Source organism: Gilvimarinus sp. 1_MG-2023, assembly GCF_030548285.1.
Genome location: NZ_JAUOSC010000001.1, coordinates 115,343 through 173,013 on the forward strand (window position 1 = coordinate 115,343; position 57,671 = coordinate 173,013).

At 49.6% G+C, this 57,671-nt stretch carries 49 protein-coding genes (2 of these 49 running past the window's edge); 30 read left to right on the plus strand and 19 right to left on the minus strand.

What is annotated here, in order from left to right; translation table 11 throughout:
- The 4 genes in view from nth to map are tightly spaced (at most 24 nt apart) and all read right to left on the minus strand, a layout consistent with a single transcriptional unit that may run on beyond the window.
- Positions 1-388, minus strand: partial view of an endonuclease III gene (gene nth / locus Q4563_RS00480; protein WP_303603248.1) — the 5' portion only. Its footprint begins 284 nt before the window's first position; only the first 388 of its 672 coding nucleotides appear in the window; it begins with the start codon at positions 386-388; its stop codon lies beyond the left edge, outside the window.
- Positions 389-390: 2 nt separating this feature from the next.
- Positions 391-1,587 carry a succinyldiaminopimelate transaminase gene (gene dapC, locus Q4563_RS00485; protein ID WP_303603249.1) on the minus strand — a complete coding sequence of 399 codons (1,197 nt, stop codon included), beginning with the start codon at positions 1,585-1,587 and terminating at the stop codon, positions 391-393.
- A 24-nt stretch (positions 1,588-1,611) separates the two neighbouring features.
- The gene (locus tag Q4563_RS00490) at positions 1,612-4,311 is read right to left on the minus strand and encodes a [protein-PII] uridylyltransferase (RefSeq protein WP_303603250.1); all 2,700 of its coding nucleotides are present in this window, start codon (positions 4,309-4,311) and stop codon (positions 1,612-1,614) included.
- A 3-nt stretch (positions 4,312-4,314) separates the two neighbouring features.
- Entirely contained in the window at positions 4,315-5,085 is a 771-nt protein-coding gene (gene map, locus Q4563_RS00495; RefSeq protein WP_215977300.1) for a type I methionyl aminopeptidase, read from the minus strand.
- Between the two features lie 384 nt (positions 5,086-5,469).
- Between map and rpsB the strand changes: the two genes are divergently transcribed.
- The 16 genes from rpsB to dnaE all read left to right on the plus strand — a co-directional run bounded on the left by rpsB (position 5,470) and on the right by dnaE (position 23,822).
- Positions 5,470-6,213 (plus strand): 30S ribosomal protein S2, encoded by a 744-nt coding sequence (rpsB, locus tag Q4563_RS00500; protein WP_215977301.1) that lies wholly within the window; start codon positions 5,470-5,472, stop codon positions 6,211-6,213.
- Between the two features lie 109 nt (positions 6,214-6,322).
- Entirely contained in the window at positions 6,323-7,192 is an 870-nt protein-coding gene (gene tsf, locus Q4563_RS00505) for a translation elongation factor Ts (protein ID WP_303603251.1), read from the plus strand.
- A 140-nt stretch (positions 7,193-7,332) separates the two neighbouring features.
- Complete coding sequence (pyrH, locus tag Q4563_RS00510) at positions 7,333-8,076, plus strand: UMP kinase (protein WP_215977303.1); 744 nt, start codon at positions 7,333-7,335, stop codon at positions 8,074-8,076.
- Positions 8,066-8,623 carry a ribosome recycling factor gene (gene frr, locus Q4563_RS00515; RefSeq protein WP_215977304.1) on the plus strand — a complete coding sequence of 186 codons (558 nt, stop codon included), beginning with the start codon at positions 8,066-8,068 and terminating at the stop codon, positions 8,621-8,623. The genes pyrH and frr overlap by 11 nt, the downstream gene beginning before the upstream one ends.
- A gap of 158 nt (positions 8,624-8,781) precedes the next feature.
- Positions 8,782-9,495: a polyprenyl diphosphate synthase gene (gene uppS, locus Q4563_RS00520; protein WP_442903696.1), complete on the plus strand. Its 714-nt coding sequence runs from the start codon at positions 8,782-8,784 to the stop codon at positions 9,493-9,495.
- Complete coding sequence (locus tag Q4563_RS00525; protein WP_303603253.1) at positions 9,488-10,336, plus strand: phosphatidate cytidylyltransferase; 849 nt, start codon at positions 9,488-9,490, stop codon at positions 10,334-10,336. Before uppS ends, Q4563_RS00525 begins: the two co-directional genes overlap by 8 nt.
- A 2-nt stretch (positions 10,337-10,338) precedes the next feature.
- A complete protein-coding gene (ispC, locus tag Q4563_RS00530) occupies positions 10,339-11,538 on the plus strand; it encodes a 1-deoxy-D-xylulose-5-phosphate reductoisomerase (RefSeq protein ID WP_303603254.1) in 1,200 nt (399 codons plus the stop codon).
- A 7-nt stretch (positions 11,539-11,545) separates the two neighbouring features.
- Entirely contained in the window at positions 11,546-12,901 is a 1,356-nt protein-coding gene (gene rseP / locus Q4563_RS00535) for an RIP metalloprotease RseP (protein ID WP_215977308.1), read from the plus strand.
- Positions 12,902-12,997: 96 nt separating this feature from the next.
- A complete protein-coding gene (bamA, locus tag Q4563_RS00540) occupies positions 12,998-15,655 on the plus strand; it encodes an outer membrane protein assembly factor BamA (protein ID WP_303603255.1) in 2,658 nt (885 codons plus the stop codon).
- A 51-nt stretch (positions 15,656-15,706) separates the two neighbouring features.
- Positions 15,707-16,219, plus strand: coding sequence for an OmpH family outer membrane protein (locus Q4563_RS00545; RefSeq protein WP_303603256.1), 513 nt, complete (start codon positions 15,707-15,709; stop codon positions 16,217-16,219).
- 15 nt (positions 16,220-16,234) lie between these two features.
- Positions 16,235-17,263, plus strand: coding sequence for a UDP-3-O-(3-hydroxymyristoyl)glucosamine N-acyltransferase (gene lpxD, locus Q4563_RS00550; protein ID WP_303603257.1), 1,029 nt, complete (start codon positions 16,235-16,237; stop codon positions 17,261-17,263).
- Between the two features lie 53 nt (positions 17,264-17,316).
- A complete protein-coding gene (gene fabZ / locus Q4563_RS00555; RefSeq protein WP_215977311.1) occupies positions 17,317-17,754 on the plus strand; it encodes a 3-hydroxyacyl-ACP dehydratase FabZ in 438 nt (145 codons plus the stop codon).
- Between the two features lie 17 nt (positions 17,755-17,771).
- Positions 17,772-18,551, plus strand: coding sequence for an acyl-ACP--UDP-N-acetylglucosamine O-acyltransferase (gene lpxA / locus Q4563_RS00560; RefSeq protein WP_303603258.1), 780 nt, complete (start codon positions 17,772-17,774; stop codon positions 18,549-18,551).
- A 7-nt stretch (positions 18,552-18,558) separates the two neighbouring features.
- Positions 18,559-19,707 (plus strand): lipid-A-disaccharide synthase, encoded by a 1,149-nt coding sequence (gene lpxB, locus Q4563_RS00565; protein ID WP_215977313.1) that lies wholly within the window; start codon positions 18,559-18,561, stop codon positions 19,705-19,707.
- Entirely contained in the window at positions 19,707-20,312 is a 606-nt protein-coding gene (gene rnhB, locus Q4563_RS00570; protein WP_215977314.1) for a ribonuclease HII, read from the plus strand. Before lpxB ends, rnhB begins: the two co-directional genes overlap by 1 nt.
- Before the next feature lie 6 nt (positions 20,313-20,318).
- Positions 20,319-23,822, plus strand: coding sequence for a DNA polymerase III subunit alpha (gene dnaE / locus Q4563_RS00575; protein ID WP_215977315.1), 3,504 nt, complete (start codon positions 20,319-20,321; stop codon positions 23,820-23,822).
- Positions 23,823-23,904: 82 nt separating this feature from the next.
- On the opposite strand, the gene Q4563_RS00580 is transcribed toward dnaE, so the two are convergent.
- Positions 23,905-25,605, minus strand: a complete 1,701-nt coding sequence (locus Q4563_RS00580) for a DEAD/DEAH box helicase (RefSeq protein ID WP_303603259.1) — start codon at positions 25,603-25,605, stop codon at positions 23,905-23,907.
- 374 nt (positions 25,606-25,979) lie between these two features.
- On the opposite strand from Q4563_RS00580, the gene Q4563_RS00585 reads away from it, so the two are divergent.
- The gene (locus tag Q4563_RS00585) at positions 25,980-26,816 is read left to right on the plus strand and encodes a 4-alpha-glucanotransferase (protein ID WP_303603260.1); all 837 of its coding nucleotides are present in this window, start codon (positions 25,980-25,982) and stop codon (positions 26,814-26,816) included.
- A 53-nt stretch (positions 26,817-26,869) separates the two neighbouring features.
- Entirely contained in the window at positions 26,870-27,259 is a 390-nt protein-coding gene (locus Q4563_RS00590) for an HIT family protein (protein WP_215977318.1), read from the plus strand.
- 14 nt (positions 27,260-27,273) lie between these two features.
- Here the strand turns inward: Q4563_RS00590 and Q4563_RS00595 are convergent, their stop codons facing one another.
- From Q4563_RS00595 to Q4563_RS00605, 3 genes are read right to left on the minus strand one after another with little or no spacing between them, the layout of a single operon-like run.
- Positions 27,274-27,864 carry a TMEM165/GDT1 family protein gene (locus tag Q4563_RS00595; RefSeq protein WP_215977319.1) on the minus strand — a complete coding sequence of 197 codons (591 nt, stop codon included), beginning with the start codon at positions 27,862-27,864 and terminating at the stop codon, positions 27,274-27,276.
- On the minus strand, positions 27,864-28,397 hold the full coding sequence (locus Q4563_RS00600) for a DUF3806 domain-containing protein (protein WP_303603261.1): 534 nt from the start codon (positions 28,395-28,397) through the stop codon (positions 27,864-27,866). Before Q4563_RS00600 ends, Q4563_RS00595 begins: the two co-directional genes overlap by 1 nt.
- A complete protein-coding gene (locus Q4563_RS00605; protein ID WP_215977321.1) occupies positions 28,394-29,947 on the minus strand; it encodes an FMN-binding glutamate synthase family protein in 1,554 nt (517 codons plus the stop codon). Before Q4563_RS00605 ends, Q4563_RS00600 begins: the two co-directional genes overlap by 4 nt.
- A gap of 87 nt (positions 29,948-30,034) precedes the next feature.
- On the opposite strand from Q4563_RS00605, the gene Q4563_RS00610 reads away from it, so the two are divergent.
- Both Q4563_RS00610 and Q4563_RS00615 read left to right on the plus strand, forming a co-directional pair.
- Positions 30,035-30,352, plus strand: a complete 318-nt coding sequence (locus Q4563_RS00610) for a hypothetical protein (RefSeq protein ID WP_215977322.1) — start codon at positions 30,035-30,037, stop codon at positions 30,350-30,352.
- 57 nt (positions 30,353-30,409) lie between these two features.
- Positions 30,410-31,159 (plus strand): AsmA family protein, encoded by a 750-nt coding sequence (locus tag Q4563_RS00615; protein WP_215977323.1) that lies wholly within the window; start codon positions 30,410-30,412, stop codon positions 31,157-31,159.
- 94 nt (positions 31,160-31,253) lie between these two features.
- Here the strand turns inward: Q4563_RS00615 and Q4563_RS00620 are convergent, their stop codons facing one another.
- From Q4563_RS00620 to Q4563_RS00645, 6 genes are read right to left on the minus strand one after another with little or no spacing between them, the layout of a single operon-like run.
- Positions 31,254-32,936 (minus strand): BatD family protein, encoded by a 1,683-nt coding sequence (locus Q4563_RS00620; RefSeq protein ID WP_303603262.1) that lies wholly within the window; start codon positions 32,934-32,936, stop codon positions 31,254-31,256.
- 4 nt (positions 32,937-32,940) lie between these two features.
- Entirely contained in the window at positions 32,941-34,869 is a 1,929-nt protein-coding gene (locus tag Q4563_RS00625; protein ID WP_303603263.1) for a vWA domain-containing protein, read from the minus strand.
- Entirely contained in the window at positions 34,866-35,894 is a 1,029-nt protein-coding gene (locus Q4563_RS00630; RefSeq protein ID WP_303603264.1) for a vWA domain-containing protein, read from the minus strand. Before Q4563_RS00630 ends, Q4563_RS00625 begins: the two co-directional genes overlap by 4 nt.
- Positions 35,887-36,369, minus strand: a complete 483-nt coding sequence (locus tag Q4563_RS00635; protein ID WP_303603265.1) for a DUF4381 domain-containing protein — start codon at positions 36,367-36,369, stop codon at positions 35,887-35,889. The genes Q4563_RS00630 and Q4563_RS00635 overlap by 8 nt, the downstream gene beginning before the upstream one ends.
- Positions 36,370-36,371: 2 nt before the next feature.
- Positions 36,372-37,328, minus strand: a complete 957-nt coding sequence (locus tag Q4563_RS00640; protein ID WP_303603266.1) for a DUF58 domain-containing protein — start codon at positions 37,326-37,328, stop codon at positions 36,372-36,374.
- The gene (locus tag Q4563_RS00645; protein ID WP_215977329.1) at positions 37,328-38,287 is read right to left on the minus strand and encodes an AAA family ATPase; all 960 of its coding nucleotides are present in this window, start codon (positions 38,285-38,287) and stop codon (positions 37,328-37,330) included. The genes Q4563_RS00640 and Q4563_RS00645 overlap by 1 nt, the downstream gene beginning before the upstream one ends.
- Before the next feature lie 268 nt (positions 38,288-38,555).
- Between Q4563_RS00645 and Q4563_RS00650 the strand changes: the two genes are divergently transcribed.
- From Q4563_RS00650 to Q4563_RS00665, 4 genes are all read left to right on the plus strand, one after another.
- The gene (locus tag Q4563_RS00650; protein WP_303603267.1) at positions 38,556-43,340 is read left to right on the plus strand and encodes an NAD-glutamate dehydrogenase; all 4,785 of its coding nucleotides are present in this window, start codon (positions 38,556-38,558) and stop codon (positions 43,338-43,340) included.
- Positions 43,341-43,417: 77 nt separating this feature from the next.
- Positions 43,418-44,887, plus strand: a complete 1,470-nt coding sequence (locus Q4563_RS00655) for an NAD-dependent succinate-semialdehyde dehydrogenase (RefSeq protein ID WP_303603268.1) — start codon at positions 43,418-43,420, stop codon at positions 44,885-44,887.
- Positions 44,888-44,931: 44 nt separating this feature from the next.
- On the plus strand, positions 44,932-45,168 hold the full coding sequence (locus Q4563_RS00660) for a DUF2835 domain-containing protein (protein ID WP_303603269.1): 237 nt from the start codon (positions 44,932-44,934) through the stop codon (positions 45,166-45,168).
- A 77-nt stretch (positions 45,169-45,245) separates the two neighbouring features.
- Positions 45,246-46,265, plus strand: a complete 1,020-nt coding sequence (locus Q4563_RS00665) for a quinone-dependent dihydroorotate dehydrogenase (RefSeq protein ID WP_303603270.1) — start codon at positions 45,246-45,248, stop codon at positions 46,263-46,265.
- 184 nt (positions 46,266-46,449) lie between these two features.
- On the opposite strand, the gene rmf is transcribed toward Q4563_RS00665, so the two are convergent.
- On the minus strand, positions 46,450-46,671 hold the full coding sequence (gene rmf / locus Q4563_RS00670) for a ribosome modulation factor (protein ID WP_215977333.1): 222 nt from the start codon (positions 46,669-46,671) through the stop codon (positions 46,450-46,452).
- A gap of 438 nt (positions 46,672-47,109) precedes the next feature.
- On the opposite strand from rmf, the gene rlmKL reads away from it, so the two are divergent.
- Positions 47,110-49,350, plus strand: a complete 2,241-nt coding sequence (gene rlmKL, locus Q4563_RS00675; protein ID WP_303603271.1) for a bifunctional 23S rRNA (guanine(2069)-N(7))-methyltransferase RlmK/23S rRNA (guanine(2445)-N(2))-methyltransferase RlmL — start codon at positions 47,110-47,112, stop codon at positions 49,348-49,350.
- The gene (locus Q4563_RS00680) at positions 49,347-49,628 is read left to right on the plus strand and encodes a hypothetical protein (protein ID WP_303603272.1); all 282 of its coding nucleotides are present in this window, start codon (positions 49,347-49,349) and stop codon (positions 49,626-49,628) included. The genes rlmKL and Q4563_RS00680 overlap by 4 nt, the downstream gene beginning before the upstream one ends.
- Before the next feature lie 7 nt (positions 49,629-49,635).
- Here Q4563_RS00680 and Q4563_RS00685 read toward each other — a convergent pair whose 3' ends face one another.
- Entirely contained in the window at positions 49,636-51,465 is a 1,830-nt protein-coding gene (locus tag Q4563_RS00685) for an ABC transporter ATP-binding protein (RefSeq protein ID WP_303603273.1), read from the minus strand.
- Between the two features lie 153 nt (positions 51,466-51,618).
- Between Q4563_RS00685 and Q4563_RS00690 the strand changes: the two genes are divergently transcribed.
- Positions 51,619-52,005, plus strand: a complete 387-nt coding sequence (locus tag Q4563_RS00690) for a hypothetical protein (RefSeq protein ID WP_303603274.1) — start codon at positions 51,619-51,621, stop codon at positions 52,003-52,005.
- A gap of 33 nt (positions 52,006-52,038) precedes the next feature.
- Positions 52,039-52,575, plus strand: coding sequence for a hypothetical protein (locus Q4563_RS00695; protein ID WP_303603275.1), 537 nt, complete (start codon positions 52,039-52,041; stop codon positions 52,573-52,575).
- 39 nt (positions 52,576-52,614) lie between these two features.
- On the opposite strand, the gene Q4563_RS00700 is transcribed toward Q4563_RS00695, so the two are convergent.
- Together Q4563_RS00700 and Q4563_RS00705 are read right to left on the minus strand one after the other, a co-directional pair.
- Positions 52,615-53,493, minus strand: a complete 879-nt coding sequence (locus tag Q4563_RS00700; RefSeq protein ID WP_303603276.1) for a pirin family protein — start codon at positions 53,491-53,493, stop codon at positions 52,615-52,617.
- A 17-nt stretch (positions 53,494-53,510) separates the two neighbouring features.
- Positions 53,511-54,116 (minus strand): FMN-dependent NADH-azoreductase, encoded by a 606-nt coding sequence (locus Q4563_RS00705; RefSeq protein ID WP_303603277.1) that lies wholly within the window; start codon positions 54,114-54,116, stop codon positions 53,511-53,513.
- Positions 54,117-54,240: 124 nt separating this feature from the next.
- On the opposite strand from Q4563_RS00705, the gene Q4563_RS00710 reads away from it, so the two are divergent.
- Positions 54,241-55,125, plus strand: a complete 885-nt coding sequence (locus tag Q4563_RS00710) for a LysR family transcriptional regulator (RefSeq protein WP_303603278.1) — start codon at positions 54,241-54,243, stop codon at positions 55,123-55,125.
- 109 nt (positions 55,126-55,234) lie between these two features.
- Positions 55,235-57,238: an excinuclease ABC subunit UvrB gene (gene uvrB / locus Q4563_RS00715; protein WP_215977342.1), complete on the plus strand. Its 2,004-nt coding sequence runs from the start codon at positions 55,235-55,237 to the stop codon at positions 57,236-57,238.
- Between the two features lie 6 nt (positions 57,239-57,244).
- Here uvrB and Q4563_RS00720 read toward each other — a convergent pair whose 3' ends face one another.
- Positions 57,245-57,671: the final stretch of a bifunctional serine/threonine-protein kinase/formylglycine-generating enzyme family protein gene (locus tag Q4563_RS00720; RefSeq protein WP_303603279.1), read on the minus strand. The gene runs 2,246 nt beyond the window's last position; only the last 427 of its 2,673 coding nucleotides appear in the window; its start codon lies off the right edge, out of view — the gene reads right to left on this strand; the stop codon is at positions 57,245-57,247.

A 57,671-nucleotide genomic window follows, 5' to 3' on the forward strand; every position in this document is an offset into this window, starting at 1 on the left:
TGGCGGTTTTGTGGCCGACGCCGGGCAAGCTTTCCAGTGCTGCCATATCGGCCGGCACCTGACCGTCAAATTCGTTGACCAACCGTTGCGACAGCACCGAGATTGCCTTGGATTTTTGCGGTGATAACCCACAGGGGCGAATAATGGCTTTAATGTCCTCTACCGCCACCTTAGCCATATCGTAGGGGTTGTCCGCCAGTTGCCATAGTGCCGGGGTAATTTGATTGACGCGGGCATCGGTACACTGGGCGGATAGCAGTACGGCCACCAGCAAGCTGTAGGCGTCGAAATGATCCAGTGGTACCGGTGTCTCGGGGTAGAGCTCATTCAGCGTTTGCTGAATGTAGTGCACCCGCTCAGGTTTGCTGAGGTTTTTGCTTTCGTTCACAGCTACAGTGACTCAACACACGTGCGAATACGGCGCGCCGCTTCAATGCACTCGGCCTCGGTGGCGACCAGTGCCATACGTACATAGTTCTCGCCAGGGTTAAGGCCGTCGGCTTGGCGGGATAAGTAGGCCCCGGGCAGAACCGTGACATTGTGTTCGGCGAAGAGTTTTTGCGCGAAAGCTTCACCGGAGATGGGCAGCTTGGGCCAGAGGTAAAAGCCCGCTTCGGGGCAGCTTACATCGAGACAGCCGCCCAACTCTTTTAAAACAGCCTTGAACTTGGCGCGGTAGGCGTCGCGGTTAGCAAGCACGTGGCTTTCATCTTGCCAGGCCGCAATGCTGGCCAGCTGATTGGGGACCGACATGGCGCAGCCGTGGTAAGTGCGGTACTGCAAAAATTTCTTGAGAATGTCGGCGTCACCGGCGACAAAACCTGAGCGCAGGCCGGGCAGGTTGGAGCGTTTTGATAAGCTGTGAAACACCACGCAGCGGGCAAAATCGTGCCGGCCCATGGCGCTGGCCGCTTGCAGCAAGCCCGGCGGTGGAGCATTCTCATCTTGATAGAGTTCGCTGTAGCACTCATCGGAGGCGATGACAAAATCGTAGCGATCGGCCAATTCAATTAATTGTTGAAATTGCTCGGTACTGATAACAGCTCCGGTGGGGTTGCCCGGCGTGCACACATAAAGCAGTTGGCAATCGCGCCAGACACTGGCCGGCACGGCGGCAAAGTCGGGGATAAACTGATTGTCGGCAGTGCAGTTTAAAAAGTGGGGTTTGGCTCCGGCTAAGAGCGCGGCACCTTCGTAGATTTGATAAAACGGGTTGGGGCTGACTACCAGTGGGTTGGCCGTCTGGCGGTTAACCACCGCCTGAGCAAACGCAAACAGGGCTTCGCGCGTACCGTTAACGGGTAAAACTTGAGTTTCAGCGCACAGCCCTGAACTTAATTGAAAGCGCTTGTTCGCCCATTGGCTGATGGCCTGGCGCAATTCGGGCAGACCTTTGGTGGCCGGGTAATTGGCAAAGCGGCCTAGGTTGTCAGCGAAGGTTTGCAAAACAAACTCAGGGGGTTCGTGTTTGGGCTCGCCAATGGACAGTGCGATATGCGCTAAGTGTGCGGGCGGCGTAATGCCGCCTTTTAATTCAGCCAGTTTTTCAAACGGGTAGGGGTGCAGCTGTTGTAAATCCGTGTTCATGGTTTTGCGAATGCTCTAATACGGTTAGTAGCCCGCCGCTTGGTCGACGCGATCGTCCAGCTGGCGACAAATTTCTTCTTGCAGGCGTTGGCATAATTCTGGATCGGCCAGTGGCTGCTCTTGATTGTCGGTGATATAAAAAATATCTTCGACGCGCTCACCCAGGGTGGCAATTTTTGCGTTCTGTAGGTGCAAATCAAACTGAATAAAAACGCCACTGATGCAGGCCAGCAGGCCCGGTCGGTCGGGGCTGATGACTTCCAGCAGGGTGTAGCCACTGGCGATGTCGTTGCGAATGATCGTGCGCGTGGGCATGGTAAAATGTTTAAGCCGGCGCGGTGTTCGGCGCGAACAGGTGGAGGGCGCCTCATCCATTTGCTCCAGTTCGGTGGTCAAGTGCTTGTGCAGTCGTTGCAGGACCGCGGGGTCGGTACCCAAGGGTTCGCCATCTTGGTTGAGGACGAAAAATGTATCCAAGGTAAAACCTGACTTGGAGCTGTAAATTCGCGCATCTTGCACGCTTAAGTTTAATTGATCTAAGGCGGCGGCCATGGTGGCAAAAACCTTGTCACGACCCTTGCAGCGCACAAAGATTTGCGTGGCGCCTTCCAGTTCGCGACTGGATGTTTCCTGAATCAAAATTAAGGGTTTGGCTGGATTTTCCTGCATCAGAATCGCTTCGGTGTGCCAGGCGATATCGAGCATGCTTTCGCGTAAGAAGTAATCGTCGTCCACGTCTTCCCACACCGAACGGCATTGTTCGGCGCTGATGTCGTGGCGACTTAAGCGCGAGATGGCACCTTCTTGCGTTTCTTCAATCCAGTCTTGTTTGTCGATGGGGTTTTCTAAGCCGCGTCGTAAGGCGCGCTTGGTTTCTAAGTACAGAGTACGCATTAAGCTGGCGCGCCAAGTATTCCATAGATCTGGATTGGTGGCGTTAACATCGGCTACGGTGAGTGCGTAAAGGTAGTCGAGGTGTAACTGATCGCCGACAATGAGAGCAAAATTATGAATAACGTCCGGGTCAGAGATGTCTTGTTTTTGCGAGACCGCTGACATTAGTAGATGTTTTTCTACCAGCCAGCTAATCAGTCGGGTTTCGCGTGGCGATAGGTTGTGGCGCTCGCCAAATTCGCGGGCATCCACTGCGCCCAACTCTGAGTGATCGCCGCCGCGGCCCTTGCCGATATCGTGATAAAGTCCGGCCATCAGGACCGTTTCAACTTTGGGTAAACGGCGCATAACATGCCAAGCCACTGGGTAATCTTCTTTGGCTTGTGGTTGCAAAAAATTACACAAGTTTTGCACAAGTAGCAGGGTATGAGCATCGACTGTATAAATATGAAATAAGTCGTGTTGCATTTGTCCGGTCACCCGGCCAAATTCGGGCAAGTACAATCCCAGTACGCCGTAGCGCGACATCCGTTTTAAAATTTCGACTAAGTCTTCGGGGTAGCTAAACAGCTGCAAAAATAATTGCTGATTTTCGGGTTTGAGGCGATAGTTCTCGTCGATTAGATAGCGGTTTTCGCGCATTAGGCGAATAGTGGAGGCGCGCACGCCTCTAATGCTTGGGTTTTGCGCCATCAGTACAAAAATTTCTAACAGTGCCGATGGGGATTCTTCAAACACATAGATATGGCTGACTTCAATATAGTCATCGCGGCGCTGAAATCTTTCATTGATTGGAGTGACGGTTTTTTTCACCCCTTTTTGCAAAATGGCCTCGTACAAAAATTGCAAAAGCACATCGTTAAGTTCGCGCAGCGACATCACTAAGCGATAATAGTGATGCATGAATTGCTCGACTGCGAGATTCTCATCGTTGTCTTTGTAGCCGAAAAGCTGGGCGAGTTGACGCTGGTGGTCAAACAGTAGGCGCTCTTCGGGGCGCCCGGCCACCATGTGTAATCCGTAGCGTACTCGCCAGAGAAATTCTTCGCCGTTTTGTAATAGAGAAAACTCTTCTTCGGTAAAAAAACCTTTGCCGTCGAGCTGTTTTAAAGTCTTGACCGCAAAGTAGCGCTTGGCAACCCAGCCGATCATTTGAATGTCCCGCAGGCCGCCCGGGGCATTTTTGATATTCGGCTCTAGGTTGTATTCGCTGTTTTTATATTTTTGATGGCGAGCGTTTTGTTCGTTGAACTTGGCTTTAAAAAATTCATCCGCGGGCCATAGGTTGCGTTCTTGGCTGAGCTTTTCTAGAGTGGCTCGCATTTTTGAATCGCCCACTAATGTGCGCGATTCCATCAAATTGGTGCCAACGGTGATGTCTTCAGCGGCGATTTGCAGGCACTGTTCAATGGTGCGCACACTGTGGCCAATTTCCAGACCGATATCCCACAAAAGGGTTAGCAGCTGCTCTAAGTTATCTTTGCACTCGGCTTCGATGCTCTCATTGAGCAGTATCAGTAAGTCTATATCTGAGTGCGGGTGTAACTCGCAACGACCGTAGCCGCCGACCGCCTCTAGGCTTATACCTTCCGGCCAGTCGAATTGATGCCAGACGTAGTGAAGTATGCAGTCTATAAAAAGGGCGCGTTCGTGAATCAGCGCACGTATATCCTCACCCTCTTTAAAGCGTACATCAAATTGGGCGTTGGCTGCGGTAATGGCGTCTTTAAAGACCCCGATTACCGGCTGGCTTACGAGCGCCTGCCGGAATCGGGTTTGGTCAAAAAAGAATAGAGGGCGAGTAAAATAGGGCAGGCTGTCGGCGGCCATGTATTAGAAAGACTCCTCGGTGCGAGCGGTTAAAACTTCAACGCCATCGGCGGTGACGGCCATGGTGTGTTCCCATTGAGCAGAAAGGCGCCCGTCTTTGGTTTCGACAGTCCAGCCGTCGCGCTTGAGCTTGGTGCCGGCTTTACCGGCGTTAATCATGGGCTCGATGGTGAAGGTCATGCCTTCTTTCAGCTCAAGGCCGGTGCCGGCCTTGCCGTAGTGGAGGATTTGCGGTTCTTCGTGGAAAACTGTGCCAATGCCGTGACCACAATACTCGCGTACTACCGAGTAGTAGTTTTTGGCGGCGTGTTTTTGAATGACTTCGCCAATATCACCCAGGCGGCAGCCGGGCTTAACCAGCTCGATACCTTTATATAAACACTCCTGGGTTACCTCTACCAAACGTTGGGCGTGGGGGGCGACATCGCCGACAAAGTACATTTTACTGGTGTCGCCGTGGTAGCCCTCAAAAATCACGGTGACATCGATATTAATAATGTCACCGTTTTTAAGGATTTTTTTCTCTGAAGGTATGCCGTGACAAATTACATGATTGACTGAGGTGCATACGGATTTAGGAAAGCCACGGTAGCCCAAGCAGGCAGGAATTGCTTTTTGTTCGTCGACAATGTAGTCGTGGCAGAGCTTGTCGAGCTCGGCGGTACTCACTCCGGGCTGCACATAGGGCCCAATCATTTCCAGCACCTCGGCGGCCATGCGGCCGGCGATGCGCATTTTGGCGATATCTTCCGGTGTTTTAATCGATACGGTCATGGTGTCTCGCTTTACCGGCGCAATCGTGGTGCGCCCTTGGTCTAAAAACCCCTAGTTTAACGTACCCGAGCTTATGACTACAGTAGGAGAGGTTGTTCATTGGAGATTATTGGACGATTTGTACGCTATTTGGCTGTGGCGGCCAAAGGCTGGGTGGGGTTGCGAGCCGCAGTGGTGCGAGTGAATTCAGGGCGAAAGCGATGAAAAGCTTTATTGTCAGTTATGGTTGTGGTATAAAGCGCGCCTCTCGTCATTCTGGCCGTGATAATGGCCTGCGAGAGTTAACTTAAACGTCACACATACACCGTCACGTTCAACCTGGGTGCCCTGCGGGGTTGGTTAGCGGGGTGTATGGAGGCCTAACCCGATAGACAGGAAAAGATTATGCCTACAGTAAGCATGCGCGATATGCTGCAAGCCGGTGTCCATTTTGGTCACCAAACTCGTTACTGGAACCCAAAAATGGACCGTTTCATTTTTGGTGCTCGCAACAAGATTCATATCATCAACCTCGAGCACACCGTTCCCGCGTTCAACGAGACTCTGGAGCACGTCAAGAAGCTGGCGTCACAGAAGAAGAAAATCATGTTTGTTGGCACTAAGCGCGCCGCTCAAAAAATCATCAAAGAGCAGGCCGAGCGCACTGGTCAGCCTTTTGTTAGCCACCGCTGGTTGGGTGGTATGCTGACCAACTTCAAAACCATTCGTGCCTCTATCCGCCGCTACCGCGAGCTGGAAGCGCAATCGAAAGACGGTACTTTCGATAAGCTGACCAAAAAAGAAGCGCTAATGCGCGCCCGCGATATGGCCAAGCTGGAATGCTCCATTGGTGGTATTAAAGATATGGCTGGTCTGCCAGATGCATTGTTCGTAATCGACGTGGATCACGAGCGTATTGCGGTTCAGGAAGCCAACAAGCTGGGTATTCCTGTTATCGGTGTGGTTGATACCAACTCTAACCCCGATGGCATTGATTACGTTATCCCAGGTAACGATGACGCCATTCGCGCTATTCGCCTGTATGTAACCGCGATTGCCGATGCTTGCGCCGAAGGCGCTGCACAGGCGCAAAGCGTGCCAAACAAAGACGAGTACGTCGCAGCTGACGGCGAAGCCGCCGCTGAGTAAGCGCCACTGACCTGTCATCTTTTCAGGTTAGATTGTACTCAAGGGGGGTAAACCGGTGGTTTACCCCTTTTTTCAAACGAATTTAGATATATTTTGAGAGGATAGATACATGGCAGCTATCTCTGCTTCAATGGTTAAAGATCTGCGCGAGCGCACCAGCCTTGGCATGATGGAGTGTAAAAAAGCTCTGAAAGAAGCCGGTGGCGATATCGAGCTGGCAATTGAAAATCTGCGCAAGGCCAGCGGCTTGAAAGCCTCGAAGAAAGCCGGTCGTACCGCTGCTGACGGTGTTGTTAGCGCCAAAGTGGCCGACGATAACAGCTACGCCGTACTGGTTGAAGTGAACAGCGAAACTGACTTTGTGGCTCGCGATGAAGGCTTTTTGGCTTTCGTTAACACCGTGGTTGAAAAAGCGTTCGCCGACAAGCAAACCGATGTCGCCACTCTGATGGCCGGTGAGCTTGAGTCTGCTCGTGAAACTCTAGTTCAAAAAATTGGTGAAAACATCAATGTTCGTCGCGTTAACTTGGTAGAGGGTGGCGTGATTGATGCGTATGTTCACTCTAACAACCGTTTGGCGGCTGTGGTTCAGCTCGAGGGCGGCAACGCTGAGCTGGCGCGTGATGTAGCTATGCATGTTGTAGCGGTTAATCCTCAGGTTGTAAGACCAGAAGATATGCCAGCTGACATCGTTGAGAAAGAGAAAGAGATTATTAAGGCTCAGCCTGATATGGAGGGCAAGCCCGAGGCTATCGTTGAGAAAATGATGGGCGGTCGCATTAAGAAGTTCCTGAAAGAAGGCAGCCTGCTGGAGCAGCCTTTTGTTAAGAACCCAGAAGTGACTGTTGGCAAGCTGGCCGAAGAGGGTGGCGCTACTGTCACCAGCTTTACTCGCCTTGAGGTGGGTGAAGGTATTGAGAAGGATGAGACTGACTTCGCTGCCGAGGTTGCCGCACAGGTAGCTGCCTCTAAAGGTTGATCAAATCTTCGCCGCCTGGCGGCTTCTTTGTTCGATCCATCGAATAAAGCTCCCTAAAAAGGAGGTCGGATACCCATCCGGCCTCCTTTTGTTGTAAACTGCCCTCCGTTTTTCGTCACCACTTCGTCAGGAGCGCACCCATGGCCAACCCTCGTGAAAAAAAGTATAAGCGGATATTGCTGAAACTCAGCGGTGAAGAGCTGATGGGCGCAGAGGGGTTCGGTATCGACCCCAAAGTATTGGATAAAATGGCTCTGGAAGTCGGCCAGTTGATCGGCATTGGAGTGCAGGTGGGCTTGGTGATTGGTGGCGGCAATCTATTTCGCGGGGCGGCGCTCAATGCCGCTGGCTTGGATCGGGTGACTGGCGACCATATGGGCATGCTGGCGACGGTTATGAACGCATTAGCCATGCGTGACGCGCTGGAACGCTCTAATATCTCCTCGCGTGTTATGTCCGCTATCCCCATGAGCGGTATTGTCGAGCATTATGATCGCCGCCACGCTATCCGCTGCTTGAACGCAGGAGAGGTGGTGATTTTCGCAGCCGGTACCGGCAACCCTTTCTTTACCACCGATTCGGCCGCTTGTTTGCGCGGTATTGAAGTCGAGGCCGATATTGTCCTTAAGGCCACTAAGGTGGATGGCGTTTACAGTGCCGACCCAATGAAAGACCCCACAGCCACCAAGTACGATCGTCTTACCTACGACAAAGTGCTGGAGGATAAGCTGGGGGTCATGGATTTAACAGCGATCTGCCTGTGTCGTGAACACGATATGCCAGTTCGCGTATTTCGTATGAATAAAAGTGGCGCTCTGCTGAATATTGTAGTGGGCAGTAGCGAAGGCACCTTGATTGAGGAGGGGGTAACCCATGTTGAATGATTTGAAAAAAGACGCCGAAGATAGAATGCAAAAAGCGGTTGTGGCTATGGGTAACAACCTGAATAAGATTCGTACTGGCCGGGCGCACCCGAGCTTGCTCGACGGTTTGACTGTACCTTACTACGGTGCTGATACGCCGCTGTCGCAAGTGGCCAACATTATGGTAGAAGATGCTCGAACCCTATCGGTTAAACCTTGGGAAAAGCAAATGGTGCCAGAGATTGAAAAAGCCATTATGAAGTCGAACCTGGGTTTAAACCCATCCACTTCAGGGGACAATATCCGCCTGCCGCTGCCCGCTCTGACCGAAGAGACGCGCAAAGGTTACATTAAGCAGGCTCGCGCCGAGGCCGAAAATGGCCGTGTCTCCATTCGCAATGTTCGTCGCGATATATTGTCTGATGTGAAAGCACTGCTTAAAGATAAAGAAATCAGTGAAGATGACGATCATCGCGCACAGGACGATGTGCAAAAAATCACCGATAAATACATCGCTGAAGTGGATAAAATCCTAGCTCAAAAAGAGCAGGAGCTAATGACCGTTTAAGTACAGTCAGTAGAGCCGGGCAGGCCCAGCCCGGCTCTCACTCGAGTTTGCCAGCACTATCACAATAACGCTCGGCAGCTTTTTGTTAATAGGGGCAAGATTCATCAGCCCAGGAGCGAGTTGTGTCCGGCAGTCCGTTACGTCATATCGCCATCATTATGGATGGCAACAATCGCTGGGCTAAGCAGCGAGATCTCTCTGGTATTGCCGGCCATAAAGAAGGCGTAGAGCGTATTCGCGAGGTGATGTCGTCGTGCCAAGAGCTGGGTGTCGATGTGCTAACGCTCTTTGCCTTTAGCAGTGAAAACTGGAAACGACCAAAGCGAGAAGTGGATGCGCTTATGTCGTTGTTTCAGTTGTATCTCAAGCGCGAGGCTAAAGACTTAAAAAAGCGCGGAGTGCGCTTGCGTGTGGTGGGAAACAGAAGTCAGTTTAGCACCGCACTCAACTCGGCTATCACCAAAGCGGAGCAATTAACCGATGTGGCTGAGGCCAAAACAACCTTGGTGATTGCAGCCGATTACGGTGGGCGTTGGGATATAGTTCAAGCTGCCGCGCGCCTGGCTGACAGAGTTGCAGCAGGAGAAATCACAAGTGCCGACATTAATGAGCAGACTTTTGCCCAGAGTACCGCTCTGGCGCAAATGCCTGAAGTTGATTTGTTGGTGCGAACAGGAGGGGAGCAGCGTATCAGTAACTTTGTATTGTGGCAGGCCGCTTACGCCGAACTGCATTTTTCACCCGTGCTGTGGCCAGATTTTAATGCAGATCATTTAAAACAAGCCGCTCAAGATTTTCATTCGCGCCAGCGCCGCTTTGGGAAAACCCAAGAGCAGTGTGAGCCCCAATCTCACGGTGGCCACCATGCTTAAGCAGCGTGTAATAACAGCTATAGTGCTAGCCGCGGTTTTTCTGGGTGTTTTATTTTTTCTGCCAATACCGTTATTTCCTGCATTCGTCGCGACCATTGTGCTGATTAGCGCCTGGGAGTGGGCTAACCTGTGTGGCTTTACTGCCCTGTGGCAGCGGGGGTTGTACGTAATCTTTCAAGCCGCTGCTATTGCTGGGGCTGCACTCTATGTGGGAGCGCTGCCGCTGGGGGGGGCTACCCCTATTGATGCGGAGCTACACTACCGTCCAATATTGATAGCTGGCTGTACTTGGTGGGCTCTGGCATTGCTCTGGGTGCAGGGGTATCCCGCCAGCGCTCTGCTTTGGCGACATCCGGCGCTACGGGCGGTGATGGGCTTTTTTGTATTGGTGCCCACTTGGGCGGGATTAAGCTATGTGCGCCTGCAAGAGCAGGGCGCCTGGCTCGTGCTGATGATTGTGGCAGTGGTGGCTACAGCCGATATCGGTGGTTATTTTGTTGGACGCCGTTTTGGACAGCGCAAACTCGCGCCTAACGTGAGTCCGGGTAAAACGTGGGAAGGCTTTTTGGGTGGAGTGTCGGCCAATGTATGCCTGGCGCTGCTGGTTTGGTTTTTTACCGGTCAGGCGTTGTGGGCCATTATAGCGCTGGTACTGCCGACCTCACTGGTGTCAGTACTAGGTGATTTGTTAGAGAGTATGGTTAAACGCGAGCGCGGCATTAAAGACAGCAGCGCTCTGCTGCCCGGCCACGGTGGAGTGCTCGATCGGGTCGATAGCCTGACCGCGGCGGTGCCTGTGTTTGCTTTGGCCTTAACCGCCGTTGATGTGACCCTGGGATAGCTATGCAGAGGGTTACCATTCTTGGTTCCACCGGCTCCATCGGTGTCAGTACATTAGATGTACTGGCAAGGCATCCGGAGCGATTTGAGGTGTTTGCCCTTACCGCAGCTACACGTTGGCAGCCACTACTCGAGCAATGTTTGGCTTATACACCGCAGTACGCCGTGATGAGCGACCCGAGAGCGGCAGAGCAATTGCGCCAAGCGTTGCAGCGTTCGGGCTCAAAGGTGGAAGTGTTGTCCGGCACCGAGGCGCTGGTGGCTGTAGCGCAAGATTCGTCCGTCGATACGGTAATGGCCGCGATTGTTGGCGCCGCCGGCCTATTGCCCACCTTTGCCGCTGTAAAGGCCGGAAAGCGTGTGCTTTTAGCCAACAAAGAAGTGTTGGTGATGGCCGGTCATTTGTTTATGGCCGCAGCGAAAACCCATGGCGCGCAGATATTACCGATCGACAGTGAGCACAACGCTATTTTTCAGTGTTTACCTTTAGCGGGTCCTCTAGCTCAAGGAATTGCACTGGCAGAGCTTGGGGTCAGCAAAATCGTGCTAACGGCCTCGGGTGGGCCCTTTCGCCAGCTGCCGTTGTCACAGCTATCGCAAGTCACCCCCGAGCAGGCCTGTAATCACCCTAATTGGAGTATGGGCCCGAAAATCTCAGTAGACTCAGCCACTATGATGAATAAAGGGTTGGAGTTTATAGAGGCTTGCTGGCTGTTTAATGCCCGCGCACGGGATGTCGAGGTGGTTATTCATCCGCAGAGCGTTATCCACTCAATGGTAGAATATGTGGATGGCTCAGTCTTGGCACAGCTGGGCAACCCGGATATGCGAACGCCTATTGCTCATGCACTGGGTATGCCCGAGCGCTTACCCTCGGGAGTAGAGCGGCTCGATTTGGTGCGCAGTGCCAGGCTCGACTTTGAGGCGCTCGATGAGGAGCGTTTCCCCTGTATGACTTTGGCGCGCCAAGCCGCCGAACGTGGTGGTACTTGTCCGGCCATACTCAATGCCGCCAATGAAGAAGCCGTGGCCGCTTTTTTAGCCAGCCAATTGCAATTTAATGACATTGCCCAAGTGATCGCGGCGGTGCTCGATAGTGTGGAAAGCGCTGAACCGGTCAGCCTAGATGCTGTCCAACAAGCCGATTTGTCCGCGCGTCAGCGTGCTCGGGTCGCGATTCAACAAATAAGCGCCAAACAATGAGGGTGACGTGAATATAGTACAAATGGTGTTTTGGTTTTTCGTTGCCATTTTAATTTTGGTGACCGTGCATGAGTTTGGTCATTTTTACGTGGCTAGACGTTGCGGGGTAAAAGTACTGCGTTTTTCGGTGGGCTTTGGCAAGGTACTGTTCAGTCGCCGGGATAAACAGGGTACAGAATATGCCTTCTCGGCCATCCCGTTGGGCGGTTACGTCAAAATGCTGGATGAGCGCGAAGGTCCGGTGCCCGAGTCAGAAAAACACCTAGCGTTTAATAATAAAAGTGTTGGTCAGCGCATTGCTGTAGTGCTGGCCGGCCCAGCTGCCAATTTGATATTGGCGGTCTTGTTTTTTTGGCTGCTTTTAGTCGTCAGTGGTGAGCGCGGTGTGGCGCCCATTATTGGCGAGGTAGCCCCGAACTCGGTTGCGGCGGCGGCCAATCTTGAGGTGGGCCAGGAAGTACTGAGTGTGGATGGCGTCACCACCACCTCCTGGCAGCAGGTGCAAAAGCAACTGCTGCGCAGGTTGGGTGAAAGCGGCCAGCTCAGCTTTACCGTTCGCTACCCACAATCGGATTTACAGTACCAGTCCGAGGTGGAGTTAAATGCTTGGCTGCGCGGCGCTGCAGACCCGCAGCCGCTGGCCGGTCTTGGCATAACGCCGTATATCCCGGAAGTTCCCGCTATTGCCGGGCAGGTGCTGGAAGGCTCGCCCGCCGAACGCGCTGGATTGCAGAGCGATGACAAGATAATTCAAGCAGGCAATACACCCATTGGCAGCGCCCAAGACTGGATCGATTATGTCAAAGCGAGGCCTGATCAGACCTTTACTGTACGCATTGAGCGCGGTGGCCAGGTACAGAATTTATCCATGACGCCTGAGCAAATCAGCGAAAATGGCGAGGTGTTCGGCCGGGTAGGGATGGGATTTGCCCCCTATGAGTGGCCCGATGAGTTTATCCGACACTGGGAATATTCCGTGGTGGGAGGATTTATTGCCGCTGTGGACCGAACCTGGGAAACTTCTGCCTTTGTTTTGATGTCTGTTAAGAAGCTGATTTTTGGAGAGATTTCCACAAAAAACTTGAGTGGAGCTATCACCATTGCTAAGGTTGCGGGTTCTGAGGCTGAAAATGGCTGGCGTAGCTTTCTACGCTTTCTGGCCGCTCTTAGTGTAATGCTCGGTGTCTTCAACTTACTCCCTATTCCTGTGTTGGATGGTGGTCATTTGATGTACTACCTCGCAGAACTGGTAAAAGGCAAACCTGTATCGGAAAAAGTGCAGGTAGTTGGGTATCAGTTGGGGCTTGTGATGGTAATTGGTTTGACTCTGTTGGCGCTCTATAACGATATTATGCGGCTCTAACTCCGAAATGATTGCAAACACACAGGCGTAAGTTGCGCCTGTGTTACTGGACTCTGTGTTGAAGCAGATGAGAAATTCAACAATAGAAAGAACTATATGACACACGTTGTTACACGATTGATCGGCCTTATCGCTGTCCTTGCTTTTTCTACGCTCGTACAAGCCCAGTCTTTCCGGGTGAACGATATTAGGGTGGAGGGGCTCCAGCGGGTGTCCGCCGGTACCGTTTTTAGCGCACTGCCTGTCCGCGTTGGGGACACTCTGACGGACGTTGATATCCAAAACGCTATTCGCGAGCTCTTTAAAGTCGGCTTATTTACCGATGTTTCAATCGGTCAGGATGCGGGTGTTTTGGTCTTGGTGGTCAAAGAGCGACCAGCCATTAATGAGATTCTCATTGAGGGCAACAAGGTTATTAAAACCGATCAATTGATGGAAAGTTTGACCGACAGTGGTTTGTCAGAAGGTCAAATTTATCAAAGTGCCACTTTGAATATGATCAGCCAAGCTCTAGAACGCGAGTATATCGGTCAAGGTCGTTATGGCGCTTCGGTGGACTTGGAAGTAGAAGACTTGCCGCGCAATCAAGTTAAAGTTTTAGTTAAAGTAGATGAGGGTGAAACCGCCCGCATCAAAAAGATCAATATTATTGGCAATGAAGCTTTTGCCACCGAGGAATTACTGGATTTGTTTGAGCTACAAACTACCGGCTGGTTCTCTTGGATTATGGGCGATGATAAATACAACAAAGAAAAATTAACCGGTGATATTGAGCGCATTGAATCCTATTATTTAGATCGTGGTTACCTCGCCTTTAGTCTCGATTCGACCCAAGTTTCTTTGAGCCCAGACAAATCAAAAGTTTATCTCACATTAAATATCACTGAAGGCGATATTTACACCGTCAGCGACGTGAATCTAGCCGGTGACCCCGCCATTGATGAGCGACTGATTCGACGTATGATTTTAATGCGTGAGGATCAAACATTTTCACAAGCTTTGATGACTCGCTCCTCGGAATACATAACCAACCGCTTGGGAAATGAAGGTTTTACTTTTGCCGAGGTCGAAGGCATACCCGAACGTAACGATGAAGATAAAACCGTTAAAGTGACGTTTTTTATCGATCCGAAAAAACGTGCCTATGTTCGGCGCATTAATTTTCGCGGCAATACCACCACGCAAGATGAAGTTTTGCGCCGTGAAATGCGTCAAATGGAAGGTGGTGCAGCGTCTACCTCGCAAATTGAACATTCAAAAGTTCGCTTGGAACGACTGGGCTTCTTTAAAGAGGTGAATGTCGATACGGTTGAAGTGCCTGGAGTGCCCGACCAAGTTGATGTCGATTTTACCGTTGAAGAGCAACCATCGGGCAGCATGGGGCTGCAGATTGGTTATGCAGACCTGTCTGGCCTTCTATTGTCTGGGAGTATTCAACAAAACAACTGGTTTGGTACGGGTAAGCAGGTTGGCATCTCAGCCAGTCACTCCGCTTATCAAACTTCTTATAACTTCAATTACAATGACCCGTACTTTACTCCGGATGGGGTAAGCCGCGGCATTAGTCTGTACTACCAGTCGAGCGACTATGCGCAAATTAACATTGCCGGTTACAGTACCAATATTCTTGGCGGGGCAGTGCAATTTGGGTACCCAATTTCCGAAATTGAGCGTTTAAGCTTTGATGTGGGGTTTCGTAACTTAGAAGTTATTCCCAACAGTTATTCGGTGCGGGAAATTTTCAATACCCCCCTGTACGCAACAGGCTCTGAATATATTACGCAAAGTGACTGGCTGGATCTAATCGAAGGCAAAACCACAGGCGATTACCCGACCTTGAATTATGACACCATGCCTGTCCCCACGAGCTTTGATGATGATATCGACGGTATTCGTGGCGAACCGGGCTTCCTGGACGTGCACGGTACTGAGTTTCATAACTTCACGACCAATTTCTCTTGGGCTAAGTCGACATTGAACCGTGGTATTTTGGCAACACGCGGAAGCTCACAACAATTACGTGCAGAGGTTTCGCTGCCGGGCAGTGACCTCGAATATTATAAGCTAACCTACAGCGCCCAATTTTTTCAGCCCTTAACCCGTCATTTAACCCTGCGTTTACGAGGCAATATTGGCTGGGCCGACTCTTACGGTAAAACTGAAGAGCTGCCTTTCTTTGAGCACTTTTACGCCGGCGGTTTTGGGTCGGTCCGTGGCTTTGAGCGTAACAGCTTAGGCCCTCGTGGCACTTATGCCGAGTCTTCGTATATGCCTGCCATGCTTTGGGATGATATTAACGGTGATGGTGTGGTGGATGACAATGAAGAATACGGTAATTATGCTGTACTCTGTGAAGATCCAACGCTGGGTTACGCCTCTGGTACGACCTGTCGACCTGGCCAGCTAATCACAGGAGCCGGTGGGGTTATTGACGAAGAAACCCGATCGTTCGGTGGGAACTTCTTGGTGGAAACTACCGCCGAGGTGATTTTCCCGCTGCCTTTTATTGAGGATCAGCGTACTTTCCAAGCAGCATTCTTTATTGATGCCGGCAATGTGTTTGACACCAATTGTGCCTCCACTCAGTTAAACTGTTATGACTTTGATGTGAAAAAGTTGAGCATTTCTGCCGGTCTTGGTTTAACGTGGATTTCCACCTTCGGCCCCATGACTTTCTCTATTTCGGATGCCTTGCAAAAGAACGAGTATGACGATGAGAAAAGCTTCAACTTTACACTTGGGCAAACATTTTAAATCAGTATTTATAAATCAACTCATAACTTACGATAATTAAGGGGATGTATTGTGACATTTATTAAGCGAATTTTACTGGCCAGCGCACTGATGGTGACCAGCGTAGGCGCATTGGCGGAAGGCAAGGTAGTCGTCTTGGATGCCCAGCGCGCCATGTTGGCCACTGATTTGGCTAAAAAAACAGTTGATGGTCTGCAGAAAAACGCAGAATTTACCGCTCTTCGCGCAAAAGTAGAAAGTTTGGTAGCCGATCTGCAGGCGTTGCAAGGTAAAGCTGAAAAAGACAGTATGACCTGGTCGGAAGACCAAGTGGCTGAGCACCGCAAAAAAGTGGAATACCTGCGGGCTGATTATGAGCTGGCACAAAAGAAAATGCAGTCAGAGCAGCAGCAAATCCTGCAAAAAGTGCAGCAGCAGCTTCAGCCAAAGATCCCTGCGATCTTGGAGCAGCTGACCAAAGATGAAAAAATCGGTATGATCATCAATGCTCAATCGGTCTTTTTCGCCGATCCAGACCACGATATTACGGCTCTGTTGGTAGAAAAGCTAAACGACGCCGAGTAAATAACGGGAATATTCGTGACTTCCTATACCCTCCGTGAAATAGCGGATGCCTTATCAGCAAGGCTTGAAGGCAATGCCGGTTTATTGATAACCGGCATTGCTGGTTTGGGGCGGGCGGAAAATGATCAGGTCAGTTTTCTGGCTCAGTCACGTTTTCGCAGTCTCTTGGCCGATTGCAACGCCGGTGCGGTGATTTTAGGTGAGGCAGATGGCCATCTGTTTGCCGGTAATAAGCTAATCGTTGATGACCCTTATTTTGCCTATGCCACGCTGAGTCATCTATTCGATAAATCTTTAACGCACAATCCAGGTGTTCACCCCTCTGCAGTGGTGGCTGAATCGGCTCAGGTAGATTCAAGTGCCGAGGTCGGCCCCAATGTCGTGATTGGTGAGCGAGTGGTTATTGAATCTGGAGTGAAACTCGGGCCTGGTGTTGTCATAGGCGCTGGTGCCCACATTGGTGACGGTAGCCGTGTATTGGCCAATGTGAGCATTTATCACGATGTTATTATCGGTCACAGCTGTGTTATACACAGCAATACAGTCATTGGTAGCGACGGTTTTGGGTATGCACCCGATCGAGTGCAAGGTGGGTGGCGTAAAATTCACCAACTTGGATCCGTACAAATTGGCAATCGAGTCGAAATCGGTGCCTCTACAGCCATTGACCGTGGCGCTCTCAACGATACCGTTATCGGCAATGGTGTAATTATCGATAATCAGGTACATATTGCTCACAATTGTGTTATCGGTGATAACACCGCGATTGCGGGCAACTGTGGATTTGCGGGCAGCACTGTGGTTGGAAAAAATTGTACCTTTGCCGGTGCAGTAGGCGTTGCCGGTCATCTAGAAATCACCGACAATGTACACATCTCGGGTATGACCATGGTCACCAAATCAATTTTGGAGCCCGGTAGCTATTCCTCTGGCACCAGTGCTATGCCTTCAAGAGAGTGGCGTAAAAATGCAGTTCGGTTTAATCAATTAAATGATTTGGCATCCAGAGTGAAGGCTTTGGAAAACAACAACGACAAGACTTAATTAACCGGTTTTCTGGTTATTGAAAAGCGCATTGACGCAAAGGCCGCAAGCTAATGATGGACGTAAACGAAATTCGCCAATATTTGCCGCACCGTTACCCTTTTTTGCTGGTAGACCGTGTGGTTGAGTTGGTCGAGGGCGAGTCAATCGTCGCTTATAAGAATATCACTGGAAACGAGGAGGTATTCAACGGCCATTTCCCTGATTTCCCGGTATTTCCCGGCGTGATGATTTTGGAAGCTCTGGCTCAAGCCTCAGGGGTATTGGGCTTTAAAACCATGGATAAAAAGCCAGAAGATGGGTCAATTTATCTATTTGCCGGCATTGACGATGTACGCTTTAAGCGTCAGGTTATTCCTGGAGATCGCCTCACCTTGGCTTCTCGGGTTGTGTCTTCTAAGCGTGGTATTTGGAAGTTTGCATGCCAGGCAACGGTGGACGGTGAGCTGGCTGCATCGGCGACGATATTGTGCGCGGACCGCAAGGTCTAAGGTAATCAAAGCAAGCTATGGCTAACTTGATAGATTCAAGCGCAATTATTCATCCCGATGCCCAAATAGCAGAGGATGTCGAGGTCGGGCCCTGGACTACCATTGGGCCCGGTGTGGTTATTGGTACCGGCAGTCGTATTGCCTCGCATGTGGTTTTAAAAGGCCCGACCATAATTGGGTGCAACAACCAAATTTATCAGTTTTCATCGGTGGGGGAAGATACCCCCGATTTGAAATACGATGGTGAACCCACACGGTTAATCATTGGTGATAATAATATTATCCGTGAAGGGGTCACGATCCATCGTGGTACTGTACAAGATCGCGGTGAAACCACTATTGGCGATGATAATTTAATCATGGCCTATGCCCATATTGGTCACGACAGTGTGGTCGGTAATCACTGTATTTTGGTCAACAATACAGCGTTAGCTGGCCATGTTATTGTTGGCGATTGGGCCATACTCAGTGGGTTTACCTTGGTGCATCAGTATTGCAATATCGGTGCGCACAGTTTTACCGGTATGGGCAGTGCTATCGGTAAAGATGTACCCGCTTATGTGATGGTCAATGGCGCGCCCGCTGCTGCTAAAAGTGTAAACTCGGAAGGGTTGAAGCGCCGAGGTTATAGTAAGGAACAAGTGGCTGCTATTAACCGAGCGTTTAAAATAATTTATCGTCGTGGTCTAACGGTTGATGAGGCATTGTCACAGTTGCAAGTTCTAGCACAAGATTGCAGCGATGTTCAATTAATGATTGACTCTTTGCGCCAATCCAAACGCGGTATTGTCCGCTAGTTCTATTATGAACCGTACCATTCGAATCGGTATTGTAGCGGGCGAGGCTTCCGGTGACTTGCTTGGAGCAGGGCTGATTCAAGCCCTTAAACATCATTACCCCCACGTTGAGTTCTCAGGTATCGGTGGACCCAAAATGTTAGCCGAAGGCTTTCATTCTTTTTTTCCGCAAGATCGTTTGGCGGTAATGGGGTTGATCGATCCGTTAAAGCGCTTACCCGAGCTATTAAAAATTCGTCGTTTCTTGTTTGAGCACTTCAGTGAACAGGCGCCGGATGTGTTTATCGGAATCGACTCACCCGATTTTAATTTAACACTCGAGCAAAATTTGCGTAAGTCGGGTATTAAAACCGTACATTATGTCAGCCCATCGGTGTGGGCTTGGCGTTCAGGCAGAATTAAAAAAATTAAACGCGCGGTGGATTTAATGCTAACCATATTGCCGTTTGAAACTGCCATTTATCAACAACATCAAGTGCCGGTTAAATTTGTTGGCCACCCCTTGGCCGACAGTATTCCCATGCAGCCAGACAAGCACGCTGCCCGAAAAAAGCTTCAACTGGATGCCAGCTCAGCTGTGGTGGCATTAATGCCAGGCAGTCGTCATAGTGAAGTGGAGCGGCTGGGGCCACTTTTTTTTCAAGCAGCAAAACTAATGCTAAAGCAAAGGCCCGGATTAAGGTTTGTATTGCCTGCAGCCAGTGGCCAACGTTACAAGCAGCTACATCAAATGCTGGGCCCGCACAGTGATTTACCGGTTACCTTGGTGCAAGGTCAATCGCACGACGTGATGGCGGCGGCGGATGTGGTTCTGCTGGCGTCGGGTACTACGGCTTTAGAGGCTATGCTTTTAAAAAAACCGATGGTGGTCAGTTATAAAATGGCCTGGTTGTCGTTCAAGATTATGCGGGCGATGGCACTGGTCCGATTTGTGTCACTTCCTAATTTATTGGCCGACCGGGAAGTGGTGCCAGAGCTTCTGCAGGCGGATGCCGACCCTGAACAAATGTCAGAGGCAGTGCTGCGCTATTTTAATCAACCTGAATTAACGGCCGAGTTGGTGGAAACTTTTACTCAGCAACATCAAAGCTTAAAGTGTAATGCCAATCAAACGGCGGCAGCTGCACTGATAGAATTAATCAAAGGGCAAGAGTAGTGGAGCCATTTGTCAGTGTTTATCAAGGGCACTTATCCGCAGGCGTCGATGAGGTAGGGCGCGGCCCACTGGCTGGTGATGTCGTAGCCGCTGCGGTAATTTTGGATATGAATAACCCTATCGAGGGCTTGGCTGATTCCAAAAAGTTAACAGAACGCAAGCGAGAAAAATTGTTTGTTGAAATACAGGCTAAGGCGCTGAGTTGGTGTATTTCACGCGCCAGTGTCGAAGAAATCGATCAAATAAATATCCTGCAAGCCAGCTTACTGGCCATGAAACGAGCGGTTGAAGGCTTAGCGGTCACGCCAGAGCATGTGCTAGTGGATGGCAATAAAATTCCGAGCTGGCAATTCAGTGCAGAGGCCGTGGTTAAGGGCGATGCACGGGTAGCATCCATTAGCGCGGCCTCTATTTTGGCCAAAGTGACTCGAGACCGTGAAATGATCGCCTTTGATCAAACCTACCCGGGCTACGGCTTTGCCGGTCATAAAGGTTACCCTACTAAGGTACATATGGCGGCCTTGGATAGCCTTGGGCCAAGTCCCATTCATCGCACATCTTTTGGCCCGGTTAAACGGCTGATAGAACAACTAGAAATCTTTTAAGCCTTTATGACTGCCACTTTTATACACCTGCGCTTGCATACTGAATATTCACTGTCCGACAGTGTGATTCGTATTAAACCTTTGGCGGCCCGTCTGCAAGAACAGGGTATGCCTGCTTGTGCCGTCACCGATCAAACTAATTTTTACGGTTTAATTAAGTACTACAAAGCGTTGCAAGGTGCGGGCATTAAGCCCATTGTCGGCAGTGACTTTTTGATTGCTGGCGCCGATAGCGAAGCAAAACCCTCGTTTATTACGTTACTGGCCATGAATGATGCCGGCTACAAAAATATCATAAAGCTTATTTCTCTGGCCTATCAAAAGGGGCAACAGCAAGGCGTCGCGTTTGTTCAGCGAGATTGGATTAGTGACCATGCCGATGGCGTGATTGTTTTGTCAGGCGGTCGTCAGGGTGATGTGGGTATGGATTTGCTGGCTGGGCGCAAAGCGCAGGCGCGAAGTAATGCCGAGCGCTGGATGGCTGAATTCCCTGACCGATATTATCTGGAGTTGCAGCGAACTGGCCGTGAATACGAAGAGAGTTATATACATTCAGCTGTTGAACTGGCTGGTGAATTGCAATGCCCAGTCGTAGCGACTAACGATGTTCGTTTCTTAAGTGCGGATGATTTTGAAGTCCATGAGGCTCGGGTTTGTATTGCCGATAGTCGCACTCTTGATGACCCCAGGCGAGAGCGGCGCTACAGCGAGCAGCAATATCTACGCAGCGCAGAAGAAATGCAGGCGCTTTTTAGTGATATTCCCGAAGCGTTGGCTAACTCGGTTCAAATTGCCAAACGTTGCACGGTGAATATTCATCTGGGCGAATACTTTTTGCCTCAATACCCCATTCCTGAGGGCATGACAGAAAACCAGTTTATGGAAAAAGTCTGCCATGATGGCCTGGACGACAGACTGGAAAAAATTCTCGATAAACAAGACCCTGAATATGATGCAAAACGGCAGTCCTATTTAGATCGTCTGCGATTTGAACTCGATATCATCTTGCAAATGGGATTTCCAGGTTATTTCCTTATCGTTATGGACTTTATCCAATGGGCCAAGGATAACGCCATTCCGGTTGGTCCGGGTCGTGGTTCGGGTGCGGGCTCGCTGGTGGCCTATTCGCTTAAAATCACCGATCTCGACCCTCTGCAATACGACCTGCTGTTCGAGCGTTTCCTGAACCCGGAACGGGTTTCCATGCCTGACTTTGATGTCGATTTCTGTATGGAGAATCGCGACCGGGTGATCAGTTACGTGGCCGATGCATACGGACGTGAAGCGGTCAGCCAAATTATCACCTTTGGAACCATGGCCGCTAAGGCTGTGGTGCGCGATGTAGCACGCGTACTGGGTAAGTCTTATGGCTTGGCCGATAAGCTGTCTAAGCTTATACCTCCTACACCAGGCATGACGTTAAAAGTTGCCCTGGAAGAGGTTGAACAGCTGCGAGAAATGCTGGAAACCGATGCCGACGCCCATGAAATATGGGAAATGGCGATTAAGCTGGAAGGCTTAACTCGTAACGTCGGTAAGCACGCCGGTGGTGTAGTCATTGCTCCCAATAAGCTTACCGATTTCTCTCCCTTGTATTGTGATGAAAATGGTAAAGGGTTGGTTACCCAGTACGATAAAAACGATGTGGAAGAGGCCGGTCTGGTTAAGTTTGACTTTCTCGGCTTACGTACACTGACTATTATCGACTGGGCAATGGAAATGATTAACGCCCAGCGTGAAAAGCAAGGCGATGGGCCGCTGGTGATAGAAGAGATTGACCTGCAGGACGCCGAAACTTTTAAGCTATTACAGCGTGCGGAAACCACGGCTGTCTTTCAGCTTGAATCGCGCGGCATGAAGGATCTGATTAAACGCCTCAAGCCAGACAATCTGGAAGATATGATTGCCCTGGTAGCACTATTTCGGCCTGGCCCTTTGGATTCGGGCATGGTGACAGACTTTGTTAACCGCAAACACGGTAAGGCCGAGGTTGCCTATCCCGATGCCAAATATCAGCATGAATTCTTAGAGCCTATCCTCAAGCCCACTTATGGGGTTATTGTTTATCAAGAGCAGGTCATGCAGATAGCTCAGGAGCTGGCCGGCTATAGTCTTGGTGGCGCCGACTTGTTGCGCCGCGCTATGGGTAAAAAGAAACCCGAAGAGATGGCTAAGCAACGGGTCAGCTTCGAAGAGGGGGCGAAGTCGAAAGGCATTGACGCCACCTTGGCGATGAAGATTTTTGACTTGGTGGAAAAGTTTGCCGGTTATGGTTTTAACAAATCCCACTCTGCCGCCTACGCATTGGTTTCCTATCAAACCGCATGGTTGAAAACCCATTATCCAGCTCACTTTATGGCGGCCACCATGAGCTCGGATATGGATAAAACCGATAAAGTGGTGACCTTCATTGAAGAGTGCCGCACCATGGGGTTGACCCTGTTACCCCCTGACGTTAACCGCGGTGAGCTGAAGTTTGCAGTGGATGACAATAACCATATTATTTACGGACTCGGGGCTATTAAGGGCCTTGGTGAAGGCCCGGTAGATAGTATTATTGCGGCGCGCAATGAAGGTGGCCCCTTTAAAGATTTGTTTGATTTCTGTGCCCGCATTGATTCGCGCAAGGTGAATAAGCGCGCATTAGAGGCGGTGATTCGCTCTGGTGCTGCGGACAATTTAGGCCCTGGGCGTGGGCTGGATCAAGATCGCGCCGTTATGTTCGCCGCAATCGCTGAAGCTGTAAAGGCGGCAGAGCAAAGTGCTGCTAATGCCAGTGCTGGCATGACAGATTTATTCGGCGAGGTAGTGCCCAGTTCAGACAATTTAGAAGATACTTATAAAGAATTTGCCCGTGTACGACCCTGGTCAATGAAAGAACGCTTACAGGCTGAGAATGAAACACTGGGTCTTTATTTAACTGGCCACCCCATTGATGAATACGAGCATGAGATCAATCATTTGGTGTCAACGCGTATTAGTAATCTGGCAGCTGATAAAAATGCGCAGCGGGTGGGTGGCTTGGTGGTGGCAACTCGCACCATGAAAACTAAACGCGGTGACACCATGGCCTTTATTACCTTGGATGATCGCACCGGGCGAATTGAAATTGCAGTATTTTCCGATACTTTTAACGAGTGTCGCGAGCTCATTGTGAAAGATGCCCTTGTGGTGGTTGAGGGGCAGGTAAAATTTGACGACTATAATAATGCGTTAAAAATGTCAGCTGATAATGTTAAGCACTTGGCGGAAGTGCGGCAAGACAAAGCGCGTGCCTTAAAGCTGGTGCTTAATGCAGGGAAATTAAATCATACGGTCGGTAAAGATTTGCACCAATGTCTTGAGCCCTACCGGGATGGTCGCTGCCCAATTGTTATCGATTATTGTCGCTCGGATGCTCGTTGCCAAATAACCCTGGGTCGGGAGTGGAGTGTGCGCCCCGATGATGAGTTGTTGCAGCGTCTACGTGATGATTTTGGGGCGGATGCCGTTACCTTGCAATACACCTAACTATTTTCACGATAATAATTTTGGTTTGGATATTTTAATAGATAAAAAAAGGCCCGGAATTTCCGGGCCTTTTTTTGATCGCTTAGGCTTGTTTCTTCTTGCCTTTAAACTTTGGCTTGCCTTTGCGTGGGGCAGGGCCTCGGTCAGCGCTTATGGATAACACTTGTCCACGCACATGAATACGTGCGATTTTTTGCTCTTGCGAGCCCGATAAGTCGGCAGGCAAATCGAGAGTTGAGAATTTATCAAACAACGTGATTTGACCAATTTGCTGGCTACTAAGACCCGCTTCGTTGGCGATTGCACCGACGATATCGCCTGGGCGAGCACCGTGAGTGCGACCTACTTCAATACGAAAACGCTTCATGCCTTCATCTGGCGTTGAGCTACGACGGCGGCGTTCGCCGCGATCAGCCCGCGGTCCACTATCACGTTCGCGCTCACGCGAGGGTTTGATGTCGGCAAATTTTACTTGCAGCGGACGTTCTTTTTGCAGCATAAACGCCAAAGCTGTAGCGATGCGTTCTGGAGTTTCACCGGTCTCATTGGAGTAGTTGACCAATAATTCTTCGATAAAGCTCAGGTCGGTTTCGTTTTGCAGCACATCGGTTATGCCCTGCATGAACTGACTGGTGCGGGCATCAGTCACTGCGCTGCCGCTAGGCAGAGTCATTGGCTCAATACGTTTACCCGTGGTTTTTTCAATGGCGTACAGCAAGCGTTTTTCGCGTGGTGCTACAAACAAAATCGCCTTTCCTGAACGACCGGCACGACCAGTACGACCAATGCGGTGTACATAGGCTTCACTATCGTAAGGAATGTCATAGTTCACAACATGGCTGATTCGAGTCACATCAATACCGCGTGCGGCAACGTCTGTGGCTATCAGAATATCCAGCTTGTTGTTTTTTAAGCGCTCAATGGCGCGCTCACGTAGCGCCTGATTCATGTCGCCGTTAATGGCCGCAGCACTGTAGCCTCGCGCCTCAAGCTTTTCGGCAAGCTCCACTGTGGCGGTTTTGGTGCGAACAAAAATAATCACACCGTCAAATTCTTCCACTTCCAGTATACGTGTCAGTGCATCTAGTTTATTAGTGCCGCTAACGGTCCAATAAGTTTGTTCGATGTTCGTGCCGGTAGTACTTTCCCGCGCCACTTTAATTTCTTGTGGGTCTTTTAAGTAAGTACTGGCAACACGACGAATTTCTTTCGGCATAGTGGCCGAGAACAGAGCCGTTTGGCGAGTACTTGGGGTGTGTTCTAAAATCCAGGACACATCATCGATAAAACCCATACGCAACATTTCATCGGCTTCATCGAGCACTAAGTTACGCAGACCTGACAAGTCTAAGCTGCCACGGCGCAAGTGATCCATAACACGACCTGGGGTGCCGACAACAACTTGAGCGCCACGTTTAAGCTGACGCAGTTGTCCGCGCATATCTTGACCGCCGTATAGCGGCAGTACCTGAAATCCGCTTAAGCCCTTGGCGTAACTGCTTAAGGCCTCGGCCACCTGAATGGCCAGTTCGCGAGTTGGGGCAAGCACCAAAGCTTGGGTGCTTTTATTAGTAGGGTCCAGCTGGGATAGCATGGGCAGGGCAAAGGCTGCGGTTTTACCGGTGCCGGTTTGCGCTAGGCCGACAATGTCGCGGCCTGAAAGCAGGGCTGGAATGGCCTCCGCTTGAATAGGAGAGGGGGTTTCGTAGCCGATTTTTTGCACAGCTTCGAGAACCGATTGGGCTAAACCCAAATCGGCAAAAGATAGATTTTCATTTTGCATTCAAATAGTTCCATTCTGGCAAAAATAGCCAGTATTAGTGAGTCAGCCGCTAGTGGGCATGTTATGGAGCGTGGGCGCCTTGCGTGTCATTCCTGAAGGCACGGGCCTTCGCACATAACAGGAGCAGGTATTGACCTGCCGGGAGGACTGTAAGCACATCTCAAGGTGACATCCTGGAGCTTTTTTCTCCAATCAATCAGTAGTACCTCGATACACTTACTCAAGTCGCGTGTTGCGATCTTCACAGGGAGCGGCGCAATGGCCGAACAAAGGTGAGGCTTTACTGAAGGTGGCGAAGTATAGAGCATTGGTTAGCGTTTGACCAGCTATATTTTCATCTTTATGGTAATCTGAGGTGAATAAGAGGCAAATGCATGACGGATAATCACCCCAAGCACCTATCGACCACCGCTTTGGCCAAGAAAATAGGCAAAGAGAGTAAAGAGCTGTTTATTCTGCTCGCCAACAGTGGCTGGATCGTAAAAGTAGAGAGCCATTGGCAGTTGACGGCCAAGGGGCGCTTTGAAGGGGGCACCTATGCCAACCACCCTCGGTTTGGCGAATATATTGTGTGGCCCGCCAGTATTAGCGAACATCCTGTACTGGGGCTGTTGCCGGAGGCGCCGCTCAGCGCTCGTACTTTGGCACAAAAAACGGGTTTACCTGCTCGTTTAATTAACCGTGTATTGGCGAATATTGGCTGGCTAAAACCTTATATTCACGGTTGGTTAGTGACGGATTTAGGAAAAGAAAAAGGAGGTCAGCAGCACGAGGGTGAAGCGAATGCGATCCCCTTTGTGACCTGGCCTGAGATTATGTTGGAAGATGCGAGTTTCCAGCGGGCGGTGTCGGGATTAACGGTGGGAGCAACCCAGTGTTTGGATGGACACTCGGCTGAAGCACCGGCTTTAACTTGCATTGATAATTGGCTTTATACATTGGGAATCGCACATGCTGTTGATTACACACTGTATATAAATAGTGATTCCTCAAGCAGTTGTGTCGTAGATTTTTACCTGCCCAGTGCCAACGCCGTTATTCTCTATTGGCCGGATGCACCCAGTCCCGATGTGTTGGCGACTAAGCTGGCGCAGCGTGAGAGTTTGTTGCACAGCCGCATCGCAATAATTGAACTTACGTTATCGCAGCTCGATAATATTGATGAGCTACTAACGCGTGAGTTATTAAAGTTAGGCGTGGCGGTTTATTAGCCCGTTCATTGAATGATCGATTGTCGTTTGATACAAATATTGAGAGGTGAAGTATGGCGAGTGTTTTTTCTAAAATTATAGCGCGGGAGTTGCCTGGAAATTTTGTCTGGGAAGATGAAGAATCTGTGGCTATTATGACGATAGCACCACTCAAAAAAGGCCATGTGTTGGTGATTCCTAAACAGGAAGTAGATCACTGGTATGATTTGCCTGATGCTACCATTGCCCACTTGTCGGTGGTGAGTAAAAAAGTAGCCAAGGCTATGCAGCAAGCCTTTCCGGCAACTCGCGTGGCTGTGATTATAGCCGGGCTTGAAGTGCCACACACACATTTGCATTTAATCCCTATGGATGAAATGCAAGAGCTTGATTTTGCCAACGCAAAACCTGCCGAGGCCGATGACCTGGCCCGTTACGCTGAAAAAATCAAAGCCTACCTCTAGCGGGTAACAAAATCTTATGCTGGTGATGCAGATAACACTGCCATAGTGCCGTGGTAAAAGCTAATCAGTGCAAAAATAAGAAAAATCACAAACGCTGCTCGGTGAAACCATTGAATGGGAAATTTTTGCAGCAACCAGGCGCCACCGTAAATAGCAGGAATATTGGCAATAAGCATGCCCAGGGTAGTCCCCAGAATGACGGCCATTAACGCTTGTGAGTAATGGGCGGCCAAAAGGACTGTGGCAACCTGGGTTTTATCACCCATCTCGGCTAAGAAAAAGACAATACACGTGGCGCCGAAAGCGCCGAGCTTACTAAAACGTTGATCGTTCTCATCGACCTTATCGGGAATCAACGTCCACACCGCAACAGCGAGAAAACTGCAGCCAATTATCCAGGGTAACCAAGTGTTCGGTATCCAGTGGGTAAGCTCCGCGCCTAGCCAAGCACTCAGGCCATGGTTTACTACCGTGGCGACCAACACGCCGGCACAAATGAGCAATGGCTTGGCAAAGCGTGCTACTAACAAAATTGACAGTAGTTGCGTTTTGTCTCCAATCTCAGCAATAGCGACAGCCACTGTGGCGTTTATAAATGCGTCCATCAATAAATAGAATACTCACGCTTACCGCCATAGGGTAGCGGGGGCAGTGAGTCGGCGATTAGGTAGAGTGCCTCGAGATAGATTTTTTTCACGTCTGGCTTGAGGCCAACTTTCATACGTCTTGATAGCATGGTAACGGGAAACAAACACTCGTTAACACTCATGGCGCATAGGGCGCGCGAATGTCCTTTTTTATCTTCGTAAACTTTCCATTCCAGTTCGGACTCTTCGTTCATTAACGCATCGCCTAAAGCGACGCCCAGAGCTTGCTGCATGGAGGTGTCTGATTGACTGATCAATTCGCGTTCGATAATGCGCTGCAAAGTAGTTAGATCAGCTTTAGTGCCGCGAATAGGTGCGCCAATTTTCTCTCCGGCTAGCCTGGCGATACGCTTGCGCTGGGTGTTTAAGAAACTTTCATCGGTCCAGCTTAAATCACGAATTTGCGGTGTTATGGATTGGGGCGGCTGGGCATAGGCAGTCGCAGTTGCCAGTAATGGAGCAATAAAAAGTAATAACCATAATTTTTTCATAAGATTTCCTCCGCCGTATCTGAATTCGAGGCCGAAACGTCAGTAGGGGCGCCATCATTGATTAAGCGAATGGGTTCTGGGTAGATTTCACTCATAGGCGCCGAGAGGCCGCTCTGGGTGACAATATGGACGTGTTGGCGTTTTAATTTTCTAGGTTCGGACACACCACAAGCGTGGGCCAGCATACCGACGCCATAAGTCATATTGCGTTGGTAATGAGCGACACGTTCAGCTTTGTCTTTAGGGACTAAACCCCTCTGTAATTTCGGATCGTGAGTTGTCACCCCTGTAGGGCAGGTGTTTTTGTGACACTGCATCGCTTGTATGCAGCCCAAAGCAAACATAAAACCGCGGGCGCTCACCGTAAAATCTGCACCTGCGGCAATTGCCCAGGCGACCTTCGATGGAGTGATGAGTTTTCCCGATGCTATGATTTTAATCCGTTCGCGTAGACCTGCTTCGGTTAGTAAATCGCAGACAAAAGGCAAGCTCTCTTTGAGCGGAAGTCCCACATAATCCATCAGTGGCTGGGGTGCGGCGCCTGTTCCGCCATCGCAACTGTCGATGGTGATAAAGTCGGGTGCACGGTCAATACCCCGTTGGGTAATGGCTGCCACTAAATCTTTTAACCATTGCTTGTCGCCAATGACTGACTTAAAGCCGACCGGCTTGCCGGTGATTTCGCGTACATGCTCCAGCAAATCTAGCAGTTGCTCTACTGAGCGTATATCTGGGTGGCCATTGGGGCTGATGGACGCGTGACCTTCAACGATGCCGCGAATATCGGCAATTTCGCGAGAGACTTTTTCAGCCGGTAAGATACCACCCTTGCCGGGTTTTGCGCCCTGGCTGAGTTTAACCTCAAACATTTTCACTTGTTCTATGGCGGCCAGCCCGCGCAACTTATCATCACTGAGGTGCCCGTCTTTGTCTCGCACGCCATATTTTGCGGTACCAATTTGAAAAACAAGGTCGCAGCCACCCTCAAGGTGAAAAGGAGAGAGGCCGCCTTCGCCTGTATTTAGCCAACAGCCAGACTGTTTAGCGCCAGCCGACAGAGCTTTGATCGCCGGCGCAGACAGTGCCCCGTAACTCATGCCACTTATGCTAAACAGTGATTGAGTTGTATAGGGCTGGCGACAATAGGGGCCCAGTGTGATATCAGCCGGTAGGGCCGCATCTTTTTCCAGTGTAGGGAAAGCGGCATTGAGAAACATGACTGAGCCCGCTGAGGACAGATCTCGGGTGGAGCCAAAAGCAATATTAGCATCAACATTCTTGGCCGAACGATACACCCAAGAACGTTCCGCTCGATTAAAAGGCATTTCTTCACGGTCCATAGCAAAGAAATATTGCCGGAAAAATTCGCCAAGATGCTCGAAAATATACCGAAATCGACCAATAACCGGATAATTTCGTCGGATAGTATGAGAACTTTGGTTTACGTCAATAAAGTACAGAACGATAGCTGTAATAATCAGCGCAAAAATACCAATCGTTAGCGTTAGGGCGAACAAACCTAAAATTGTCAGAGTTATACTGTTTTCCATAGTCTTAGCTGGCTAGTACCTAGTGAAATCTCAGGCTATGATAGGGGTTTTTAGCGGGAAAATCATGTTTCTGGGGGCATATTTACCATGCGAAATCTGTTGACGTTTGTGTTGTTTCTCGTGGTTGCCATTGAAGCGGGCTTGCTTTATCTGGGCCACCAGCGACAATTAGAGCTACAAGCTGACTTGGTGGAGCAGCAAAAGGCAATCACGGCTTTACAGGTGAAGGTGGATCAACAGGCTCAAACACTAGGTGCACTGGAAGACGAAACCGTCGGCGCTATGGTGCAAAAAGCTAATGCGGTAATCGTCGGTGGCTGGGATGCTATTGCCAACTCTGTCGAGGCGGAGCTGGATAAAGCTCGTCAAGCTTTAGAGCAATTAAATGAACAATCCAATGACTAGGTTAATAAGCCGCGTTTATAGATGTGAGTTATGAATTTTTATTAAAAGGATGAAGTTATGAAAGCGTTAAAAATTATTCTTATCATATTAGCGGTTATCGTGCTGGTAGTCGGTGGGTGCTCGTATTGGGTGTATCGCAATATTGATGGATTTATCGTCTCGGCGATTGAGTCTACCGGATCCGACGTCTTGCAAACCTCGGTTAATGTTGACGATGTTAATTTCAGTTTAAGTCAGGCTAGAACTGAATTGCATGGCTTCGAAATTGAAAACTATCCGGGATTTGATCAGCCAAATCTGTTTGCATTAAATCAGATTGCTGTTGATTTTGACCCTAATAGTGTGGAGTCGGGAGTATTGATCTTTGATGAAGTGTTGATCGATGGGGTAACTTTAACCCTAGAACAACAAGCCAGTGGCAATACGAATATACAAGAGCTGAAAAAACGCTTAGATGCTTTAAGTAGTGGGCAGCAATCAGAAGAGCAGGTAGAGGCTGATGGTGAACAACCTAAATTTATTATCCGTCAGCTTAAATTTACCAATGTTAAAACCGAGGTGTATTCTCCATTAATTGAGAATCAAAGCTATCAAATGCAAGATGTGATTCGTCGTGATTTGGGTGTCGAGAGCGGTGGTGTAACAGGTGCTGAACTAGCCGGGGAAGTTTTCCAGCCCTTTATTGATCAGGTTGAGGATCTCTTGCGCGATAAAGCCGGTGAGGAAATCAATCAGTTGCTGAAAGATAATCTATCGGACGAAGATGCGGAAAATCTCGATCAGCTCAATAAATTGCTCAATCAATAATGCTTTAAAAGCCGCCGCCCTCTCTATTGATCGATAGGGCGGCCCTTTTTAGTGTTAAGCAATACCATCGTACTCACTCCCAAACTGTTGGCCGCTACTGCGGGTACAGTGGACGCAAGTTGTCGCTCGTTTTGGGGGGTTGATTTTTTAACTTGCGCAAACCTTTTAGTAATTCATCAAGCTTGAGGTCGGCACTCGCTGAACCGTAAATAGCTTGGTCCAGTTTTGTCAGTTGTTCTTGTGTGGTTTGATCTGATAGCTGTGCCAGTTCGGCCAATGTGTGAACCTCAATCTGTAAATGTTGTTTTGCCCAAGCAATAATTGCCCCTCGTAACTGTTTTAAGTCATTATTTTTAGCGGCTTTTTGAACGGCAGACCATTCGGTTTTGGATGAGGTCTGTTTACTTTGGGGGCTCGGAGCTGACGCAGATTTTTTACGCAGCGCCATGGGCAGTAAAATAAGAATACACAGTACGCTAATCACTTGACTGACAATAATCCAAGTAGGAATACGCTCAACAATTGTCGTCTGATCTGACTTGGCGGGTATAAACGTCTGTGGCGGTGGTGCTGCTATATCGCCCTGGTCTGCAGGAGTGCTGCCGGCCGGCAGTGATGCGCTCACCTCAACGCTTGGCAATGTGGCTGTTTCAAAGCGGCCTGTGGTGGTGTTATACCAGCGCAACGTAATGGGCGGCAACTGTGTTTGCCCAGCCTGATTGGGCACCATGGCAAGGGTTTCAATACGCGAGGCGTTAATGCCTTTGTTGCTGCGAGTTTCATCGGTTTGTGCTTTGTCCCGATAAATACTAAAACCCTCTACCTCAGCAAACTCAAGCGGCGGTAGCTGGGTGGGGTGAAGCCCTTCGGCGCTGATGGTAATGCGCCGTGTGATAGGCTCGCCGGCGGTTAAGTTGTCTGGGGTGCGGCTAAAATGCTGACTAAGCTCAAGCTTTTGAGCTGGCAGCCAGGTGTCATTACCATTACTTTGCGGAATACTTTTAACTTCAATCGATAAGGGTTGGGCTTTGCCGCGGCGAATTGGGCCACTGTTAAAGCTTAAAAAGCCCCGCGATGAACCCGAGCGCAATTGCACCGCGTAGTCAATGGCTGGTATTTCTAAACGTCCACTAGACTGAGGGTAAACGGCAAAGGTAACCTCGTACACTTTATGCCGAACACCATTCAACTCGGTAATGTATTCGTCTTCACTGACGGCCTCTATCAGGGCATAGTCTAGGTTAAAATCCCCGATTTCCTTACCCGTCCAGTCGTACTTAGAGTAAAGGCGCGCGGTTAACAACACTTGTTGCTGAACAAACACACTCTGTTGATCAGCACTGATCTCTAAAAAGGTTTCCGCATTCGGGTCGGAGGCCGTGGTAGGGGCTTCCACCACAGTAATAGTCAGTGGTTGAGTTTTACTACCGGCCAAAGCAATAGCTGGAATGGTCAGTTTGCCCACATGTTTAGGGGCCAAGGTAACCCGCCAGGTTAGAAATTCATTGGTTTCTCGGTTGACGGTGTAAGATTCTTGTCTGCGCTCTATATTAAGAATTTCAAAATTCGACTGTACCGGGCTCAGGTCAGGTTCGACATTATCAGGGCCGTTTTGCAGGCGGAAATTTACGGTTAATTGATCATTGATATTAATGTTAGTGCGCGCTGCCTCGGCGGTAAACGTGGCCGCATTGGCAAGTTGAGCCAAGAGTACGATGGCGCTAATGATTATTAGCTTAAATGGCTGTATATAGCGTTTAGACAATAAAATCTTCATAGATTTACCAGCGTTGTTCCTCATTACCGAAGTCATTTAATCCTTTGAATTGGCGTTCCATTCGGTTCTTACGATATTCGTATTGAAACTTATTGCGCAATAAGCCCGATGGATCATCGGGTATGTTACGTAGCCATTGTTGCTCGGCTTGGCGTTGTTCTTTTTCTTCGGCGGTTAAGGGCTGCTCAGCCAAAGTTTGATTTTGGCTGCCTTGCGAACTCGCTGTGCTACTGGCCGATGCTTGTTGTGAATCCTGATTTTGACCTTGCTCTTGAGCGGCACTGCTTGATTGAGCGCTGCTGGCCTGGCCTTGCTCTTGAGAGTCGCTTGCTGCGCTGGCACTTTGGCCTTGATCATCGCCAGGTTTTGGTTCCGAATTGTTTTGTGCTTGATCTTCCCCCTGGCTTGAAGCCTGATCATTTTGGTTTTGTTCGCCCTCCGACTCATTGCTATCATCATCGGTAGATTGACCGGACTGGTCTTGTTGCTGTTGTGATGGATTCTGCTCGCCCTTTGAGTCTTGCTCTTGATTGGAGGAAGATGAATCACTTTGTTCTTGCTGTTTTAATTGTTCGATCAGTGCTTTGTTGCTGGCGGCATCTTGCAGCTCTGGCTGTATTTCCAGGGCCTGATCGTAAGCCGCTAGTGCTTGATCGAGTTTTCCCATTTGCGCCAAGGCGTTGCCTCGGTTGTAATGAGCTTGAGCCGTATCCAGCTGCGCGAATGACGTGGCGGCTTGCTCATATTGTCCTGCGCGATAGAGTGCGGCACCGCGCCAGGCGGGGTCTTTAAATTCTTGCGCTGCTACCTCGGCTTGGCCATTGGACAACGCTTTGGCACCGCGTTGATCGGGTGATAGCAGTAGTTTGTCCAGCATTGACGACTCAGCAAGTGCCACTGGGCTATCGAATAAAAGGCTTGATGTCAGCAAAACCGCCACCAAAATCCCTTTACGAAACACGAGCAGTGCCAGAGGTAAAAGCAGTATCGCAAGCCAGGGGCCACGATCCAGCCAAGTATCCATTTTGCTGTCAGATAATTGATATTCACCTGGCGAAAGGTCGTGTCTGGGGGCTAACAAATAGCTAAGGTCTGAGGTGTCAAAGGTGGAGGTGACATAGCGCCCATCGGAAGCTCGAGCTAATCGTTGTAGCTGACCACTGGCCAGTGCGGTCGTAATAACATTGCCTTGATTGTCGCGCATAAAACCGCCATTGCCCGAGGGGATTGGCACTGGTTTATCCGAGCCAATACCTAGTATGGATAATCGGTAGGCACTGCCTTGCAGTGCTTCACGAATCGCCACTTGGGCTGACTCCGCTATTCCATCAGTAAACAATAACAACTCACCATTGCGGTAACCCGCATCGGTCAGCATTTTTATGGCGCGGTCTACCGCCGCTTCAGTGCGACTACCCGGAGCAGGCATCATGCGGGGGTGCAGGGCGGGCAGTAAGGCACTGATAGTTTGTGTATCTTCGGTCAGTGGGGTAACCACGTGTGCCTGATCGGCATAGGCGATTAACGCGGTATCACCTTCGGTTCGCTGTTGCAGTAACTCGGCAATTTTTAAGCGAGCGCGAATCAGGCGTGTGGGTTTAATATCCTCACCCAACATTGAGGGCGAAAGGTCGAGCAAAATAATCAGAGCATCGGCATTGCGATGCACTTGGCTCGGCGCTTTTTCCCAGCTAGGGCCGGCCAAAGCGATACAGCCTATTAACCAAAAGCTGGCTAATCCCCAGAGCAATAAACGGGAGCTACCTGTGGTTTTACTGTCGGTTAAATAAGGCAAAAGTTTGGCATCGATGACCGTTTGCCAATCGGTAGCGCTACGCTTGTTATACCACAGCCCAATTACTGTGAGCAGCAACGGCAGCAAACCCAATAGCGCCATCGGGCGCAACAGGTGGAGGTCGTTCACAGCGCTCATGTCGAGTCTCCTTTGGCTTGTACGCGCGCGCTGCCAGTCCAGCGCAGCTGGCTGAGTGCTATAAGCCAAGTTAATACCAGCGCCAAGCCAAGCGGCCAGAAGAATAATCGCAAGACTGGACGCACTTTCAACTGTTCAAGCTCCAGCGGTTCTAATTGATCCAGCTGTTGGTGTACTTGTTTTAATTCCGCGGTGGATTCAGCACGAAAAAAAGCGCCACCGGTTGTATTGGCAATAGCTTGCAGCGTTTGGGTATCTACTTCATTTGTGCGTCGGCTGCGTCGTGTTCCGCGAATGTTTTCGGTTGAGCCAAATGCGATGGTATAAATTTTAACCCCCATATTGGCGGCAATGTTGGCCGCATCAATGGGATTGCTGTCACCGGCAGTGTTGGCGCCGTCGCTCAATAAGATAATCCGGCGACTGCCCTCGGGCCGTTCTTTTAAACGCTTGATAGCGAGCCCCAAGGCATCGCCAATGGCAGTGGCCCGTCCAGCAAAGCCGACCTGAGCTTCTTGTAACAGTTGGTTAACTGTGACCACGTCACGGCTTAAGGGGGCCTGTAGATAGGCTTGATCGGCAAATAAAATCAAGCCTAAACGGTCTCCACTGCGCCGCTCGATAAATTCGCCGACTACGTCTTTAACGGCATCCATTCGAGTGTAATCGTTATTATTTTGAAACTGCATGGCAACCACACCCGGCGGTTGCATGTCAGGGGTAAGCATACTTTGTGATAAATCCACTGCCAGCATCATATCGCGCCCCGAGTAGGGGCTGCCGGTGGGTTTGCCCACCCATAATGGATCACTGGCGGCCAGCACTAATAATAACCAGCTTGCCCAGAGTAGGGTAAGGATACCTTTACGACTGGCTTTTCTTTCTCCGGAAAGTGACAGCGATTCTAGTTGCCGATAAAAAGGCACTTTAATTGCTGTGGTGTTGGCTGGTGCCGGTTTAACCCAACGCATCACTATCGGTAAAGGCAGCAGCAGTAATAGCCATGGATAGCCAAATTCAAACATCACTATCCTCCAGGTTAGCTGGCAAGCGTTTGCGGTGTAATTTTACCCATGCTTGTGCGGCCGCTATTAACGCAGCGCTGTCGTATTTTGGATTAGCTTGATAAGCGGCAGTGCCCAGTACTTGGCAATGCTCGGTTTGTAGCTTAGCCCGTGCTTTGGGCGCACTCTGGGCCAAAAAGTTCAACCAGTTGTGACCGTGCAGGGCGCCGCAAGTATGTTGGCCATAGGCGGCAATAGCGGTCGCCTTTAGAATTTTATTAATGCTGTTCGGGGTAGCGTCAAAGGACTGCTGTTGTAATTGCCGCAGGGCGGCGCGGCGGTAGCGATTGCTTCGATAACTACGCCAAGCCGCGACAACGGCTAACACAATAACAGTGGTTGCTAGGGCAATAATGGCCCACCAAAAAGGAGCCAGCGGCCACCAACCAATGGGATCGGGGGTATGAATATCGTTTAGTTGCGCTAATGGATTCACAGTTAGCGCCTCCTGGGGTGACGTGTTGGGCCTGCAAAGCGGTGCCTTAAAACCGTAGCGTAATCATCGGCTGTGGATACGGGTATTAATTCAATTTGCAGGCGAGTACAGGTGTCGCGCAATTGCTGCTGTTTGTCTGCGGCCATTAGGGCGTATTCAGACTGGAAGCGCTTTTGGTTGACTGGCAGTAATTGCTTATCCGTCCCGTTAGTGACGGCCAAGGCGCTGTTGCCGATCAGTTGTTGCTCCAGCGGGTCGTGGGTGTGAATTAAACTGATGTCGAGGTGGCGGCTTAATTGAAACAGTTGTTTCTCTGCGGCATTATCCAAATCGTTAAAATCGCTGATCACAAATAGCGCTGCCCCGGGCTTGGCTATACGTTGGGTGTCACTGAGCATTTGCGCCAGAGATAAAGAATTACTGTTGGCGATAGGCGAATGTAGTTGGTGGTTGTACTGTTCCAGCAATCGGATCAATTGTAATACGGCGTGCTTGCTGCGCTTGGGCCGACTGTCGCGAAAATCTTGATCACCAAAGACTAGGGACCCGACACGGTCACCCGCGCCGAGGGCGGCCCAGCCAATACAACTGGCCAAGTGGCAGGCGAGGGTGGATTTAAAATGCTGAACGCTGCCAAAGAACATTGGTGAGCGCTGGTCGCAAAGTAAATACACCGGTCTTTCGCGTTCTTCACTGTAGAGTTTGGTGTGGGGAACCTGAGTGCGAGCGGTCACACGCCAGTCTATAGAGCGAATGTCATCGCCTGGCTGGTACAGTCTAACTTCTTCAAAATCGACCCCCCGTCCGCGAAAGCGGGTTCTAAAGCGACCAGCTTGGGCACTTTTCACCGGGTGCGGGGCAAAAAGCTTGAGATCGCGAGCGTTAAAACGCTCGCGTAACAGATTTGCTACAGAGCAATAAGCGCTGTCTGCACTCTGGGTGTTTACGTCTGTTGGCATTAGGCTACGGGTACAGTGTTCAGCAGTTGGTCGATCGCCTGATCGCGGGTTGTGCCATCGGCCTCGGCTTCAAAGCTTAATATTAAGCGGTGGCGCAAACAGTCGTGAATCACGCAGGCTACATCGTCAGGGCTGACAAAGTCCTTGCCATTTAGCCAGGCGTTAGCACGGGCGCAGCGCTCCAGTGCGATTGTTCCGCGCGGGCTGGCGCCGTATTCGAGCAGCCCCGAGAGAGATTCGCTGTAGAGTTCTGGGCGTCGGGTGGCGTTGATTAACTGCACAATATATTCTTCAACCGCATCGCTCATGTGTAGGCTTAAAATGGCTTTGCGCGCCTCAAATAAACTGTTTTGAGCTAAGGCTGGGGGCTGGGCTGCCGCTTCTTGTTTGGCCTCAGCACGTACCAGCGCCAAGATTCGACGCTCGGCTTCAACGCTTGGGTAGTCCACATTAACATGCATTAAAAAGCGGTCGAGTTGGGCCTCGGGCAGCGGGTAGGTGCCTTCTTGTTCGATCGGGTTTTGTGTGGCCATCACCATAAACAGCGGTGGCAGGGGGTAGGTTTTATTGCCGACACTCACCTGGCGTTCGGCCATCGCTTCCAGCAACGCTGACTGAACTTTGGCTGGTGCACGGTTGATTTCATCGGCCAGTACTAAATTATGAAATACCGGGCCTCGCTGAAATTCAAAGACACCTTGCTCGGGACGATAAATATCGGTACCCGTGACATCGGCAGGTAATAAGTCTGGGGTAAATTGGATGCGGTTGTAGTCACCTTCTATGGCATCGGCGAGGGTTTTAATCGCTTTGGTTTTGGCCAGCCCGGGGGCGCCTTCTACCAGTAAGTGGCCATCTGCCAAAAGTGCTGTTAATAAGCGTTTTACAAGATGCTCCTGGCCAATAATCTGATGGCCAAGCCAATCACCGAGTGACTGAAATTGCTCCTGTAGTGTCATAGTGTGCCCCTTGCTGATTTTTTGTTCGAACTATACAACCGAGATATGGCTTCTGCGCGCCTCAGACAACAACGATGTGGAGGCAGTTCCCCAAAAATCAATAGTAAATGACCGCCAATATTAAGCCAACTGGCTGTTTTTGTTCAGAAAACGCTATTGGGCTGAATAATTTGTTGGCATAGCCGGGAAATCGCGATGCTAAGCGGCGCGCGCCTGCTTAATCGTCTAGGCTTACAGTGATTTTCAAATACATCGATTGGAGCTCTATATGGAAAGTTCTACTTCTACAGTAGATGTTGAAGCAATCGCCGAGGCAGTCGCCAAGTCACAGCCAGAGTCTGTACGTGAAGCCTGCAAAGTGTTTGTTAGGTTGTTTTTTAACCACTTTCCCGCTGAAGATTTTATCGATCGACCCAGTAGCGATATCAGCGGTTGCTTATTATGGTTGTGGAGTTTACTGCAAGGTGAAGTCGCCAATTTGCCCATCGTGCAGGTGGTGAACCCTGAACTCGACAGCTGGGGCTGGTCCAGCCCACATACCGTGATAGCCGTTCGGCAAATGGATATGCCTTTTTTGGTGGATTCGATTCGACTTGAGCTTGCCCATCGACATATTCCAATTTTTAGTGTTAAGAGTACGCCCTATGTACCTGTGCGGCAGGGTGGGCAGTTAGTCGAGATATTACCGGTGCAATCTCGGCAGCATACCGCAGAGGCAATGGTGTATTTGGAAGTGGGTAAATTGACCGATGCGCGCAGTATCCGGGAAGCTGTTCTTGCCCTAAACGAGGTGCTGGGGCAAATTCAAAAAGTAGTGACGGATTTTTTGCCGCTCAAACAAGCCATGCTCGACAGTGCAGACGAGCTGGGTCAGGTCAGCCATGCCTTAGCTTGCAATGATGTCACTGAGGCGCAAAAATTTTTACACTGGCTAACCAATGATCATTTTACTTTTTTAGGTTTTACCGAATTTAACTTAGAGAATCGTCAAGGGAAGGATGTCTTAGTTGAGGATCGTCATCAGCGCGTGGGACTTTTTGATGATAACAGTAAGACCAAAATTAAAATCCTCGATGATGCTCACCCTGGCGTGTCACGTTTTTATTTGTCGCCGGCGTCTATTGCTTTTTCCAAATCGCCACGGCGATCGCGTATTCATCGCAGTGCCTACCCGGACTATGTGGTGGTTAAGCGCTATAACCCGGAAGGTAAAGTAATAGGTGAATGTCGCTTTTTAGGCCTATATACCTCTTCGGTTTACAGTGAGTCGCCTTCGGCTATTCCGCTACTTAGAGAAAAAATCAGTTATCTGTACGAGCGTATGGGGTTAACCCCATGGAGCCACGAAGGTAAAGCGTTGGAGCAAATTGTTGAAACCTTCCCTCGCGATGAGCTGTTTCAGTCGAGTGCTGCGGAGCTGTACGAAACCGTTCGGGGTATATTAGAGATTAACGAGCGCTACAAGGTTAAATTATTCTTGCGCCGAGATCGATTTGCCAAGTTTGTTAGTTGTCTCTTATATGTACCCCGTGACCTTTTTTCAACCCAAATACGATTGCGAGTACAACAATTAATTGGCGAGAAGGTAGGTGCTTGCGACGAACAGTTTAATACTTTTTTTTCCGAATCTCTTCTGGCGCGGGTGCACCTTGTATTTAGATTAAAAGACAAACAAATGCCAGAGGTCGATACCCTGGCACTTGAACAAGAAATAGAAGCGATGGTGCGCTCTTGGCAGGATGCATTACTGTCCGAGTTGTACCACCACCACACCGAAGAGCAGGCTCGTTACCTGGCGAAATTATACGACACCAATTTTAGTGCGGCTTACCAAGAAGCGTTTACGGTGCAACACGCGGCCAGTGATATTGCGATTTTAGAGTCAATGGAACAAGAAACTCTTTGGCTAGAAGTTATTCCTGGTTCAGAGTCAAGTGGTATTCGTTTAAAGCTATATCGACAGGGTATGCCACTGGCCTTGTCCGATATTATTCCACTGCTGGAAGATTTTGGCTTAAGAGTGCTTTCGGAGCATCCCTTTAAATTGCTTAATAAGAATAAAAAGGTGATTTGGCTGCACGATTTTGAATTGCAGCGTGCGGAATCGGCGGAACCTTTGACGAATGCGGGTTTTGCCAATTTGAAACAAGCGATTATCGCTGTGTGGGAGAAAAAATCTGAAAGTGACAGCTTTAATCAACTGGTGGTAGAGGCAGGATTGGATTGGCGAATGATCTCTGTATTTCGGGCCTACGCCAACTATATGCAGCAAACACTGTTTAACTCCTCGATAGAGCACATTGCTGAAGCGTTGGTTAATCAGCGCTTTATTGTCATGTGTCTCGTTAAATTATTTAATGCTTTATTTTCTCCAGAAAATAATAATTCGAAACTAGCGGAGGAACAATTACAGGCGATAGATGATGCTTTAGAGAATGTGCCAAGTTTAATAGAAGACAGGATTATACGTCAGTACGTGGCACTTATGAATGCCACGGTAAGAACCAATTATTTCCAAAGTGATACCCTAGACTATTTAGCGTTTAAGCTTATGCCCAGACAGCTGAATAACATTCCTGAGCCCAAGCCGATGTTCGAAATATTTGTTTATTCTGGTCGGTTTGAAGGGCTTCATTTGCGCGGAGGTAAGGTTGCCCGGGGCGGACTTCGCTGGTCCGATCGCTATCAGGATTATCGTACCGAAGTGTTGGGCTTGGTTAAAGCTCAACAAGTTAAAAATGCTGTGATTGTTCCCAGTGGCGCCAAAGGTGGTTTTGTTTGCAAGCAGGTGGCAGGGCTTTCTCGCGAAGAAAAATTTGCCGAGGGTAAGGCTTGCTACCGGCAATTTATTCAGGCATTACTGTCCATCAGTGATAATGTCATCGACGATCAGGTGGTGCTACCAAACCAGGTGGTTTGCAAAGATGAGCCGGACCCATATTTAGTCGTCGCCGCCGATAAAGGTACGGCTACTTTTTCCGATCTGGCCAACAGTGTGGCACAAGAAGCTGACTTTTGGCTTGGCGATGCATTTGCCTCTGGTGGTAGTCAGGGCTATGACCATAAAGCGATGGGGATTACAGCCAAAGGTGCATGGGTGTGTGTCCAACGTCATTTTAAAGAATTGTCGGTCGATGTTCAAAATGACCCGATTACTGTAGTGGGTATTGGTGATATGGGGGGCGACGTATTTGGTAATGGCATGTTGTGCTCCGAATCGATTCAACTGGTGGCGGCATTCAACCATCTGCATATTTTTATCGATCCACAGCCGGATGCCAGTGCGAGTTTTGCCGAACGCCAGCGATTGTTCAATGCCGCCGGCTCGCAGTGGTCTGATTACGATGAAAGTTTGATTAGTGCCGGCGGTGGTGTTTTTGACCGCTCCGCAAAATCCATTTCACTGACGGCTGAGGCTCGCTCCGCCTTAGGGATAGATGCTAGCCGGTTAACACCGGCCGAACTCATTAATCATATTTTGCGAGCACCGGTTGATCTTATTTGGAACGGTGGTATTGGTACTTACGTAAAAGCTGAGGCTGAGTCACATGCCGAGGTAGGGGATAAGGCCAATGACGCGGTGCGTATCAATGGTAATGATTTGCGTTGTAAGGTTTTTGGTGAGGGCGGCAACCTGGGGATGACGCAGTTGGGGCGAATAGAGTTTGCCCTTGCAGGTGGCGCATGTAATACCGATTTTATTGATAACTCGGCCGGTGTTGACTGTTCGGATCACGAGGTCAATATCAAAATCTCCTTATCACAATTAATTAAGGCTGACGAGCTGGGTGAGGCATCGCGCAACGCGCTTTTAGTCGAGATGACCGATGAGGTGTCGAGTGATGTTTTGCTTAATAACTACCGGCAATCTCAGGCAATCAGTTTGGCAAGTGGAGATAGTCTTGCCAGAACCGCAGAAATAGTACGCTTTATTCATTGTTTAGAGGCGGCAGGCCGGCTGGATCGTGCTTTGGAATTCTTGCCGGATGATGAAAAAATTGCCCAGCGTCAGGCGGCGGGAAAGGGGTTAGTTCGGCCGGAAATATCGGTACTGATTTCGTACGCCAAAGTCGGGTTAAAAGAAGACTTAGCAACACCTACCATTACCCAAGACCCAGTGTTGGCCAAGCTGTGCCTGCAAGCTTTTCCTGCGACAATGCAAAGTCGATTCCCCAAGGTGCTGATGGACCACCCATTGGTATCAGAAATTGTGGCGACACAGCTTGCTAATGATATTGTCAACACGCAAGGATTTACTTTTGTACAAAGAATGATTGATGCCACAGGATCGACCACCGCAGAGGTGGCTAGAGCCTATTTCTTGGCTACAACCGTAGCAGGCGTTAAGGCGTTGTGGCGGGCGATTGAAGATCTCGGCTTTAGTGTTGAAGACTCCGTACAACAACAGCTGCTTCAACAATTGATGCGTCGAGTTAGGCGCATGACTCGTTGGTTTTTGCGTAATCGTCGGGGTAATTTAGATCTTACCTGCGAACTGCAGAATTTTTCCGACGGCTTGGTGGGGGTTCAACAGAGCTTGGTTAATCACTTAGGCGGCGAGGTCGTTCGCGACTGGCAAGACAATATAGATATATTGGTCAGTCAAGGTGTACCGGAATCTTTGTGTCAAAAAGTATTGTCGCCAGGGTATTTATATTCGGGCATGGGAATATTGGATGTTGCCGATCAGAGTAAGCAACCCGTGGAGAAAATTGTAGAAATTTATGCGGGTTTAGTGGCGTGTTTGCATCTTAATGGCTTTGCCCAGCTGCTCAGCGATGCTCGCGTTGAGAATGATTGGCAAGCGATGGCACGCGAGGCCTATATGGATGATCTTGAGTCGCAAGTGCGGAATATTACCCAGTCATTGGCAGGCATCGATCAGTCGCCGCAAGTGATCGTAGAGCAGTGGGCGCAAAGTCACCAATCACTTTTGGACCGCTGGCTAAGTATGGTAAAACAAACACAAACCGCAGGCATGACCGATTATGCAATGTTTTCTGTTGCTCTAAGAGAGTTATTAGACTTGGCTCAAGTAACACGGCATTCATAGTCTTTAAGCAGAACTCGACGCGCACAGAGTGGTCGCACAGTTAAGTGCAACCGAAATGTTAGAAATAGGTGATACAGATGACGGCAATACCTCAATTAACGCATACGAACTTGTGGCAAAACCGTTGCTACATCGGTGGTCAGTGGGTCGCAGCAGTGGGCGATAATACTTTAGAGGTGGTTAATCCGGCTAATGGCGAGGCGTTAGCTCAGGTGCCATTGCTTACGCAAAAGCAAGCTAATGCAGCGCTGGTGGCAGCAGAGCAGGCTTTCGATGATTGGCGAGCGCGATCTCCTAATGAACGTGGCGCTTTATTGCGCCGTTGGTATGAGTTAATGCTAAAACATAAGGACGATTTGGCCACCATAATGACCCTGGAGCAGGGCAAGCCCTGGGCCGAGTCCAATGCTGAAATTCAGTATGCGGCCGCTTTTATCGATTGGTTTGCCGAAGAGGCAAAGCGTGGTTTTGGCGATGTTATTCCGGCAACAAAACCCCACCAACAACTATTGGCGATACCGGAGCCGGTTGGGGTTAGTGTGGCAATTACCCCCTGGAATTTCCCTGCAGCCATGATCACACGTAAAGCCGGTGCCGCCTTGGCGGCTGGATGCTCAATGGTAGTCAAACCCTCGGCACTTACGCCTTTATCAGCGTTGGCGCTGGCGGTTCTAGCGCAGGAGGCTGGCATTCCGGATGGTGTGTTTAACGTGATAACGGGAAAGTCAGCCGATATTGGGGAAGTATTTACTCAGTCAACGATTGTAAAAAAATTAAGCTTTACTGGCTCGACTGAGGTCGGACGCCACTTAATGGCTCAGTGTGCCCCTAATTTGCAGAAGCTGTCACTTGAGCTTGGTGGCAACGCCCCATTTATTGTGTTTGCTGATGCCGATCTGGATCTCGCCGTGCAGGGGGTTATAGCCGCTAAATTCCGCAACAGTGGCCAAACCTGTATTAGCCCCAATAGATTTTTAGTCGAGGTATCGGTCCAAGCTGAGTTCGTGCAACGCCTTACCAAGGCTTTGGCAGATTTAAAAGTTGGTGACGGTCTGGAAGAGGGGGTACAGGTGTGTTCGCTGATCAATGACAAAGCACTCGACAAGGTGCGGCGACATTATGATGATGCGCTTGCGCAAGGGGCTCGCTGTGAAATGGGTCAACGGCCAGGTAGCTTAGCTAATAATCGCATTGCCCCGATTGTGCTTACCCAAGCCAATGAACACATGCAGTTTTGGCAGGAGGAGACCTTTGGGCCGCTTGTGGCCATTAAAGCGTTTAATACCGAAGAGCAAGCGTTGGCTTTGGCTAATGATACTCACTATGGTTTGGCGAGCTATTTTTATACGGCAAGCGCCAGTCGGGTAGTGCGGGTTAGTCGCGCATTACAAGCTGGTATGGTAGGTGTAAACGAGGGGGCTATATCCAATGCCATGGCTCCTTTTGGCGGTATAGATCAGTCAGGTTTCGGTCGCGAAGGTGGGCGCCAGGGCATGCGTGAGTACCAAAGTCTAAAATATATCTGCCAAAGCATTGATAATGGTTAAGTGCTCAGCTTGCTGGGTTATAATACTGCTGTTATGAGAAGTAAGTGGTTAAGCCTTTGAAAGCCGTTATTATCGATCTTGTTATCAGAGCCGAAGAGTTCGAACGCTGGTATTACGGCAGCGCTCAAGACGTGATTGCGCGCGCAATTGATGGGCGTAAAGTGCGATTTCCGGCCAGTATTCTGCGGCCCTATGTGAGCCATGGCGGGATTAGTGGCCGATTTAGAATCCTATTTGATCAAAACAACCGTTTTAAATGTATCGATCGAATCGACCCCTAGCCATTTTTTCAGTATCCTAGCGCCCCAATTTCTTGATTACATCCCCAATGCAACCGCAAGTGACCAAAGAACGCACTATGTATCCATTGATTAAAAAAATATTGTTTGCCTTTAACCCGGAAACCTCGCATGAGCTCAGCCTTGACTGCCTCGGGGCACTGCATCGACTAAAAGGGTTAGGCCTGCTGGCTAAGCCGGTGGCTGATAACCCGGTACAGGTAATGGGGCTTACCTTTGCTAACCCAGTGGGGTTGGCAGCAGGTCTTGATAAAAACGGTGACTACTTTAACGCTTTAGGTGAATTGGGGTTTGGTTTTGTGGAAATCGGCACAGTGACACCACTTGCCCAACCCGGCAACCCTAAGCCCAGACTGTTTCGCCTGGCCGAGCACAATGCCATTATTAACCGTATGGGGTTTAACAACAAAGGCGTAGATCACTTGGTTGAGCAGGTGAAACGAAGAAAATTCAAAGGTATTCTGGGGATTAATATTGGTAAAAATGCCAAAACTCCGGTGGAGAATGCATTAGATGATTACCGTATCTGTATGCAGAAGGTGTATCAGTATGCCGACTATATAACCGTCAATGTGTCTTCCCCAAATACCCCAGGGCTGCGTAATCTTCAGTTTGGTGATAGTTTGACTGAGTTGCTGACCGGCATTAAGCATGAACAAACGGCATTGGCCCAAAGTCATCAAAGATACGTGCCCATCGCCGTCAAAATTGCCCCCGATATGGATAGTGACGCGGTAAAAGAAGTTGCCGATACACTGTTAACCGTGGGGCTGGATGGGGTCATTGCGACTAATACCACTGTTGGCCGGGAAGGGGTGGAGGATGATCCCTTGCATGAGCAGGCAGGTGGACTCAGTGGTAAGCCGGTGCGGAATAAAAGCACTCAGGTGATTAAACAATTGGCCGCTATTTTGGAAGGGCGCCTGCCTATCATTGGTGTGGGCGGAATCGACAGTGGTGAGACAGCCGAAGAAAAAATAGCCGCAGGCGCGAGTTTGGTGCAGGTTTACTCTGGTTTTATATACCGCGGCCCGGTATTGATTAAAGAGTGTGCCGAGGCTATCGCCAAGCGTAACTAAGGCATAAGTCAGTGAAATGTCGGTCGGGTTTTGAGCTAAGGGTAGACAGATAATAAAAGTTAGTGGGGTTTAGTCATATATTTTGGGTATTAAAAAGCCCGCCTAAGCGGGCTTGACCTGCGGGTAGCAGGTCGTGCGGTGGTAAAACTTTCGATACGAATCTGTAATATTTCTGGTAGCTAGGTTAACGCATTCCTCCGTAAGACAAATTGCTGAGCTTTTGCACCTGTGCCATTCGATTGAGCCCGTCCCATTGGTCGGTTCGCGCCTCGCGCCATCCGCTCATCCATTGTGCCCGTACCTTGCCGGTTTCATGCGGGCACAAACTTCGGGATCGTCCGTCGATGCCTGCTTGGTAGCCTTTTCCATATGCTCTTTCAACTTGGTCACGTTTTTGGCGTTTCATGCTTAGCAATACCTCTAAATTAATCGTTAACTTGGTAGCACTCGGGTCTATTCGTTTCCCCCGGTGTTACCCCATTGTTTTGAGATTGCGTAAAGCTTTGTCCTCCGTTATTTCGGTTATCGAAGCCAGCAGTAACAAAATGTAGGCCGAACAAAACCGCAAAGCGCATTTATAGGCGCCCTGTACTTTGGCCTTTTTGCCAACTGCTGGGGTTTTGATGCCCGCTGGAAGACCGGGTAATTTTGACCGGTGCACTGTACAATTTGTTCAGCGGGATATTCAGTACACCAAATTGTAGTGGCTGTGTGAACGAATTTATTCTTATAGCGAGCCTGCCTTATAGATCAACAGGCTCTTAAAAACGATCAGTTTTTGACTGATTATACTGTAACAGTTTGATTTAGCAGCCAATTATCAGGCTGCCTGGATTGCGAAATTATGACAATGCAATTTTTTGCTACCTGCCCCAAAGGGCTAGAAGGCTTGCTTAAAACAGAACTAGAGGGCTTAGGGGCCGAGCAATGCCGTGAAACCGTCGCGGGAGTCTATTTTGAGGGCGAATTATCACAAGCTTATAAGGCCTGTTTGTGGAGTCGTTTGGCAAATAAAATCCTACTGCCTCTCACATCGGGGGCTGTAAAAGACGCCGAAGACCTCTACGAACTGGTATTTGCTCTACCGTGGCACGAGCATTTACAGCCAGAGGGGACTCTATTGGTCGATTTTAGTGGCCAGAATAACGCTATTCGCAACACCCAATTTGGAGCGGTAAAGGTAAAAGACGCTATTGTCGACAAGCTTAGACAAGTCAGTGGATCGCGCCCATCGGTGGATAAAGCTCAACCGGATATCCGCATCAATGCCCGGCTCAGCAAAGGTAAATTGGTGGTTAGCCTCGATTTATGTGGCGATAGCTTGCACCGTCGCGGTTACCGCCAGCAGCAAGGCCAGGCGCCATTGAAAGAGAATCTCGCCGCAGCGATCTTATTGCGATCGGGTTGGTGCCAAGAGACTGAGCAATCGGAACCTGAATTGGCCCTTATAGACCCCATGTGCGGCTCAGGTACCTTTTTGATAGAGGCGGCCATGATCGCCGCCGATATTGCGCCAGGGCTTGGGCGAGCTCATTTCGCTTTTGAGCGCTGGCTGGGGCACGACGAGTCTGCTTGGCAGACCCTACAAGAGGACGCTAAGGCGCGTCGTATGGTGGGTCTAGCGCGAGAAGACTTGCCCGAAATTCGAGGTTATGACGCCAATTTAAAAGTCATTCGCGCCGCAGAGCAAAATATTGTTCGAGCCGGATTGGATGACTGGCTGCGTGTCACTCGAAAAGAGCTGCGGGAATTAAAGCGACCCACTCATAGCGAGCTTACCCGCGGCCTTATTTTGACCAATCCTCCTTATGGCGAGCGCTTGGGTGAGGTGGAGTCAATGAAAATTCTCTACGCCCATTTAGGTGAAAGACTGCGTGCTGAGTTTACTGGCTGGCGGGCTGGGATTTTTACCGGTAATCCTGAGCTGGGTAAAAACTTAGGGATGCGCTCTAATCGTAAGTACAAACTATTTAATGGCGCGATAGCCAGTGAATTACTGTTGTTTGATATTAATCCTGAGCAATTTTATAAAGAGACTTCGCACGAGCCAGCGGTTAGTGTCGCGGTTGACAACTTTGCCCCAGTGCCATCCAGCAAGCCAGAGCTGAGTAACGGGGCGCAAATGTTAGTCAATCGAATAAGCAAAAATCACAAGGCCTTGAAGCGTTTTTTCAAGCGGACTGGCACCAATGCATACCGATTATATGACGCGGATATGCCTGAATATGCCTGCGCGATCGATGTCTACCAAGGCCAGAGCCATCAAACTGGAGCCCCGTTACGACTGGTGCATGTACAAGAATATCAAGCCCCTAAAACGGTAGATGAGGCACGTGCTGCGGAGCGCTTTGCTGAAATACAAGCTGCGGTACCGGTAGCGCTTGAGGTGGACGAAAGCCAGGTGAGTTATAAGCAGCGCCGTCGCAACAGAGGGCTGGAACAATACGAAAAACAAAGTGAGCGCATCGACGGTGAATCTTTAGTGTTGACAGAAGGGCAGGCGAAACTTCTGGTCAACCCTTGGCCTTACTTAGACACTGGTGTGTTTTTGGATCACAGGCCTGTGCGTTTGAAAATTGCCGAGCAAGCCAAAAATAAACGATTCTTAAATTTATTTTGCTATACCGCCTCGGCGAGTATACACGCGGCCGTAGGTGGTGCCCGATACACCACCAGCGTGGACATGTCGCAAACCTATTTAAATTGGGCGCGTCGCAATTTGGCATTAAATGGCTTGTCCGAATCGAAAAATCGGTTGATTCAAGCCGACTGTTTGAAATGGTTAAATGAGGCGGATGGACTCTACGATATTATCCTGCTGGACCCTCCCACCTTCTCCAATTCTAAGCGTATGGACAGTGTATTGGATGTGCAACGCGACCATGTAGACTTAATCAGTAAAGCCATGAAATTATTAGATCAGCACGGCGTTCTGTACTTCTCCAATAATTTACGTGATTTTCGTATGGAAATAGAAGCGCTTAGTGAATTTCAGCTCACAGATATAACGAGCTCAACAATTGATGAGGATTTCAATCGCAATAAAAAAATTCATCACTGTTGGGAAATTCGACACGGCCAATGAAAGAAGTGATTAGGGGGAGCTCCAATTGGCTGTGGAAAAACAATCCGGTAACTCGGGTTGTTTACGCCCGGGCCCCATGGGAGATCAAGCTAATCGCACTGAGTTTAATGGTGTTGTTGGCCGCCTCGATGCCCTGGTTGTATTACCGGCTTTTGCTGGCCGATACGGCCCCACCAGATACAGTTTATTACTGTTTTTCTGCGGGGGCCGTGCTGGCCCACCTCGGGTTTTTTGTGGGTTTGGTTAGTCTGGTGGTTGAGTTTTATAAATCACGCTAACTGCCCATTAATCTTCACCCAAAAAGCCACCAGATTGATGATGCCATAGCTGTGCGTAAATACCTTTACGTGCGAGTAGCTCAGAATGGGTTCCTTGCTCGGCTATTTTGCCGTTATCTAAAACAATTAAGCGATCCATCGCGGCAATAGTTGATAGGCGATGGGCAATGGCGATAACGGTTTTATCATTCATTAAAGTAGTTAAATTGTTCTGTATGACCGACTCCACCTCAGAGTCCAGTGCCGATGTCGCTTCGTCCAAAATCAAAATAGGGGCGTTCTTTAGTAGCACACGGGCAATGGCAATGCGCTGTCTTTGTCCACCCGATAGTTTTATTCCGCGTTCTCCCACATGTGCATCGTACCCAGTTCTGCCTTCGCTATCCTCCAGCCCCATAATAAAATCGTGAGCTTGTGCTTGCTGGGCGGCCGTGATCATCTGGTTATCGGTGGCCTTGGGGCGTCCATAGGTGAGGTTGTCTCGAATCGAGCGGTGTAAAAGAGATGTATCTTGAGTAACCATGCCTATATGCTGGCGCAAACTCTCCTGAGTGACGGCCCGAATCGGTTGCTGGTCTATTGTTAATTGGCCTTGGTTTATATCATAAAATCTCAGTAGTAAATTAACCAAGGTGGACTTGCCGGCGCCAGAGCGACCGACGAAACCAATTTTCTCGCCGGCTTTAATATGCAGGGAAAAGTCTTCAATGACGTTTTTCCCTTTCGCATAGGAAAAGTTTACTTGTTCAAATTTTATTTCACCTGCTCGCACTTTCAAGTGGGGCGCTTGAGGGCTGTCAGTGACTGAAATTGCTTGCGACAGTGTATTGGCACCATCTTGCACGGTACCGATATTTTCAAACAAAGTGGATACTTCCCACATAATCCACTGCGACATACCATTGATACGCAGCACCATGGCCAGTGCTGCGGCAATGGCGCCTGTACTTATATCGCCCTGTATCCACAGGGTAATCCCCAAGGCTGCCAGGGTGAAAATCAGTGCCGAATTAAGTGTCCAGACGGATATATTTAATCGGGTGGCCAAACGCATTTGCGGGTGTACGGTTTGCAGGAAATTGTCCATACCTTGCCGGGCATATTCTGCCTCTCTTCCGGCATGAGAAAAGAGCTTAACTGTGTGGATGTTAGTATAGGTGTCGACAATACGCCCGGTCATATCGGCTCTGGCGTTAGCCTGAGCGGTAGCCACTCGGCGCAACTTGGGAAGAAAGTAAATCAGTATTAAGCAGTAAATAATAATCCAGATTACCATCGGCACTGCAAGGCGCAAATCCAAAGTGGCCATAAGCACCACCATGCTGACAAAATACACAGCGACATACACGGCAACATCTAACAGCTTCATGACGCTTTCACGTACCGCCAGGGCTGTTTGCATAAGCTTGGTGCTAAGCCGGCCGGAAAACTCTTCCTGAAAATAGGCAAGGCCTTGCTGTAATAAATAGCGGTGCGCCTGCCAGCGAATAGCCATGGGGAAATTACCCAGCATGGTCTGATGTATAAGCATGGAGTGCAGAGCTACCAGCAGTGGTAAGCCAATTAATAGAGTGCCTCCCAGTGCCAGAAGCTTGCCGCTGTGTGCTTGCCATAAGCGATCGGGAGAGGTTGTATTGAGCCAATCCACCAAATTACCCAATGCTGCAAAAAGCGTGATCTCTATCACGGCGAGGCTCGCTGCGAGCATGGCCATTAAAATGAGATAACGTTTGGCACCACGACTAAAATGTAAACAAAAAGCCAATAGAGTGCTCGGCGGCTGTTTTGCCTCTGCCGTAGGAAATGGCGTGAGAAGTCGTTCGAAAAAAGAAAACATGGGGTTTCACAAACCTTTTAACCTGTCTATAGTAGCCAAGCCTAGTTTCAGCTAGAGTGTTCTCAGTGGCGGGGGCTTTGACTACTCGACGATTGGTGTGGTTATTAATAACTACAAATTGTAACAAATACCTACAATGGCATGTGTAAAATAATGAGAAAATGGTTATTGGTTTACGGTTGCGGCAGCTTCGCGGCACTATTGGTAACTCTAGCGCAATGGTTGTTAGCGAAATTCGGCGTATATTACGAACTGGGTGCGGATTTGTCACCCAGCATCAGTGCTGTGGGTTTATACCCTAAAATGGTGTGGGGCGGCGTGTGTGGATTTTTGATCCTTATGCCGCTCACGGCAAGCCGCTGGTTGCTGCGCTCTGTTTGGGTCGCGCTAATTCCAGCGTTAATACAGCTGTTTGTGATTTATCCCGTCATGACGAGTTTTGGTGTGGCGGGCTTAGCGTTAGGCGTGTTAACTCCCGGTGTGGTTTTTCTACTTTTTTGGGCTTGGGCGCTATTAGCGCTTACTCTGTATCGTTTTTAACAAGATTTAAGTCTTTGCTTTAGGAGATTAGGTATGCAATTTCAATCAATTCGTGGCTTGGCAATGCTGTGTGCTGCGCTTTTGTTCTCATTGTTGTCGGTTGTTGCCTCGGCTGCGGAAAAATTGACTAATGCCGATGTGGAAGCATGGTTGGGTGCCACGGAACAACTGATGCCTATGCAAGATGCTTTTACCAAAATGGCAAAAAATGAAACCATTGCCAATCAGTATACAGAAGAAGAGTTCAAAGCTTTGGCGCCGGCAAAGCAAGATGAGGTTATGGATGAAATGCTCAAGCAAGAGGGCGTTTATGATCAAATCTACCCAGTGCTAAAACAGTTTGACTGGGAAAGCGCTGGCGAATATATGCGAGTGAGCTCTCGCATTGGTTTGGCCATTGGTGCATACATGCGGGAACAGTTGTTGGCCTCAGTGCCAGAAGATCAGCGCGAGCGTATGGAACAAGTGGCGAAACCCGTGGATGCCAACCCTGAAGACGTGGCCGTGGTCAAAGAAAATTGGGAGCAAGTCTCTCAGTTTATGAATAAGCATATGAGACCACCACAGTAATAATTGTGTGTTGTAAGCCAGTCGTAAAGCGGCTGGTTTCTATGTTTCTGTTAACTTCCCGCAGCGATAATCATAAATCGCTTGTTCTATCTCTTTATCAGTGTTCATGACAAACGGTCCGTGTTGGGCGATAGGCTCGTTGATGGCTTTGCCGCCAATGATTAAAGCTCGTGTCGGACCTGTGCCCTGCAGCTCAATAGTGCTCCCGCTGGTTAAAATTCCCGCCTGTGAGCAGGGCAGGCGTCGGTGCAATTCACCCACTAATATCTCACCCTGGTATGGGTAGATCATTAGCTGATGGTTGGGTGGTACCGCCAAAGATTCACTCACCCCATCTGGCAAGGTAACATCCCAATAAAGAGGGTCGACGCTAGATTTGGGTAGCGCTGCTGCAGTAGTGCCCGCAATGGTAGAGAATTCACCGGCGATAACTTTAACTCTTACTCCACTGTTGAGGTCTACCACTGGTATAGAGTCGGCATTGATGTCTCGATAGGCCGCCGGCTGCATTTTTTCTGCGGCGGGTAAATTAATCCAGAGTTGAAAGCCGCGCATTCGGCCTTTCTCTTGCTGGGGCATTTCAGAATGAATAATGCCTCGGCCCGCGGTCATCCACTGCACGTCTCCAGCGCGTAAGTTGCCCCGGTTGCCTAGGTGATCTTCGTGTAACATATGCCCGTCGAGCATATAGGTGACAGTTTCAAAACCTCGGTGTGGATGTGCCGGAAATCCAGAAATATAATCATCGGCCTGATCGGAATTAAACTCATCGAGCATCAGAATGGGGTCGAGTCTGGCTTCTGCTGACTGGCCCAAGCTGCGTTTAATCTTTACCCCCGCGCCGTCCTGAGTTGTAAGCGCAGGAATGATTTGTCGTAACTCCCGAACTTGTCGTATTTCACTTTTCACTGCGTTCATTGCTCTGCCCTTATTGATTACGCTGCTGCCAATTTTTTAATTTCTTTTGTCGCCTCTAATAGGGCATGGGAGCGAATGTCTTCCTGCATATTAAGGCCTTCGGCGTAGACAAATTGTACATCGGTCAATCCAATAAAGTTTAAAAAGGTTTTCATATAGCCCGATTGAGAGTCCGCTTGGGTGCCTGAATAAACCCCACCGCGGGCGGCCAATATATAGACTGGTTTATTTGCCAATAAACCTTGGGGGCCATGAGTGGTGTATTGAAAGGTTACCCCAGCTCGCGCAATATGATCGAAATAGGCTTTGAGCGTTGAGGGAATACCCAAATTGTACATCGGCAGTCCAATGGTGATGACATCGGCTGTTCGTAACTCGTCAATCAGCTTGTCTGAGAAAGCGACAATACTCTGCTCACGTTCGCTTCGCTCAGAGTGTTTGGTTAAAAAGGCGGCGAATCGTTCGGCATCGAGGTGTGGCACAGGTGTTTGTGCTAGATCGCGGGTGACCACCGTTCCCTCTGGGTTTTCACCCATCCAGCGTTCGCTAAATAGGTGGCTTAATTGCGACGATTGCCCTGAGCTGCCGTTCAGGCTACTTTTTATTTGCAGTAAGGTTTTCATGTTTGTTTCTCCGTGATGAAAAGCATAAGACTATTTAAATATCTGGCAAACAGATGATAAATAGCTTATTTTGCGGGCTTTATATCGAAAATTTCGATTGCATGAGCGAGGAGAAGGAGAGACTGTGAAAGTGACCTTAGACCAATGGCGAGCGCTAATCGCCGTTATTGAGGCCGGTGGTTACGCCAAGGCCGCCGAGGCCTTGGGTAAAAGCCAATCTACGGTTTCGTACGCGATTAACCAGCTAGAGCAAGCGCTCAATATTGCAATCTTTCAACTGGAGGGGCGCAGGGCAATAGCCACATCGGCTGGCAATGCACTGTACCAGCGCGCCAAACACTTATTGGCCGAGGCCAAGTCGTTGGAAGGGGCCGCCGAGCGCCTGGGGCAAAGAATCGAGCCCGAGGTGGGGCTAGCGGCAGACTTATTAGTTCCCAGCTGTCAGTGGTTGAAGTGTCTTGATTTGTTCTCGGAAACCTACCCCGATACTCGGGTCGATGTTCTAGAGTCGGCCCTCAGTGGTACAGAAGATGCCTTGGTACAAAAACATGTTGATTTAGCTATTACTGCCAGAGTTCCAGCTGGTTTCCTAGGGCAGAGGCTGGGGGCTGTGACCATGGTCGGTGTGGCCGCTCCGCAGCACCCTTTACATCACCTAGGGCGCCCCGTCGTACAGGAGGATTTACGTCACCAGCGCCAACTCGTTGTGCGAGACACGGGAGTACACAGGCGCTATAGCGCGGGCTGGCAAGAGGCCGAGCAACGCTGGACTTTTGCGCATTTTTCTACCTCACTGGGCGCAGTCAAGCAGGGGCTGGGCTTCGCCTGGATGCCGGAGGGATATATTGAACGCGACCTTTTGGAGGGCAGCTTGAAGAAGTTGCCTATCGCTGAAGGTGGCGAAAGGTTACTACCGCTCTATTTAGTGTTTGCCAATCAAGATGTGGCGGGGCCTGCGACTCACGCCTTAGCGGATATTCTTCTGGCACAATTCACGGTCTCGCGCTGAGGCACCAGATTCAGGCCCATTTTAGGCGAGCAAAGTACATGCGTCGCTGAAAAAATCGTCGTTTCAGTTACAATGGCGGGTTATTGTGTATTGGATTTTGGAAATCTAGATGACGAAAGAATTTGAAGTGGTCAGCGATTACGCTCCTGCTGGTGATCAGCCCACCGCTATAGCGGGTTTGGTGGATGGCATAGATTCCGGCTTAGCTCATCAGACATTATTAGGGGTTACGGGCTCAGGTAAAACCTTTTCAATAGCTCATGTGATTGCCCAGGCGCAGCGACCTACACTGGTGATGGCGCACAATAAAACCCTGGCCGCTCAACTTTACGGTGAATTTAAAGAGTTCTTTCCCGGCAATTCGGTGGAGTACTTTGTCTCGTATTACGATTATTATCAGCCCGAAGCCTATGTGCCCTCGTCGGATACCTTTATTGAAAAGGATGCCTCGGTTAATGAGCACATAGAGCAAATGCGCCTCTCGGCTACAAAAGCATTGATGGAACGTAAAGACGCGATTGTGGTGGCAACGGTTTCTGCCATTTACGGCTTGGGCGACCCCGATTCTTATCTCAAGATGATTCTACATTTGGTTCGGGGAGATCGTATCGATCAACGTAAAATCTTACGTCGATTGGCCGAGCTGCAATACACTCGCAATGACGCCGACTTTCATCGGGCCACCTACCGGGTGCGGGGCGATGTTATTGATGTTTTCCCCGCTGATTCAGAATATGAAGCTGTGCGAATTGAACTATTTGATGACGAGATCGAGCAAATCTCTATCTTCGACCCGTTAACCGGAGAAGTATTAAATAAAGTTCCGCGCATGACGATTTATCCCAAGTCACATTACGTGACGCCACGAGAAAAAATTCTGGAAGCGATCGAAGAAATCAAGGTCGAGTTGGAAGAGCGTCTAAAGCAATTGCGGGATAACGACAAGTTGGTCGAGGCACAAAGATTAGAGCAGAGGGCCCGCTACGATATAGAAATGATGCAAGAGCTGGGTTATTGCAATGGTATTGAAAACTACTCTCGCTATCTATCCGGCAGGGAGCCCGGTGATGCGCCGCCCACTTTATTTGATTATTTACCGGCAGAGGCACTGCTGGTTATAGACGAGTCCCATGTGACCATTCCGCAAATTGGTGCCATGTATAAAGGTGATCGGTCGCGTAAAGAGACACTGGTTGAATACGGTTTTCGCTTACCCTCGGCTCTCGACAATCGGCCGATGCGCTTTGATGAGTGGGAGTCGCGCGCCCCGCAAATGATTTTTGTCTCCGCCACGCCGGGCCCTTATGAACAAGAACACGCCGGTCAAGTCGTCGAGCAAGTCGTTCGCCCAACAGGTCTGGTGGACCCGGAAATTGAAATTCGCCCGGCCACCACTCAAGTCGACGATGTGTTGTCGGAAATACACAAGCGGGTCGATGTCGATGAGCGAATTCTGATTACTGTGTTGACCAAACGCATGGCGGAAGATTTAACTGATTACCTAACGGAACAAGGTGTGCGGGTGCGTTATTTGCACTCAGATATTGACACCGTTGAACGGATAGAAATTATTCGCGATTTACGCCTGGGTGAGTTTGATGTGCTGGTGGGTATTAATCTCTTGCGTGAAGGTTTGGATATGCCCGAGGTGGCTCTGGTGGCTATTTTCGATGCTGATAAAGAAGGTTTCTTGCGTTCAGAGCGATCGCTGATTCAGACTATTGGTCGCGCCGCGCGCAATGTGAATGGCAAGGCTATTTTGTACGCCGACCGTATGACCGGCTCCATGGAGCGCGCCATCGACGAGACCGATCGTCGCCGTACCAAGCAAGTAGAGCACAATAAAGTTCACGGCATTACGCCTAAGGGTATTCGTAAAAATATTGCCGATATTCTTGAAGGCTCGCAGGTGCCTGGAGCGGGTGGGCGCATGCAACGCAAGGGCGACCGAAAAGGTGTTAAACCTGCGGTTGAGCTGCCGGCCGGCGGTGATGTTTTTAAACAAATTGAGCAGTTAGAAACGCTAATGATGAAGGCCGCAAAAGATTTAGAGTTTGAAAAGGCTGCGGCTATTCGCGACCAAATCAATACCCTAAAAGCCTCGGCCGTCTAGCGATGCTTATTTTAATTCACGAACTAAGCGGAAGCCCACATCTTCATGCAGTGTGTGTGCTGGCTGGTGACGACGCTTAAACGCGGTCACTTCATCGGCGTCATCCAGCATTGAGCCACCGCGAATAACCCGAGTTGAACAATTGTCTTGAGTGCGGGCTTGTCCGTTGCCGGCTAAACCTTCATAGCTATCTTGATAACAATCGGCGGTCCATTCTGCGACATTGCCAGCACTGTCATGGATGTTGAAATCGCTGGCTGCAAAGCTGCCGACAGGAGCGGTTTTACTTCGAAATAATCCTGTGTAATCACTGTCACAATAACGCCGGCAGTTGGCTTTTTGCGACGCATCTCGCACATTGTTGCCCCACCAAAATGCCGTGTTACGACCGGTTTTGGCCACATACTCCCACTCGGCTTCACTGGGTAGGCGG

What these genes read in the sequence shown, in the direction of transcription:
- Q4563_RS00610 (WP_215977322.1), top strand. Translation starts at nt 30,035, where the DNA reads ATGCGAAATCTGTTGACGTTTGTGTTGTTTCTCGTGGTTGCCATTGAA.
- Q4563_RS00695 (WP_303603275.1), top strand. Translation starts at nt 52,039, where the DNA reads ATGCAATTTCAATCAATTCGTGGCTTGGCAATGCTGTGTGCTGCGCTT.
- Q4563_RS00585 (WP_303603260.1), top strand. Translation starts at nt 25,980, where the DNA reads ATGACGGATAATCACCCCAAGCACCTATCGACCACCGCTTTGGCCAAG.
- Q4563_RS00690 (WP_303603274.1), top strand. Translation starts at nt 51,619, where the DNA reads ATGAGAAAATGGTTATTGGTTTACGGTTGCGGCAGCTTCGCGGCACTA.
- fabZ (WP_215977311.1), top strand. Translation starts at nt 17,317, where the DNA reads ATGATGGACGTAAACGAAATTCGCCAATATTTGCCGCACCGTTACCCT.
- uvrB (WP_215977342.1), top strand. Translation starts at nt 55,235, where the DNA reads ATGACGAAAGAATTTGAAGTGGTCAGCGATTACGCTCCTGCTGGTGAT.
- Q4563_RS00600 (WP_303603261.1), bottom strand. Translation starts at nt 28,397, where the DNA reads ATGAAAAAATTATGGTTATTACTTTTTATTGCTCCATTACTGGCAACT.
- dapC (WP_303603249.1), bottom strand. Translation starts at nt 1,587, where the DNA reads ATGAACACGGATTTACAACAGCTGCACCCCTACCCGTTTGAAAAACTG.
- rlmKL (WP_303603271.1), top strand. Translation starts at nt 47,110, where the DNA reads ATGACAATGCAATTTTTTGCTACCTGCCCCAAAGGGCTAGAAGGCTTG.
- map (WP_215977300.1), bottom strand. Translation starts at nt 5,085, where the DNA reads ATGACCGTATCGATTAAAACACCGGAAGATATCGCCAAAATGCGCATC.
- Q4563_RS00620 (WP_303603262.1), bottom strand. Translation starts at nt 32,936, where the DNA reads ATGAAGATTTTATTGTCTAAACGCTATATACAGCCATTTAAGCTAATA.
- Q4563_RS00705 (WP_303603277.1), bottom strand. Translation starts at nt 54,116, where the DNA reads ATGAAAACCTTACTGCAAATAAAAAGTAGCCTGAACGGCAGCTCAGGG.
- Q4563_RS00595 (WP_215977319.1), bottom strand. Translation starts at nt 27,864, where the DNA reads ATGGACGCATTTATAAACGCCACAGTGGCTGTCGCTATTGCTGAGATT.
- Q4563_RS00700 (WP_303603276.1), bottom strand. Translation starts at nt 53,493, where the DNA reads ATGAACGCAGTGAAAAGTGAAATACGACAAGTTCGGGAGTTACGACAA.
- Q4563_RS00685 (WP_303603273.1), bottom strand. Translation starts at nt 51,465, where the DNA reads ATGTTTTCTTTTTTCGAACGACTTCTCACGCCATTTCCTACGGCAGAG.
- pyrH (WP_215977303.1), top strand. Translation starts at nt 7,333, where the DNA reads ATGGCCAACCCTCGTGAAAAAAAGTATAAGCGGATATTGCTGAAACTC.
- rpsB (WP_215977301.1), top strand. Translation starts at nt 5,470, where the DNA reads ATGCCTACAGTAAGCATGCGCGATATGCTGCAAGCCGGTGTCCATTTT.
- Q4563_RS00525 (WP_303603253.1), top strand. Translation starts at nt 9,488, where the DNA reads ATGCTTAAGCAGCGTGTAATAACAGCTATAGTGCTAGCCGCGGTTTTT.
- frr (WP_215977304.1), top strand. Translation starts at nt 8,066, where the DNA reads ATGTTGAATGATTTGAAAAAAGACGCCGAAGATAGAATGCAAAAAGCG.
- Q4563_RS00640 (WP_303603266.1), bottom strand. Translation starts at nt 37,328, where the DNA reads ATGCCAACAGACGTAAACACCCAGAGTGCAGACAGCGCTTATTGCTCT.
- ispC (WP_303603254.1), top strand. Translation starts at nt 10,339, where the DNA reads ATGCAGAGGGTTACCATTCTTGGTTCCACCGGCTCCATCGGTGTCAGT.
- Q4563_RS00490 (WP_303603250.1), bottom strand. Translation starts at nt 4,311, where the DNA reads ATGGCCGCCGACAGCCTGCCCTATTTTACTCGCCCTCTATTCTTTTTT.
- Q4563_RS00645 (WP_215977329.1), bottom strand. Translation starts at nt 38,287, where the DNA reads ATGACACTACAGGAGCAATTTCAGTCACTCGGTGATTGGCTTGGCCAT.
- Q4563_RS00625 (WP_303603263.1), bottom strand. Translation starts at nt 34,869, where the DNA reads ATGAGCGCTGTGAACGACCTCCACCTGTTGCGCCCGATGGCGCTATTG.
- Q4563_RS00665 (WP_303603270.1), top strand. Translation starts at nt 45,246, where the DNA reads ATGTATCCATTGATTAAAAAAATATTGTTTGCCTTTAACCCGGAAACC.
- rmf (WP_215977333.1), bottom strand. Translation starts at nt 46,671, where the DNA reads ATGAAACGCCAAAAACGTGACCAAGTTGAAAGAGCATATGGAAAAGGC.
- Q4563_RS00580 (WP_303603259.1), bottom strand. Translation starts at nt 25,605, where the DNA reads ATGCAAAATGAAAATCTATCTTTTGCCGATTTGGGTTTAGCCCAATCG.
- Q4563_RS00680 (WP_303603272.1), top strand. Translation starts at nt 49,347, where the DNA reads ATGAAAGAAGTGATTAGGGGGAGCTCCAATTGGCTGTGGAAAAACAAT.
- tsf (WP_303603251.1), top strand. Translation starts at nt 6,323, where the DNA reads ATGGCAGCTATCTCTGCTTCAATGGTTAAAGATCTGCGCGAGCGCACC.
- lpxB (WP_215977313.1), top strand. Translation starts at nt 18,559, where the DNA reads ATGAACCGTACCATTCGAATCGGTATTGTAGCGGGCGAGGCTTCCGGT.
- Q4563_RS00650 (WP_303603267.1), top strand. Translation starts at nt 38,556, where the DNA reads ATGGAAAGTTCTACTTCTACAGTAGATGTTGAAGCAATCGCCGAGGCA.
- Q4563_RS00605 (WP_215977321.1), bottom strand. Translation starts at nt 29,947, where the DNA reads ATGGAAAACAGTATAACTCTGACAATTTTAGGTTTGTTCGCCCTAACG.
- dnaE (WP_215977315.1), top strand. Translation starts at nt 20,319, where the DNA reads ATGACTGCCACTTTTATACACCTGCGCTTGCATACTGAATATTCACTG.
- Q4563_RS00615 (WP_215977323.1), top strand. Translation starts at nt 30,410, where the DNA reads ATGAAAGCGTTAAAAATTATTCTTATCATATTAGCGGTTATCGTGCTG.
- lpxA (WP_303603258.1), top strand. Translation starts at nt 17,772, where the DNA reads ATGGCTAACTTGATAGATTCAAGCGCAATTATTCATCCCGATGCCCAA.
- Q4563_RS00655 (WP_303603268.1), top strand. Translation starts at nt 43,418, where the DNA reads ATGACGGCAATACCTCAATTAACGCATACGAACTTGTGGCAAAACCGT.
- uppS (WP_442903696.1), top strand. Translation starts at nt 8,782, where the DNA reads ATGGATGGCAACAATCGCTGGGCTAAGCAGCGAGATCTCTCTGGTATT.
- Q4563_RS00590 (WP_215977318.1), top strand. Translation starts at nt 26,870, where the DNA reads ATGGCGAGTGTTTTTTCTAAAATTATAGCGCGGGAGTTGCCTGGAAAT.
- bamA (WP_303603255.1), top strand. Translation starts at nt 12,998, where the DNA reads ATGACACACGTTGTTACACGATTGATCGGCCTTATCGCTGTCCTTGCT.
- Q4563_RS00630 (WP_303603264.1), bottom strand. Translation starts at nt 35,894, where the DNA reads ATGTTTGAATTTGGCTATCCATGGCTATTACTGCTGCTGCCTTTACCG.